Genomic DNA, 57,671 nt, shown 5'->3' with positions numbered 1-57,671 from the left:
TTTGATTCCATCACGGTTTCCCCTGTGCCCGCGGGGCTGACCGTTGAGCAGGCGATCGACCAAGCCGGGGCCTCGGCGCAGCGGGTGGCAAGCGTTCATGCGACGGATTGGTTTGCGTGGATGGGACAGGTGTCCCGCTCAGCGCTGCCGCCCGAAGCGGTAGACGTATGCTGGCTGCAGCTGATCGCCGAGCGGCTCATCACGCCCCAGGGCCACATTCGCGTGAGCGCGCGTGACGGGCTACGTGGCGGGGTGCTGGAGCGCCTTTCCGAGCCCGTGCGCCAAGCATTGGCTCGCGCTGCACGCAATCCGGTCCATGCCGTGACGCTGACCGCTGACCGATATCCGAATGACACAGCGCAGCAAGTCCGGGTAGATATCGCGTATACCGACGGCTTTGGCCGCACGCTGCAAGGCTGCGCCAAGACGCCCGGCGGGTTGGCGTGGCAGCGGACTGCCGAAGGTGAGATCGTCGTTGATGCTGATGGCAAGCCAAAGGAAGTGGATACCGGTTCAGCACCACGCTGGGCCGTGTCGGGGCGGATCGAATACGACAACAAGGGTCAGCCGGTGCGTCACTACCAACCCTACTTCATGAATGATTGGACGTATGTTGCGGATCGCGCCATGCGCAGTTTCGGTTACGCAGACACCACCTACTACGACCCCATCGGACGGGCGGTGCGCGTCGTGACCGCAAAAGGGTATGAGCGCAGGACGCGTGTTTATCCGTGGTTTGTCGTCAATGAAGACGAAAATGACACGGCCGGCTAATCCTGCCAATGCACGGTGGACAAACACGAAAGGTACGCGATGAACGAAACCGAGTGGGAAAACGTCTGTCAGGGTACGCCGGTGATACAGGTGATGGATAACCGCGGGTTGGGCATTCGCACGCTTCACTACAATCGCGATAGCAGTATGTCAGCGTTGGACGAGCGCGTGAGTGTGACGCAGCACACGGAATTGGGACATCTGCTCTCGACGACCGATGCACGCCTTTTTGGTGCACTGCAGCAAGAACCCACGGTGGCACCGAATGTGCGTTGTGTCAGCTCATTGAGCGGGCGCGCGCTGCGTCGTGACAGTGTGGATGCGGGGCTGAGCGTTGCGCTATTCGACGTGGAGGGCCGTCTGGCCTGGAGCCAGGATGGTCGCGGCACCCAATGGCGGCAGGTCTGCGACGTGCTGGGGCGTGCGGTTGCCACCTACGTTCAGGCTTCAGATGAGGCTGAGCGGTGCCATGAGCGCATCATCTATGGCGAACAAGCGCCCCAGGCGTCGGCGCATAATCTGCGAGGACAGGTGGCGCGCTATTACGATTCGGCGGGGCAAGTTCGCACGGCGGGATATACCCTAAGCGGGAAGTCATTACAGGATACCCGGCAGTTGCTGGCCAATCGGGATGTTCTGGCCAATTGGGCAGGCGAAGACGAGGCGGCGTGGGCGGCTCAACTGTCGGCCGACGCGTGGACCACCGAGCGGCAATATGGGGCGTTGGGCGACACGGTCTCGCAAACGGATGCGAAAGGTAACCGACAGCGCTTTCGTGTCGACGTGGCGGGTCGGCTACAAACGAGTTGGCTCAAACTGGCCGACGTGAGTGACGAGCAGATCATCGTGGGCGACATCCGGTACACCGCCGCCGGTCAGCGGCTCAGCCAGACAGCCGGCAACGGCATGGTCACGACCTACGACTATGAAGCCCAGACGCAACGCCTGCTGTGCACGAACACGCGCCGTGACGATGGCACGATGCTGCAAGCGCAGGAATATACGTATGATCCGGTTGGCAACATCCTGACCATCGGCGACACCACCCAGCCAACCCGCCACTTCCGCAACCAGCGAGTCGTGCCGCTGCACACGTACCGCTACGATGCACTGTACCAATTGCTGGAGGCCAGCGGACGAGAGAACGCCCCGGCCGGCCGCCAGGGGCCGGCTTTGCCGACACCGCAGCGCGACCCCATCAACTTGACCCACTACACCCGCAGCTATACGTACGATCGAGGGGGCAACCTCACCGCGATCCGGCATCAAGGCCAAGGGGCCAACGCTTATCGCAACGATATCGTGATTGCGACCCGAAGCAACCACGGTGTCGCGCAGACCGAACAGGGCAATCTGCGACCGGAAGACATCGACAGTGGTGATTTTTTTGATTGTAATGGCAACGGCTTGCAATTGCAGCCCGGCCGGACTTTGGTGTGGAACGAGCGCAATCAGTTGGCGCAGGTGACGCTCGTCGAGCGTGGCAGTGACGATGACAGCGACCGGGAAACATACGGCTACGATGGCAGCGGAATGCGCGTGTGGAAGCAGCGTCGCACGAAGACCGGCAACACGTGGCGCACCGAAGAGGTGATTTACCTGCCGGGCCTAGAGCTTCGCACGACGCGCGTGGATGACCATGTCGAAGAGGCGTTGGAAGTGATCACCGTCGCAGAGGGCATGGCGCGCGTGTTGCATTGGCGCGTGGGGCAGCCCGCGCAGATACCCAATGACCAGTACCGCTGGAGCGTGAGTAATCTGATCGGCTCGGTGAACTTGGAATTGGACAGTGACGCCCGCATTTTAACGCGCGAGGAATACTACCCGTATGGCGGCACCGCGGTGTGGGGCGGCAACGATTGTGAAGTGAAATATAAGTTCGTCCGGTACTCGGTTAAGGAGCGTGATGCGACGGGGTTATATTACTACGGCCACCGCTATTACCAGCCGTGGTTGGGGCGCTGGGCGAGTGCCGATCCAGCAGGACCGGTTGATGGTCTAAATCTTTACGCGATGGTTAGAAATAATCCGATCAACCACGCGGATCCGAATGGGTTAAAGGCGTCGAATTGGCAGCTATTTAAAACCATGGCAAAAAAGCATGGCCCGAAGCTGATACCGTGGGTGACGCCGATCCTAGCGGCGGGTGCCATAGCGTTGGGCGTGCCGGGTGTGGTCATCGGCGCGGTAGCGGCGACTGCAGGGCTCATTTACTCAGGCTACCGAGGTTATAAAGCTATTCAGCGATTCAGACGCGGTGACGGTTCAGGTGACGCGACCCGGCGTAGCCAGGAAGCTGTCATTGCGACGGCGTCCCCCAAGCAACTGAGTTTCTTGGGCAAAGTCGGCAGGGCATTGCGCTGGGGAGGGGCGGCTGCCGCGGTGACGGGGGGCATTGCCGCGTTGGCCGGCGCCGCGCCGCTGGTTGTCGCGGGCGTGGGTATTGCCGCGGCCATTGGCGGTGCGGTATTTGCTGTGTCGGCCGCCTCACGGCTTGCACGCAGACATGCGGCGCATCAGGCGCAACAGATCCAACGAGAGGGTGGGGGGATCCTAAGTTACGGCGCTCGTTCTGCGGCTACCACGTTTGTGTCAGCCGAGATGCATGGCGCCTCGCATACTGGGGCCGCGGTGGCCATGGCCGGTACTGCGCCGATTTCAGTTTTAGGGTGGGCGGAACAAAATGCTGAAGCGAGCGTAGCCGGTGCCCATGCGGGCGGCGTGGCTGTGGGTGAATATGAAAGTATTTCACGTGCCGTGGGCATCGAGACGGCCCCCGATATACCGGCGCTCGTTGGGACGGCACTGGGCGGTGGTGCAATGGGCTATCTACACGGCCAGATCGAGGGGGCCACGGAAGTGGGTCAGGCGGCGGGAGCGATGGCACGCCAAACGCAGGCTCGGCTTTGGCTGGGATTCGACGCCGTCAATGCGTATACCCGGAGTTTGGGCGAATCCATATTCGACACCGGTGCTTCGTTGGTCCGGGATGTCGCCCATTCTATGGGGCTGACTGGTGGGCGCTCATGGGGGGGACGGGCTGCTCAATTCGGGTGGCGCGTGGCAGGCTGGTTGCTGGGGAATCGGATCAGGGCGACGGCAGGGTATGCCATTGGAGGCGCCGTTTTAGGTGCAGTGGGAATCGGTGCACTTCCAGCGAGCACCGGTGCGATAACATTTGCCACTGCAGCGGGCGGGGCCGCTTACGGAGGGTATCACGCCCTACCTGAGGGCGGGCTGGTCTCAGGTATGCGACGCATGGCCACTGGAATGATCAATAGGGTGACGACCCAGTGGCTGACGTTTCCTAACCTTGGAACCAGTTCAACAGCTTAAAGTTGGTTTGTTGTGGGACGCATGCCTACCCGTTATTGTAAGTGGGTGACTGTGTCCGGTGATTCACGGGGTTGCTCCACCAAATCGATGGCAGCGATCATCCGTGGTTTGATGAGTGCGTGCCGCTGGTGTATGGATGATGCGACGAAGCATTTTGCGGGCGGTCACCGCTCAATCTTGCACGAATCAAACAATTATCTTGTCATGGATTGCGTCCGCAAGTTCGTGGTTGCGGACGCAATCGTGAGCCTCCTTACCCGCTCACGCCAGGTGCGCTGGAATTCGCGCTGACATATAGACTACCTAACCGCTGGGCTAAAATCTGCCCAATTTCAGCGGCCGGTCCCGCTCCCCCCATGTCTCTATGTTTGCAATGTATATTGCATATTTCAATATTTTTAAGAATATAAGGTTTCCACAGATCAGGAGAGGCTAGCGGAATGGATTCATCATCCGCTATCGTTGCATAAAAAAACAGTGCATCGCCACCATAGACAGGAATTGAAGCTTCTTTTAAAAGACGGTGGTTATTTTTGATAACATCATGAGTTTTTCCCCATAAATACTCTCCCACATTTGGAATGCTATCATTCCCATACCTGGACAGTAGATCGATATAAAATTCCTTTTGAATTTTCTCTGGATCATCAACCCGCTGAGCATAATCTGGATAGCTATCCAGTAAAGCCAGTAACGCCACGCTTTCCCCTTGTTGTTCTAGCTGCGCTGCCATACTCTGCACTACATTGCCGCCGAAAGACCATCCTAGCAGATGGTAGGGTCCGTTAGGCTGAATGCGGCGAATTTGCTCGATGTAATCCGACGCCATTTCATCAATTGTTTCCGCAAGTGGTGACGCGCCATTGAGCCCTCGGGCTTGCAAGCCATAAATGGGTTGATCAGTATCTAAGTAATTTATCAAATTCCTATAGAGCCAACTCAACCCACTGACAGGGTGAACGCAAAAAAGAGGTGGCCGGGTGCCATTGGGTTGAATAGGAAGCACAACAGCGAAGGCGTCATCGCGAATACCTGTTCGTTGAAGTAAGCGCTGTACCAGTCCTGCGATGGTGGGAGTTTCAAACAGCGAAAGAATAGTAATCTCGATACCCAATGCAATGCGGATGCGTTCAATCATCCGAATAGCAAGCAGTGAATGCCCCCCAAGCGCGAAGAAGCTGTCCTGACGCCCTATTCGCTCTACGCCCAGCAACTCGCCCCAGATCTCAGCAAGCGTAGTTTCGAGTTGACCCTGCGGCGCTTCATATTTCTGAAGCGCAAGTGCACCCGTGTCAGGTACCGGTAACGCGCGGCGATCCAGCTTGCCGCTCGGCGTGAGCGGAAACGCATTAAGCTGTACGAATGCACTGGGCACCATGTATTCAGGTAGGCTAGCTGCTAGATGCATGCGGAGCGTGTTGGCCAGTTGTTCGTCTGCATCCGCTATCACATAGGCTACTAAGCGTTTATCCTGATCTTCGCCTGTTGCCAGTACCACCGCATCACGCACCTGCGCATGCCGAGCCAGGCATGCCTCGATCTCACCCAATTCAATTCGAAAGCCACGAATTTTGACTTGATGGTCGTTACGGCCCAGGAATGCCAAGTTGCCGTCGGGCAAGTAGCGTGCCAAGTCCCCCGTCTTGTACATGCGCGCATCGGGTTGATCCGAGAAGGGATCGTGTACAAAGCGTTCGGCAGTGAGCTGTGGACGGTTCAGATAACCGCGTGCCACTCCTGCTCCGCCGATATACAATTCGCCCACTGCGCCTAGTGGCACTGGCTGGCCACGAGCGTCGAGCAGGTAAATTCGCGTATTCGCGATCGGTCGGCCAATCGGAACATTTTTTTCTGTCCATGCTACTGGGCAGGTCCAGACCGTTGTGCCAATAGAGGTTTCGGTGGGGCCGTACAAATTATGCAGTTGCACGTGAGGAAGCAGGGCTTGGCAAATTTGAATATCTGCACTGGATAACGCTTCTCCACTGCAAATTAGCTGCTTTAAAGACGTACAGTGTTGAATACTTCCACTGTTGAGAAAAATACGAAGCATGGACGGCACAAAGTGAACGGTAGTGACACGCTGCCGTATAATTAAGTCCATGAGGGCATAGGGATCTTTGTGCGCGTCTGGTGCCGCTACCACAAGGGTAGCGCCGTTCATTAAAGTCCAAAAAATTTCCCAGAGAGAAACGTCAAAACTAAAAGGTGTTTTTTGCAAGACGCGATCAGTAGGCGTTAAGCTATACGCCAGTTGAGGGCTCTTCAGTGCTTGATGTTTTGTAGATGGTTCGGTTTCAAACAGGCGCACAATTTGTGCATGCTCGATCATTACACCTTTTGGTGCACCGGTCGAGCCGGATGTATAAATCACGTAAGCGAGATGATTAGAGGTAAGTTTGGGGACATTGGGGTTGATGCTGGAGGATTCTGGCAATACAGCCGGGTCGAGCACGGTCAGCGAATGGAGCATTGTTTCGCCCAATGCGGCACGGCCAGCCGCATCGGCTAGCAGAATGGCTGGTGCTGCATCTTTGAGGCAATAGACGAGGCGCTCAGATGGATGCCCTGGGTCAAGCGGTACATAAGCACCACCCGCCTTTAAGATCGCGAGCAACCCCACCACCATTGCAAGACTGCGTTCTACACAAATTGCAACACGTACGTCCGGTTGAACGCCCAGTTCGATCAAACGATGTGCAAGGCGGTTGGCCTGAGCATTCAATTGTGCATAGCTGAGTGTTTGGTCTTCGCATACCAGTGCGGTGGCCTGCGGCGTGCATTCAGCCTGGGCTTCGAACAACTGGTGGATACACAGGTGCTTTGGATACGGCTTTGTAGTTGCATTCCACGTTTTGAGCAAATGCTCTCGTTCCTCGCTGGATAATATTTCCAATTGCCAAACTGGCATATCGGGCGTGTACTCGAGCCCTTCGACTAAGCTCTCCAGGGCTTGTTGCATATAACCGCATACACGGGCAGGGTCGAACGGCTGTGCAATTTGAGCTGTCAATCCCAGTGCAGTGCCAAAATCGTCCACTGACAGTATAAGAGGGTAATTGGTACGCTCCTCAAAACTTAGGAATTCAATGCCGGGAGACGTTTCGCTCCCAACCGTCTGTATTGCATTGTGTCGGTAGTTCAACAGCGCACTAAAAAGTGGTGTACCCGCTAGTACGCTACTGCAGCGTTGTGCAAGCGTCAGCGACGCATGCTCATGCTCGAGCAGCGCAGCCAGCCGCGCTTGCGTGTTTCGCACACTATCTGCAACGTTGTCACTGTCCAAATCCACACGCAACGGCAATGTATTGACAAATAGCCCCATTGCACTGTCTGCGCCGTCGCCTGCGTGCATCCGTCCAAACAACACCGTACCAAATACCACACGTTGCTGGCCGCTTGCACGAGCGAGCACCTGCGCCCAGGCCAGATGACACAAACTGGCCAAACTTACGTCTAACCGTTTGGCTTGGGCACGTAGCCGATCATTTAAAGCTTGCGGTAGCCTTTGGTGTGCCTCGGTAATTTGTGTGCCGTCGTGATGCACGTCGGCCAGTCCGAACGGTAGCGTCGGTTCTTCCACGTCGGCAAGCATCTCGGTAAAGAAACGCTCGTGCTCGACTTGCGATACGCCTAAGTACGCTTGCGCAACCAAGTTACGAAACGGCTGTGCGGGTGGCAGCGTATCACCTCGACCTTCGATAAAAGCCTTGACTTCCGCATGCATGACTTCTAGCGTCGAGTGATCGTGAACTAGATGATGCAATAGTTGAACTAGTAGCCAACGACCGTCATTGTTCTGCGTAATCACAAACCGCAACAACGGAGCTTGAGTCAAATCGAGGCAGTGCTGTCGGGGATCGAACCGTTGGGCCAATTGTTCGGTGACCTGCCCCTCGTCCGGATCGAGAGCGAGTTCGGTGATTGACAGCGGGGCGTGACGCCAAACGACCTGCACAGGAGTAGATAGACCCTCCCAGAAAAACGCAGTACGAAGAATATCGTGTCGATTGACAACTTGTTGGACCGCATTCAAGTAACGGTCGAGCATCGCCCTGTCATCAAACGCCATTTGGGCGATCAGCAAATACGGATCACCATCGGTCGACAGCAGATGGTGAAATAAAATACCATCCTGCATCGGCGACAACGCATAAATGTCTTGAATATTTGCGACGCCACCGGGGACCTGTTCGACAATCCGGTCAATGTCGGCCTGGTTAAGGTTGACCAATGGCAGCAACTGGGGGGTCAGCGTTGCAGTCTCGAGTGTAATGAGATTGGGCGGCACGGCCACTTCACAGTGCTGGCCCAACGATTGGGCCAGCTTGCTGAGTGTGGGCGTGTTGAATAGTGTGCGTACCGATACGGTAAGATCGAGGCGTCTGAGACGTTCAATCATCTGCACGGCAAGCAGTGAATGCCCACCGAGCGCGAAGAAGCTGTCGTGACGGCCCACGCGTTCGACACCGAGCAACTCGGACCAGATTTGAGCCAGCGTGGTCTCGAGCTTGCCCTGTGGCGCCTCATACGCTTGATGCGCGAATGCCTCCGCATCCGGCGCCGGCAGTGCGCGCCGGTCCAACTTGCCGTTCGGTGTCAGCGGCAACGTATTGAGTCGCACGAATGCGCTGGGCACCATGTATTCAGGTAAACTCGCAGAAACATGGGCGCGCAAGGTGCCGGACAGCGCTTCGTCAGCCTCCGCCACCACATACGCCACCAGACGCTTTTTGTTGTCATCACCCAGCGCTAGCACTACCACGTCGCGTACCTGCGCGTGTTGGGCCAAGCAAGCCTCGATCTCGCCCAATTCAATCCGAAAGCCACGAATTTTGACCTGATGGTCGTTGCGACCTAGAAACTCCAAATTTCCATCGGGCAAATAACGCGCTAAATCGCCCGTCTTGTACATGCGGGCATTCGGGGTAGCCGAGAACCGATCAGGCACAAAGCGCTCAGCAGTGAGATCCGGCCGGTTCAGGTAGCCGCGAGAGACACCCGCGCCACCGATATACAATTCGCCGACCGCACCCAGCGGCACCGGCTGACCGTAGGCATCGAGCAAGTAAATGCTCGTGTTCGCAATCGGTCGGCCAATCGGGATGCTCCGACTTGGAGTGACGCTGCGCACTTCATACCAACTCGCATAGGTCACCGTTTCCGTTGGCCCATACACATGTAGCAAGTGCCGCGGCTTTGCCTCCTGCAAAACGCGAGACACACATTGGGGATCTGCCGCTTCTCCTCCGAATAACAGATAATGTAGATCACTAAAAGCATCAGCCTGTTCTTTAGCGATTTGGTTAAAAAGTGCCGTTGTTAAAAAGAGCACGGTCACCCCGCGCTGTTTGAGCTTACGAGCTAAGGCAGACGGAGAAAGTAGGCTTTCTCGATCGATAACCTCGATGCGAGCGCCGTTTAATAAGGGTGCCCAGATTTCGAAAGTCGCTGCATCGAATGCCATGTTCGACGCGAATGCAAAGACCGCTTCCGGCTCAACCTGTATGTAATCGGTTTCTTGGACCAACCGGACCACGCCTTGATGATGCGCCATCACCCCTTTAGGCGTACCAGTCGAACCGGACGTATAGACTACATACGCTAGATGACTTGAACTCAGGCCTGGTACCTGCGGATTCGTGTCAGGCTGACTCAATAATGTGTTCGGATCCAGCACTGTACGGTTGGCCAGTGCCGCATCACCCAGCGCGGCGCGCCCCGATGTATCGGCCAGCACGATCTGCGGTACCGCATCTTGCAGGATGTGCGCGAGCCGCTCCCTAGGATACGCCGGATCCAGCGGCACATAGGCGCCCCCAGCCTTCAAGATCGCCAGCAATCCCACTACCATCGCAGGACTCCGCTCCACGCAAATCGCCACCCGCGCATCGGGCTTCACGCCCAACTCGATTAGCTGATGTGCCAAGCGATTTGCCCGAGCATTAAGTTCAATATAGCTGAGCTTTTGGCCTTCATGCACGAGTGCCGTAGCCTCGGGTAGGCGAGCTACCTGCGCCTCGAACAATTGATGGACACACGAATGCGCTGGGTAATCCCGTTGTGTTGCGTTCCATGTATTGAGTAGTAGTTCTCGCTCGGCTGATGGCAGCAGGTTTAATGTTTTAGCTGGCTTGTCAGCATGATCGGCATTCAGTGACGCATGGCCCAACTCGCGTATATGCTCGCTAATGCGCTGGACCTGAACAGCATCCAAACGGTTGGCATCATATACCCAGCGAAATGCTCCAAGTGAATTAATTTGAAGCGTTATCAGCGTACCAACTGCGTCTGTGCTAGAAACCAGATAAGACTGCGTTTCATTAGGTAATACCGACACGGCCACTGGCCAAGGATGTTTTGCACGCAAGGCGGGCAAATCACGAAGTACTGGTGAACGGGAGGCTAAGTCGCGCACAAATGTGCGATGTTTCTCAAGGCGAGCGTACTCTGCCTGAATGTTGGCCAAATTCCTTGCAAAAGGTTCATCCAACTCTGCCCCGATGTCCATGGGCACCACTGACGCCAAGCAGGCGAGGGCATTTAACGAGTTGTGGGCTTCATTGACGTGCCAGCCAATCTGAAATTGCGTTTGCGCCGTCAGACGGGCCAGATAGATCGCAAATACAGTAAGTAGCGCTGTCGCTGTCTGATTTGATGCATCTTTCTCTTGCAAGGGCGGGCACCATGCGCTCGCTACCCATTCAGGTTCGGTGCTATGCTCACGTTGTCCAAAAGGCAACTGTAAAGGCTGTAGGCATGTCAAGCGTTGTTGCCAGAAAGCTTCGTGGGGGGCTAGCCTTTCATGAATCTCAGTGATCGAATCGGCTTGTTCTTGGGTCAGCTCGGGTAGTCTATCGCCTTGACTAATGCCTGACTGTATTGCTAAAGCCTGGGCGGGCAAAGGCTCGCCCTCAAGGGTGGAAAAGCCGCTAACCAACACATCTTCGCTACCCGTCGAAATTTGCCAGGCGTGAGGCTTGATGCTGATCACCGTACCAGCTACAGCGCTGGAACGCTGGTCTAGTCTCGTAATACGCGCCACCTGTACCGTACCTTGTTGAAGCAACAACTTCGGACAGCCCAACGGATTGAGATAAAGCTCACCAAACGTCAACGCACGCACCAATGCAGATAAATCCCGAGCTGAACTTGTCCAGCGTAAATAGGCACCAGCCGGAGGACGACGGTGTTTGGCATAAAAGCTGCGTTGGGTTGGGTCTTGCGAGCGTACGGCTAATGAGCATTGACTCAAACCAGACAGCAGCTCATTAAAACCTTCTTGTGCTGCCTGATAACATTTTAAATTTAATGTCAGTGTGGTCTCGTCTGCATCGATTGCAACAGGACGTTGGACTGCAATATGCCCGGCATCCACCGCAGCGGTAAGATAGTGCCAGGTAATCGCGTAATGAGACTCATGAGCCAGCAACGCCCAGGAAGTGGCGTGAGTGCCTGCGTAACGGGGCAATGGTGCGTCGTGGTAATTGAACGCACCCTTGCGGATGTTCTCAATCAGTGACGCTGGCAGGATGAGCGGATTGACGACTGAGAATAACCAATCTACCGGATGCTGTTTGATGTTGTTATTTAACGCATCGACCGTATCGACACAAAGAATTCCTTCATGAGCTGCCCATGTCCTTAGCACTGCGTCAGTTGCCAATACCACTTGGACGACATACCCTGAGGCAACAAGTTGCTGCGCACAGTGTACAGCCAATGTGGTGCCGCCCACAATTACGCACCGGTGCGATGGAGCCGAATGCTCTTTATTCTGTAGTGCAGGGCTTTGTGCTCCGAGTGAAGAAGAATGCACTACTTTAGTTGGGCCAGAAGTTTCAAGCTTAGCAATTTGATTATTCATATTAATTTGCACTCGTTCAATATAAGGAAATGGCTTTACCACTTAGTATCCAGTTTGCGCGCCGCTATTGTGGCGCACGCGCACGCGCATCCGAGGCGAATGCCTAGCGCCTAGCACATTGAAAATCCAACCAGCTCGGTATGAGTGCCATTCGAGACTGGCAGGCATATCATATGCTAAGCGCGGCACTGTCTGCGCAGATATAAAAATCGCTTCACATCGTCGTTTAATTTACTGAGGCTAACATTGATTGCGTTAATTGAATCCGGCGTTATTGCGATTTATTGAATGATTGTTTAATTTTATGCTTTGCTGTTGGTCGGTCCTTTTAAAATATGAAAATATTGCTTGCTTATCGAATCATTTGCATTCGATAAGACATCGAGCTTTTGGTAGGGTGCTGCAATGTTTCAGATTACGATTGAAATGAGGGAGATTTTAACGATGTTCCCGCTCATGAAAGCCATTATCCGGATGTATATCGAACTAAAGCACCATTGCGTCCCAGTTTGCAGAATGGTTCGAGACAAGAGAGATAGGAAAAACGGATGTACCGCGTAAGGACAACGTGGCTTGGACTAAATCAGAGTACTTCGTCATTGCGTTCACTCCAGACATCGCCTGTATGAAACGGCAGTCGCGGCTGCCGACGAATCACCCCATTCTTCTGATAATCCACGCCGCGTACGAGAATGAAGTCCCGTTCCCAAGTGCATAGCTTCCCAATGAGGTGAAGTCACTATAGAACTAAATTGGGAACCATCCAAGCAATTTTTCTTTTCAAAAAACGCCAGAATCAGTATAGGAAAGCACGTAAGCAGCGTGTGCCGATAACTGGAGATGGCAGTGGAGAACAAATGATGTAATAATTATGTTGTTTGCATCTGTAAAATTTATCCATCTGAAAAAATGAATTTTTAAGTGCATCTGCGACGCTTGGCTTGCGGGTTCCATCGGAAACACCAGATGGGTTGGTGTCAACGTCGGACGTAATGGGGTTTTCCCACTTCCTGGCTAGTGAAGATGACGGTCAAGCACGATATCTCATCACTCGGGCACCGGTGTGGATTTTCCCTTCAATGCCTGTTGCCCACTCCCCGCATGGATGTTTTTGGAAGGGGACGGTCGGGCTCAAACGATGCTTCGTTTGCTCAAGAGCCACGGTGATGAGCCATGCACAGCGACACCGCAGCCGCACATCATGGGCATCGTGACGGGCCATTCAAACGCGGCCCTTGCTACGCTACCTTATTGGCCGATCTCCAGAAACGCCGGCTACTGGATCGGCTGCCGCAGCGCGGTGCAACGATGGCGGCGAACTGGCTAAGTCGTCATTGTGCAGTTCGGTTTGTGTCGCGCGGTCGCGCTGGCGCCTATGCTGAAGGCATTTCGCACGGTGATTCACATGGCCATGCTAAATTGTGTGTCGAACCGATGCTAGCCCACGGCACAAACTTCACACAAAGTGTAAAACAGCCACGCTCAGCGTGCTGCTGACAGCATGTCTTCCGGCGTTCGCAAGCATTCGTTTCATAAGCGCTCATGTCTGTGATGCCGTGCTCTTCACGCGTATGCAAGGATTTGGAGCGCGCCGGCGGTGTCTTGCCCTATCGTCGCGGGCCGAACGGGCATGAATGGGCGGCAGAGCGAGCCGCTGAGGCCGACGCGCCTGACAGCGTCATTGCATGTCGCCCAGTAGATGGCTGCCTGAGCCCGATAATCAAAGCTTTCCCGAGGCGTCGGGCGCTGGCGGCCGCCGGATTGTCGTGCGCGTCAGCGCAATCGTCACCGAACCTTAACAATCATCAGCCTTCTCTGTAAGCCGTAAGCTGTGCGTTCAATGCACCGCGCTCCATACTATTCGATGCGGCATCGGTGAAAGTCGGGGAATCGTCCCGCACACCGGCGCCGGTGATCTCGTGGCAGGCGCCCATTCGGCTAGCCGGCGACGGTGCCGCGCGGAACCCGCTATCATCCGCGCGTCGGTCTTATCAACAGGAAGGACAGCGTGGACAAACTCACCAGCATTCGGGTGTTTCGTGAAGTCGCCGAAGCGGGCAGCTTCGTGAAGGCGGCCGAGCGCTTGAGTATCTCGACTGCGATGACGAGCAAGCATATCGCCAGCCTCGAGCGTGAACTCCATGTCCGGTTGCTGAACCGCACCACGCGTCAGATGAGCCTGACTGAGGCAGGCAGCGTGTATTACGAACAATGCTGCGAGGCACTGGACATGCTGCAGGCCGCCGAGGCGGCGCTCGGCGCACAGAGCAGTCAGCCGCAGGGTGTGCTGAAAGTCTCGGCGCCAGGCTGGTTCGCGACGCGGCGATTCGCAGACTTGGTCGCGGCTTACCAGCACAGGTTTCCCCACGTGTTGATTGACCTGCGGCTAGAAAATCGCTTTGTCGACCTGGCGCAGGAAGGCTATGACATGGCGCTGCGCGCCACCTCTGAGCCGTCGCCGTCGCTGATCGTGCGGCCATTGTGCGCAGTGCCGTTTATGCTAGTGGGCGCACCCGATTACCTGGCCCGGCATCGCATGCCGCGCGAGCCGCTCGACATCGAGGCGCATCGGATTGTGCTGCCAACCTATACAAACCTGGACAGGGTTGAGCTGTTAGGGCCGCGTGGACGGTTCACAGTCAGGAATCGCGCGGTGCTCAAGACCAACGACACGTTGATGGCGCTGCAATGTGTTAAGGCGGGGCTGGGTTTGGCGTACTTGCCGGAGTGGATTGTCGCGACTGAGGTGCGGGACGGCGCACTGCTCAAGCTGCTGCCAGACTATGTGTTGTTCTCGCCGCGCGTGTACGTCGTCTACACGAGCCGCAAGTACATGACGCCAAAGGTGCGTACTTTCATCGATTTTTTGTCCGAGGCACTGGGCTCGGACGGGGCCATGCCCGCGGCGGACGTCGCTCGATAGCCCACTGCGGCAGGTAGCTGGACCGACCATGCGCGTAAGGTGCCGTGCAGCTTGCGACATTTCGCTCAATATTGCACTGCGCAAAAAGAAGTAATATTGATGAATCTTTAAGGGGGCGATGACGACTGCTACCCTGACACGATGACTCATTGCCGCATTCCGCATATTGAGCCAATATAATCATGTAAATAAAGGTGGTGACGTAAGCATCAGTCCGGAGTTCCGACGTCGCGCCAACGTCCTCCCCAAAGCGGAAGATAAGCGGGATGGATGATCGGATCCTTGAACAGGGGAATGGAATGGGTGAAGAATCGAGTCACGGTGGGCGACCGTCGTCGCCGGGCGCGCGTGGCGAGCGGCCGGATGTCGACCAGCTGGATGCCGCGCTCAACCACGTGGACACACAGCTTTCGTCAGGCCATATCGCAGCCGGCGCAGCCAAGGGTATCCTGTACAGCTTAATCGAGACGCTGGGGGCGCTGGTCGGTGATCCGGACCTGCCGGATCACGCGCGCTCAGGCTACGAGGGGTTGCTGGAAACGGCGCGGGCGTTGCGCGCGCGGCTTGGCAAGTAGCGCTGTGGCCGCGTGGCTCGCGGCCAGCACCGCCTATCACTCATAACAGGAGCCAGCCGGTGCCAGCCGTCACGCGTCTGCACGCGCACACGGCCAGGGACGGAGGTGAGCGACTGCGCTACGACCAATAGCCTGCATGCTTTCAAGTCCTCTTAAAAACGCACCATCCGTTCGTATACTGCGCATCCCCCCACCTCGGGGCCGCGCTAACTTCGCTATTCCGTGGGTCCGACGATGAGCAGCCTGTATGACATGGAATCTCCGTATTAGACAGGGCGATGTCACCCGGGCGCCTTCGGACAGGATACGCGGCATTGCGCAGCGACCCTGACGATCTCGATTTTAAGACAGGTTTAAGCGGCCGCTCCTATGCTGGCAGGCATCGTAGCAGTCATTCCGACGAGGAGCGCAATCGATGAAAACCAAAATCCTGTCGCGTAGCGCCGTTGCCGTCGCGGTGGCGGCCGCATTATCGGCCGGGTACTTCGCTGGGCACAAGGACATTGAGCCTGTGCAGTCGGCCCATGCCGCTCCGATGATGCCGGCCGAGGCCGCCGCGAAGACCGGCGTACCCGATTTCTCCGGGTTGGTTGAAACGTACGGCCCGGCAGTCGTCAACATCAGCGCAAAGCATATCGTGCGGCAAGCCGCACAGCGCGGGCTGCCGTTGCCACTCGACCCGAGCGATCCGTTCTTCCAATTCTTCCGCCGCTTCTACGGGTTCGGCGGCAACCTTGGCCCACAGCAGGAGGTGCCGAGCAGCAGCTTGGGTTCGGGCTTCATCATCAGCAAGGACGGATATATCCTGACGAATGCGCACGTGGTCGACGGCGCGAACGTGGTGACCGTGCGCCTGACCGACAAGCGCGAGTTCCGCGCGAAGGTGGTGGGCAGCGATAAGCAGTCCGATGTGGCGGTGCTCAAGATTGACGCGGGCAATCTGCCGGTGGTGAAGATCGGCGATCCCAAGCAAAGCAAGGTCGGTCAGTGGGTTGTCGCGATCGGCTCGCCGTATGGTTTTGACAACACCGTGACGTCGGGCATCATCAGCGCGAAGTCGCGTGCGCTGCCAGACGAAAACTATACGCAGTTTATCCAAACCGATGTACCGGTGAATCCTGGCAATTCAGGTGGGCCGTTGTTCAATCTGCAGGGTGATGTAATCGGGATCAACTCGATGATTTACTCTCAGACCGGCGGTTTCCAGGGCCTGTCATTCGCGATCCCGATTGATGAGGCGATTCGTGTGAAGGATCAGCTAGTGAAGACCGGCCACGTCAGTCGTGGACGGTTGGGTGTGTCGGTGCAGAGCGTGAACCAGGCGCTGGCAAACTCGTTTGGCTTAAAGCAGCCGCAGGGGGCGCTGATCAGTTCGGTCGAGCCCGGTGGACCGGCCGCGAAGGCCGGGTTGAAGGCAGGCGACGTGATCTTGCAGGTCAATGGCGCGCCGGTGCTAAGCTCGTCGGAGCTGCCCGCGCAGATCGCAGCGATGCAACCGGGCACGACTGCAAAACTGCAGGTGTGGCGTGACAGGAGCACGAAGGACGTGAATGTGACACTGGGCGCGTTCGCAAACGGCAAGATCGAGTCCAACGATGCGCAAGGCGCGACGCAGGGCCGGCTTGGTGTCGCGGTGCGCGTATTGACGCCGCAGGAGCAACGCGCGGTGCAAGCCCACGGCCTGCTGGTGCAGGATGTCGCGGGCCCGGCAGCGGCTGCCGGCGTGCAGCCTGGTGATGTCATTCTGGCGGTGAACGGTCGGCCGGTTACGACGCCCGCCCAGCTCGCATCAAGTCTTTCGCGGGCCGGTAGTAGCGTTGCGTTGCTGGTGCAGCGTGACAACGCACAAATCTTTATACCGGTTGACCTCGGCTGAACCATCATGCACGCTGGCTGCAGGGTCGGCGTGGTGCGAATGGGAAATGCAACCGCCTGGGCCGTGCTCGTCGCCGTCGATGCGCCGCGCACGGCGGAGCCTGGGACCGCAACGTGAGCACGCGCAATCATTGGCACGCCGTAAAACGACGGCGCGCCAATGATTGTCCGGTGATCCGAGGCACGGCGGCGAGCTTCGATTGCCTCGCGCAGAACGCGCTTGCCGTGTCCAGTCAGCCTGCTAATGTGGGCGTGATTCTTGGGCATCCGCGCGGGTTGGTGCTGATCGACCGCCCAAATGGATTGCGGTTGCCGACTGGCGATTGCCTGCCGCCGGCATCGAACGTTGCCAGCCTGCGTGGCGTGCTCGATAACGCGCAGCCACGCGCGCCGGTGCGAATCGTGCCGCTTACGGCAATATCCTGGAATGAACTGCGCGACGACGTGGTGGTCTCGATGCTGGAGCGCTATGTGATTGAGCGCAGCGAGGACTGATTTAGCGCCAATTCTAGTACGCCGCAGCCGCCGCACGCGGCTTCGTGGCCGACGACAGTCTCTTGCGCCCAAAGACGAACTGCTACAATGGGCAGACTCCTTTTAAATAATAAGCAACATGGGTTTTGAGCAACTTGCCGCGCTGAAGCAGCAACTCGCTGCACAGGCTAAACAGCAACGTGCTGAGCAGGCGAAGCAGCGTACGGAACGAGGCGGGCCGCAGCATGCCGAACAAGGCAAGCAGCAGGGCAAGCAACAATCCGCGGCCTCTCATGCAAAACTGGCACGAACCGGGCAGGGCGGCCAACAGCGGCCCGTTGCGCAACGCAACAAACCGGTCGATCCGGTGGTGGAAGCGATCTGGCGCTTGCAGAAGCATTTTCCAAAGGCTTTTCCTAAAAAACCCGAACCGAAGCTGCCGCTCAAACTCGGTATTCATATCGATGCAATGCAGCACGCGAAGAAGTTTGGACTGACCGAAGCGCAGATCAAGGATGCGATCGCGACGTGGTGTCAGGGTAATCGCTACTGGGATTGCCTTGTCGAACATGCTGCGCGTGTCGATTTGCAAGGCAATCCTGTCGGTGAGGTTTCGGCGCCGCAGGCAGCACGCGCGCGCTGGCTGGCGTCGCGGCGCTCGCATTCGCATGGCGGTGCCAAACGACAACGCGCCGACGCGAAGAGACAACGCGCCGAGGCGAAGACCGACGCGGCATGCTTGTCAAACGAAGCGCGGATAGCAAAGACGTCGTCGCAGCCGGCGCAGCAGCCATCGGCACATGCAGCGGTGGACGTGCAGCAGATGGAATGCCGTGGCGCTCATTCGGCCGAAGCGCATGGAACGATCCAGGACCAGAAGAAAAATTTGGAGTGAGGCCGGGGATAGGATCCAACTGCTGCGCCAGCGCAACAGCGATGCGCATAATACGTGCACGAGCGTTTGGCGCGGACCACATCACGGAGCCCTGTTGTTTCGTTGCCATGTCCGAACACACCTGCATCGTGATACGCAACGGCGTAGTCAGCATGTTTAGCTTGTAAAGGTAAACATGCAAGGCATGCGTAAGCTTATTGTCAGTATATAGGTATCCATATTATTATATGAATGCCTATATGATTTGCATGGCTAAATTATTTTGTTGAGAATGGCAACAGTAGGTAGTGCGTTAGCCATGAACTTGTTTCGTAGTGGTACGTACTCTTAAAGGCGTTGCTTGGCAAAATATGCTCTGGTTTGTCCACTGGAGAACGCAGCCTCAACGCTGTTCGATTTTTGATGAATCCCTTCAACGTTTTTTCTCACGCTCATTCCTCCCACGCCGCGAATTTTCACCAACCGGACGGTGTAACGCAAACAGGCGCCGACGCCACATCGCATCAAGTACAGCCGCCCGTCCATTCGGCGCCTCGGGCTCTTCAGGGGGCGATCATGACCTGGTCGTCGGACCCGGCAACGAGAACTCTGGCAAATTCCTCCAGCACCAGAAATTTTCACCAACCGGACGGTGTAACGCAAACAGGCGCCGACGCCGCATCGCGTCCAGTACAGCCACGTGTCCATTCGTCACGTCGGGCGCCTCGGGAAGCGATCATGACTTGGTCGTCAGACCCGGCAAGGATGACCCTGGCAAATAGTAGCCAGCTTCGGCGAGGTAGGCGTCAGCAACCCCCTGTAACTGGGCCGGTCGACTTTGCCGAATTGGATGATTCGTTGGATGATGACATTCGGCGTTCATTCGATTCTGAAAACTATACTCGTTCGGATAATACGAATGTATGGACACGGGGGCGAACTCGCAGTGGTTCACCCATGCGAGGTCAATCGAGGCCAACACGACGTGACGAATCGGCTACGGTTGAAGATCGGTCTTTACAGCGTTCATCCATCAATATTTCGTCGCTAAACAACATGTTCCGGCGCCTTCGATCGCCTTCAGCGTCCAACCAGCAACAACCGCTAATAGAGCAGCATGCTGGGACCAGCGTAGTTTCTAGGGCTGCGACAATTCAGCAATATCTTGCTGGTCTTAACGCGGTCGCAGGTTTTGTTGGTGTGGCGAAGGCTCGTTCTGTGTCCGATATGAATTTTAATTTGTCACGAGAGGACGAGTTGATCCTGTCCGATTTAGAAGACCGCTTCGCCTCTTTAGGGGAAGCTTGCCCGGAATTTAAGTATAAACCATCTGAGGACGGACGGTTATCGGGCATTTTGCGTTATTTTTCTCATTGGCTAAATGTAAAGCATAAAGGCAGTTTTGCTGAGTATTTGAGGAGTCAGCCGGTTATAGATCACTCAAATATTTACAACCCTACCACTTCGTTTAATTTATTTAAGAATGATTCTGATTTAAAAATAAATTATAAATATAGAGCTGCGCTTGATAGGGCTATCAAAAAATTTAAATATTTGCTTGAGTGGGAGAGGGAGAGGCAGTTGTCGCAAATGACGGGCTTTGATGATTTAAGTTTGTTAAACACTGCGGTGCCTAACCTGGCTAGTGATGCACATCATATCATTAATCTCCGATTGCAACTGTCGTCGCCTAAAGAAAAAGATGCTGATATCCTTAATGAATTTCGGGAATCGCCGGTATATCAATGTACATTAAAAAAAATAAAGGATTTTGTTGAAAAAGAATTTGGTTTCGATGAATCGTTGAGTGTTATAAGGTTAGAGGCTGATAGAGAGTTTAACAATGCGCTGGAGAAAATTTTTAAGGCTGATAAAAATATATCAAAAAATTTCAAAGACGATTTTAAGCGATCGATTAATGCTTTGCGTGGAAAGGAAAGGGCTCTTTTGATGGGGAATTACGATAATTTATTATATCCGCGAGACAAAAAAGCTTCCGATAATATTTATAATTATTGTAAGAATAATGGAATTGGCCTTGGGGATAGTAATGTCAATATCAAGTCATTAAAAGTTTTTTCTTATTGGCTGGATGCTAAGGGTTATGGTATCGACTTAGCAGATATTGTAACCGGAATCTATTGCAGAGAATTAGTCGATAAGTCGATAAATGAATATGTTTTGGATGAAGGGGTTGAGCTAAGATTTAGAAGTGTTATAAAAAATTTTGTTGGGAAGCTTAGAGATATAGAAAATATAAGCAATATATTAAACGGTGATGCTGGTGTGCATAGCAGCGTTAACGCTTAATGTTGGCTGATTGCGCGGTGCATGACATGCAGAGGTTCGCTTAACTCCAGCTAATTGCAGTTGACTCATATTAAGAGCTGATGAAGTCGATGACCGCATTTATGTGCATGCTTGGCACCGGTGACGGTTGTCGACTAATAGTGTAAGCTAATGCTTGTTGGCAGTGTAATCAAGCAAAAAGGCGCGGGTCTGCTGAGTAAGGTCGTTACGCTCGACAAAAGCCATGATTTCAATTTCGATATTCTTTTTTTTCACGGGGGATGATTCCCATGTGAAAGAATATTTTTTCATTGCTTCAAGCACGTCCACGACGTCCATTTCATCGCCGCCGTCGAGTAAGCGTAGTGCACGTTGCCATACTTGTTTGAATAATAAGGTGTTTTCTAGCCTCAATGTGCCCCATAGCAACCCAAACGCCACCGCTGCACGCTGCGAAGGCTCCACGCGTTGAATGGCGGTTTCGAGCAACGAAAATTCATACGCATGTAAATCGGACGGGAGCAGCATTAGTGCGTATGGCAGATAGCGCAACGCGCTGCCCAACTGGTGATTCGGTAATGACAATGTCATGAGACGTATATTGGTAAAGTACTCCGGCCTTTGAGCTTCCGGAATAGCCCACATTGCCTCGGCCAATGCGCCAATCGGTGCACCTTGGTGCGACTGCGGTAGGCGCTGCACCCATTGTTGAAGTATTTCATAATATTCGATAAATTTTGCCTTATCGACATAGTAAGACAGCCTGGCCAGGAGCGCCGCGAGTTTTGTAATCAAATCGGCTTGCCCAGCTACGCTTAAATTGGGAAGTCGGTTTAGGAAAACCCGATATTCGCTTTCAAACCGTGAACGGTCGATTGACAGGTATTCTAGCAGCGATGCCAGCTCGGCCCAGGTATTGTCCTGCTCTCTGCCTCGTCGTTCGGCAATTGCATACGCAAAATTATACATTTTGCGTCGCTGTGGGGCTGGACAATCGCTTATCAGCTCGATCATCTCTTTTTGTATCTGCAAGCGTTGCTTTTTGGGCATGCGGTCTGCAGCCTCAAAAATAAGTGAGAATGCCGTCGGCTGTTGCGCATCGGGCAAGTCTAATATTAGCTCCCCTAGCATGCTGAGTGGCTCAGCGCGCAACGCAGGGTTTGCGCGAATGCGTTCAATCTCGGCTAACACTTGAAGCACTGATGCTAAATCAAAATTACTATCTCTTAGGTGCAAGGCGCGTGCATAGCAAAGATAGCGTAGCCGCTGTTCTCGCAGCACGTGGTAGGTGCGCCTGTCCACGGTCGCTAGATCGCTGATAGAACCAAAGGGTACGTAGCCGGCCACCCGCTGGATGATTTCGGGCGGCAGATCTCGGTAGGTTGTCGGACGGTTTTTACGAACTACTGTCAAGTCATTTGCTGGTGCTTTGGCTTGATTTTCTGTTGCACAGATCATCGGCTCTTTCACCGTACATGCGCTCGCGGGCACCACCTGACGTAATGAGCCAGGCGGCACGGCTGCAGCAGCATGATGGTTTTGCTGGCTCTGCATTGCGCACATAGCCACCTGTGCGCTGGTAGATGCAAGGTTCGGATCAAAATCCATGGGTGCTTTTGTTAAGTCGATGGTTGAATAGGCATGCGGATAGCGTCATGGGTACAGACACTTGTCGTTGCACTGCGAATGCGTCGCGGCGCCTGGGCGTTCATTGCACTAGCCGTGCGATTTGCCACAATGGGCAAAATTAAAAGCGCCGAGGTGCACAGTGAAGGCTAGTGGAAAAACGTTGCCAAGTACATAGGTTAAGCAGTATCCAGTAATTGTTAGTCTGATTAATTACGACTAATGTGTTTCTAAACAGCATCATGGCGGGTTAATCTAAGGCTGACGCGCTGGCGTGAGACATTCACCGCGCACGCCGCGATACATGAGAGCGTGCGGTAAGTACCGGTATGGCGCGCGGGCTGCGCATGGCGTGTAGACTATTGGCAAGAGACGGGGCGTTTGGCCCGAACGCCGTCCGCGTTGCGTTTGGTAATACAATTGATGCCCTGTGGGCGCGACGCCCTTCTGCAAGCGTTTTATCCGACATTTCCGCACATCAGCTATGGCAACTATCCTGCAACAACTTCCGCGCGGCCAAAAGGTCGGCATCGCGTTCTCCGGCGGCCTGGACACCAGCGCAGCGCTGCACTGGATGCGCATCAAGGGCGCGATCCCGTATGCGTACACGGCCAACCTGGGCCAGCCCGACGAGACCGACTACGATGACATCCCGCGTCGTGCGAAGCAGTATGGAGCAGAAAACGCAAGGCTGATTGATTGCCGCGCACAGCTCGTTGCAGAGGGCTTTGCCGCGCTTCAGTGCGGCGCGTTCCACATCAGTACCGCCGGTGCCACCTACTTCAACACGACGCCGTTGGGCCGCGCAGTGACCGGCACGATGCTGGTGGCGGCAATGAAGGAGGATGGTGTCAACATTTGGGGCGACGGCAGTACGTTCAAAGGTAACGACATCGAGCGCTTCTACCGTTATGGGCTGCTCGTCAATCCGGGCCTGCGCATCTACAAGCCATGGCTGGACCAGGCGTTCATCGACGAGCTTGGCGGCCGGGCCGAGATGTCTGAGTTCATGCGCCAGGCAGGCTTTGATTACCGGATGTCAGCTGACAAAGCGTATTCGACCGATTCGAACATTCTCGGCGCCACACATGAGGCCAAGGATCTGGAGCAGTTGGACAGCAGCGTGCGGATCGTCGCGCCGATCATGGGCGTCGCGTCGTGGCGCGACGACGTGCAGATTGCCCGCGAGGACGTGACCGTGCGGTTCGAGCAGGGGCTTCCGGTGGCAATCAACGGCGTCGAATTTGATAGCGGCGTCGAGCTGCTGCTCGAGGCGAACCGCATTGGCGGACGGCATGGACTGGGCGTGAGCGACCAGATCGAGAACCGGATCATCGAGGCGAAGAGCCGCGGCATCTATGAAGCGCCGGGACTGGCGTTGCTGTATATCGCCTACGAGCGCCTGGTCACGGGTATTCACAACGAGGACACGATCGACCAGTATCGTGACAACGGTCGCCGTCTTGGACGACTGTTGTACCAGGGCCGCTGGTTCGATCCGCAGGCGATTATGCTGCGCGAGGCGTCGCAACGCTGGGTTGCGCGTGCGATCACCGGCGAGGTGACGATCGAGTTGCGTCGCGGCAACGATTATTCAATCGTCAACACCCAATCGCCGCATCTGACCTACCAGCCCGAGCGGCTGACAATGGAAAAAGGTGAGTCGACGTTCTCGCCGTTGGACCGCATCGGCCAGTTGACGATGCGCAATCTCGATATCGCCGATACCCGCGACAAGCTGCAGATCTACGCGGAGACCGGCGTGCTCGGTGCCAAAGGCGAGATCTCGCTGCCGCAACTGGAGCAAGGCGAAGGCCGGCACGGCGACGACGCGGGCCAGTAACGTCCCGCTGCGCCGTATCGCCAAGCAAGCAGCATGACCGTACTCTAACTTTCAGGGATGAGGCAGCATGGCTACGTCGAGCTATACGGACACCCAACTTCTCATTGATGGCCAATGGTGCGATGCGGCGAGTGGCACGACGCTCGACGTGGTCAATCCGGCGACCGGTCAAGTCATTGGCCGCGTCGCGCACGCCGGCATCGTGGATCTGGACCGTGCGCTGGCGGCTGCGCAGCGCGGCTTCGATACTTGGCGCAAGGTACCGGCTCATGAGCGCGCGGCGACGATGCGCAAGGCTGCGGCGCTGGTGCGCGAGCGCGCCGAGGGGATCGCGCGGCTGATGACACAGGAGCAGGGCAAGCCGTTTGCAGAAGCGCGCATCGAGGTGTTGTCAGCAGCCGATATCATCGAATGGTTCGCGGATGAAGGGCGGCGTGTATATGGCCGCATCGTGCCGTCGCGCAATCTTGCAGTGCAGCAGTCGGTGCTGAAGGAGCCGATCGGGCCGGTCGCCGCCTTTACGCCTTGGAATTTTCCGGTCAACCAAGTCGTGCGCAAGCTCAGCGCAGCGCTCGCATGCGGGTGCTCGTTCCTCGTGAAGGCACCGGAGGAAACGCCGGCGTCGCCGGCGGGGCTGCTGCAGGCGTTCGTCGATGCCGGCGTGCCGGCCGGCACTGTGGGACTCGTGTTCGGCGATCCCGCGGCAATCTCGAGCTACCTAATTCCGCACCCGGTGATCCGCAAAGTGACGTTTACTGGATCGACGCCGGTTGGCAAGCAGCTCGCGGCGTTGGCCGGCGCGCACATGAAGCGTGCGACGATGGAGCTGGGGGGCCACGCGCCGGTGATCGTCGCCGAGGATGCCGACATCGCGCTGGCGATCAAGGCGGCTGGTGCAGCGAAGTTCCGGAACGCGGGGCAGGTGTGTATTTCCCCGACGCGTTTTCTGGTACACAACAGCATCCGTGAGGCATTCGAGGCGGCACTGGTCAAGCACGCCCAGGGCTTGAAACTCGGTGACGGGCTTGCGGAAGGCACCACGCTCGGTCCGCTGGCAAACGCGCGTCGTCTTGCGGCGATGACGCGGATCGTCGAGAATGCGCGCGCCACCGGTGCGACGGTGGCCACCGGCGGCGAGCGGGTCGGCTCCGCAGGCAATTTCTTTGCGCCGACGGTATTGACGAACGTGCCCCGGGAGGCAGACGTGTTCAACCATGAGCCATTCGGGCCCGTTGCCGCGGTCCGCGGCTTCGACCGGCTCGAGGACGCGATCGCCGAGGCGAATCGGTTGCCGTATGGCCTGGCCGGCTATGCGTTCACGCGTTCCGTGCGCAATGTGCATCTGCTGTCTCATCAACTCGAGGTCGGCATGCTTTGGATTAACCAGCCTGCGACGCCGTGGCCCGAAATGCCGTTTGGCGGCATCAAGGATTCGGGGTATGGGTCCGAGGGCGGGCTGGAGGCGATGGAGGCCTATCTGGTTACCAAGGCGGTGTCCGTGACGGCGGTTTGATCTCGCCGTGGCGCGGCCGCGGTATTGAGGCGCTCGGCAGTGCTGGTCGTGTTCGACGCACACGCCCGCGCCTTGACACATTCCATCAGTGAGAGCGTCGTGGCTCGTTCGCTGGGAAGCGGCGCGAGCTGTGCATCGGCGCCGTTAGGCTGCGCATCGCCACGGTTGCGGGAGCGAGGATGCGAGTCGAAGGCGGTAGAATTCACGTTTTCTTTATAGTCTGCGATAACCGATCTGACCGCCATGTCGATGAAAAACAGCGCCCCGTCGAAAGCGTGGCATACGATTAGGCCCGCAGACGTGCGGCGCAAGGAACCCATGGCTGTCGGCGCCAAGCTGTTTGTGCACAACGGTATCAACAAGACGACGATCGACGACATTGTCATTGAGGCAGCCAATTCGAAGGGTGCGTTCTATTATTATTTAAGCTGCACAACGTGGCCCGGCGCCCGGCGCGCTTGAAGTGCCGCGCGGTTTGCTTAGATGATCATTCGCTACGTTTCACCGATCTGCGTGGCGGTTGCGGGCCGTCGTGGCGGCAGGGGGGCGGGTGCAGGAATGCCGCGCGATATTTGCAGAGGGAGCCATGTCCGTGCTCGACGAATCTCGGCGCCATGTGGGCGGCGATGGTGAAATGGCGCAGCGGATCCGGGCGTTTGACTGGTCCGTGACCGAATTGGGCCCGATCGAGCGCTGGCCGCAGAGCTTGGTGTCGGTGATGCAAGTGGTGCTGGCCTCTCCAGTGCCGATGGTGGTGCTGTGGGGCACCGAGGGCTACATGCTGTACAACGATGCGTATGCGGTATTCGCCGGCGGCCGGCATCCGTACTTGCTCGGCTGTCCGGTCGAGCAAGGCTGGCCGGAAGTGGCTGCGTTCAATCGCCGTGTGCTGGAAACTTGCCTTGCCGGCGGCACGCTGACGTATCGAGACAAGGAGCTTGTGCTGCTGCGCGACGGCAAGCCGGAGGACGTCTGGATGGACTTGTACTACAGTCCAGTCGTCGGCGATGATGACGTGCCTGCAGGCGTCATCGCGGTAGTCGTGGAGACAACCGAGCGCGTGCTGACTGAACAATCGCGGCAACATGCGGAAGCCGCGCTGCGGTTGGCCAACGAGCGGATGCAACTCGCGCTCAATACCGGCGCGGTACTGGGCACGTGGGTCTGGGACGTGGGCTTTGGTACGGTCAGCGGCGACGAGCGCTTTACTCGCACCTTCGGCGACGTTTCGCAACGACAAGTCCGCGACATTGGCGATCTATTGTCCATTCAGCAGCTCGATCCTGATGACGTTGCCCAAGTGCAGGCGCAGATGCTTGCGTCGCTGCGCTCGCAAACGCCGTTTCGCGCCGAATACCGGATCACACGTGCGGACGGCGAATTCCTTTGGGTGCAATCGAGCGGACAGTGGGAGCTGGATGCGCACGGAGGGCCACGCCGGCTGCCCGGCGTGCTGATCGACATTCATGAGCGCAAGGTCGCGGAAGCGGCATTAGTGCAGTTGACGGCCACCCTGGAGCAGCGGGTCAAGGATGCGGTTTCCGCGCGGGCGGCGGTGGAGGCGCAACTACGCCAGGCGCAAAAAATGGAGGCGCTAGGCAGCCTCACCGGCGGGGTCGCCCACGACTTCAATAATGTCTTGCAAGTGATCAACGGCAACCTGCAAATGTTGTCGGCGGAGCTGGCCGACCACCCGGTCGCGCAACGCCGGATCGCAACCGCGGCGGAGGCGGTGCGGCGCGGTGCCCGGCTGGCGTCGCACCTGCTCGCGTTTGCGCGACGCCAGCCGTTGTCGCCGTCGGTGGTCTGTCCGCGGCAGTTGCTCGAAGGCATGGATGAGATGATCCATCGTTCGCTTGGCGAGACGGTCAATATCGATACGATCGTGCCGGATGACTTATGGAACGTGCTGGTCGACCGCAATCAGCTGGAGAATGCGCTACTGAATCTGGCCATCAACGGCCGTGATGCGATGCGCGGCGAGGGCACGTTGACGATCGCCGCACGCAACGTGGTCTTGGACGGCAAGCTGGACAACGGTCACGGCGGTGAGGGTGACACTGAGGTCGGGCCGGGGGAATACGTCTGCTTTTCGGTCTCGGATACCGGTGTCGGCATGTCCGCCGAGGTGCTCGAGCATGCCTTCGAGCCGTTCTACACGACCAAGCCGGAAGGCCATGGAACCGGGCTGGGCTTGAGCATGGTATTTGGCTTTGTCAAGCAAAGCGGCGGCCACATGGCGATTGATAGCGTGGTCGGGCGGGGCACCACGGTCGAGTTGTTTTTTCCGCGCTCGCTCGAGACGCCGTGCTCAGACTCGCCCGCGACACCGGGCGGCGTGCCGCGTGGTAGCGAGACAGTGCTCATCGTCGAGGACGATGCGGACGTGCGCCTGACCGCCGTCGACATGATTGCGCAGCTTGGCTACCAGGTGCTGACTGCGTCGACCGGCGACGAGGCCAAGGTGATACTGCTCGGCGACGCGCGCATCGACCTGCTGTTCACTGATGTCGTGATGCCGGGGGACGTAAAGAGCCCCGAACTGGCTCGCCTCGCTGCGCAACGGGTGCCGTCGGTGCCCGTGGTGTTCACATCAGGCTATACGCGCGACGAGATCTTCCATCATGGCCGGCTCGATCCGGGCGTGACGCTGCTGGCCAAGCCGTATCGGCGTGATGAGTTAGCGCACAAGCTGCGCAGCGCGCTCGAGGGGCAGTCTAGGGGGCGGGCGCTGCCTCGGTCGGCGTTGTCGCCCTGCGATGACGAGTCGCCCTCACTCTCTCCCGCCGAGTCACCCTCGCCTTCGTCATTGTCATCACTTGCGATCACACAGTCCGCCGCCCACGGGCCGTGCGACGAAGCCGGGCAATTGCCATGTCGTGTACTCCTGGTAGAGGACGACGCACCATCGCGCGAGGCGATGCGCGACTTGATCGAGGTGATGGGCTTGCGCTGTTGTGTGGTCGGCAGCGCGGAGGAAGCGCTGGAGCGGGCCGCGGCGCAGCGCTATGACATCCTGCTGAGCGATCTCACGTTGCCCGGCATGGCCGGCGACCAGCTTGCATTGGCGCTGCGGCGTACCCAGCCGCATGTCCATGTGTTTCTGATGTCGGGGTATGGGCAATGCGCGGATGTCGACCCATTGCTCAACGATGTTCCCGTGCTGCAAAAGCCGCTGGACGCGCTGGCGCTCGGTCGTCAACTTACGGCGTGCCGCAAACTGGCTTAGCGGTGTCGTTTGCTGGCTATCGCAGCGCAGTCGCCGCGTGATATGACGGTGCTCGCAGGTAAGCGACTTGCTCAATCCGGTGTGTTCTATTCCTTAACCTATCGATAGATGGAGAGAGCAATGGCAACTGGAAAGAGCGCTGCCACGCGCGAACGACGGCGGCTCGGCGGCTGGCTGCCCAACCAGGAGGATGCGCTGGCACAATATCGGCTGGAATTGGCGGCATGCGCAAAAGCACGCCACGGCTTGCGTACCAGCGTAGTCCAGGAGTTGGCCGCGTTGGTGAGCAATGATGCGGTTTTACGCATGAATCTCGAACGGGCCATCGATGATGCGCGTGGTGCGGGCTACCAATTGGGCTACGCGACGATCGATGAGTTGATGGCCTTAATCGATTATCTGATGACATATGCGCCGCCCTTTAGCGAGTCGAGCCTGGTCGTCTGTCCCTTCAATGCGTTGGTCGATTGGCCGATGTGCATGCCGTCCGGCTATGCATTTTTTCGTGACCCGGCGCTCAATGCCCAACTCAAGCGGGTATTGGATTATTGGTGTGGTTTTCTGAGCGGCCCGTACTCCCGAACGCATCTCAACACACAGTCACCGCACGGCTGGTTCTGCGACGAAGCGCTAAAAAAACTTGGCATGATGGAATTTATTTGCGATCCTCAGCAACCGTATTGGGGCTTCGCATCCTGGAATAGTTTCTTTACACGCCAGTTTAAGCCCGGCGCGCGGCCTGTCGACGCGCCGCACGACTCTAAGGTTATTGTTAGTGCCTGCGAGGCGTCACCATACAACATTCGCTCGGACGTCCAGCTTCATGATCGCTTTTGGATCAAAGAGCAACCCTATTCGTTGCAGGAAATGCTAACGACGGGTGAGCGTGAGTTGGCCAAGCGATTCGTCGGCGGATCCGTATACCAAGCATACTTAAGCGCGTACAACTATCATCGTTGGCATGCGCCGGTCAGCGGGACGGTATCAAAAGCGTACTGGGTCGATGGCAGCTATTATTCTGATTTGGAGGCCGAAGGCGTTAGCTTGAGCGGGCTGAATGCCTCGCAGGGCTACACCACCGCGATTGCCGCGCGGGCGGTGATCGTGATCGATTGCGATGACCGCACGCTTGGGCAGGTCGCGTGCGTGTTCGTCGGAATGGCCGAGGTCTCATCATGCAATATCGTGGCGTTGCCCGGGCAGCATGTGGACAAGGGTGAAGAGGTCGGTTATTTCCAGTACGGCGGCTCCACATACTGCCTGATATTCGAGCCCGGCGTGATCGAGCAGTTCGAGCCGCAGCCGCCGTTCGATGACAATGCCGAGCCCATCAAGGTCAATGCGCGGCTGGCGACGGCGCGATAGGCCCCGCCCCGCATCAAGCTCGCGGCTAGTGCGCGTCGAAATCATTGCGGGCGCATTGCCGCTAAGCAACCAGGCGAGATCGATCGGGTACGGGTACTGCTATCCTACGCTGCCTATCCTCAACCGCGCGCGCCGGGGATAGGCAGAGCATCGATAGCGCAACGCAGGCTGTGCAAGCTGCGGTCCTCGCGAGGAATGTCACCGATCTATTCTCACCTTATTGATACGAGTTCATAATATTCTCTAGTTCGTCGAGTACGGACTGCGCGCGCTGCGCTGGCAGTAGGCGCAGCAAGGCCGGCTCCAGTATTTGGAGTCCGTATGCGAGATGCTCGCGCGGTAACTCTGCCCACCCCTTTGAAAAATAGCATAGCGCAATGGTCAACTCCTCGTCAGGCAGCGACAGCATCACATCACGCAGCTGCGTGTACTCTGTGAGCCGGTCCATTTCCGGCAAAACCCATATGGCACTTGCTAGCATGCCAAGCGATGCGCCTTGAATAGAGCGTGGCAGCTGCAACGTGTGTCTGCGTAACACTGCATACAGTCCACGAAGGCGGTCGCCTCTTCTATCAAAGCCAAGCATGTGTCTACACAATACCGGGATCAGCTTCGCTTGCTCGGACACCCTCAAGGAGGCAAGCCGAGCCACGAGCGCCTGATAACGCTCGGCAAACCCAGGTGAGCCAAACAGCAAAAATACCAAGCTATTAGCCAGCTCCGTCCAGACATTGTCCTGCTCGGGCGCACGTCGTTCCGCCATCGCATAAGCAAAGTCGAATAATTCCTCGCGATGGTTCCAATGAAAACTGCGCAATGAATGCAACAACAGCGCTTTTTGTATCTGCACGCCATCCTTCGGAATGCGCTGCGCCGCCGCGTACACGCGCTTGAAGGCTTCGCCGCGCTCGTGATACGGTAACGCTTCCAAACGCTGGCACAACGCTCCAAGCGGCGCGACGCGCTGCCCCGGATCGACAAGCGTGCCATCCATCTCATTGAGCAACTGGTTGACTGACGCGAGGCTCACGGCTTGGCTGGCTTGTTGCCAGTAGCGGTAGACTAAGCGCCGACTGTGCATCGCATGATACGTACGACGATCGACTGCTGAAAAATTGCTCACGTCCTGAATGGGGACGTAGTCACCGATCTGCTGAATCAATTCGAGCGGCAGGTCACGATATGTCGTGGGCCGGTTGGCCGGCGGGCTCGCCGGCCCGCCGCTTGCCGGTTTCAGTGTCGGCGGGGGCGCCGACGCAGCAGCTTGGGGACACGACTCCAACGCACACAGGTAGGCTGGGCAGTCGTTTAAAGCGACATTTAGATCAAAATCCATCGGTAAGCTCGACAATCGATAAAAAACGGCGCAATACGAAGCGAGGCCGCACAGCAGGCTAGCTGAAAACGGGAAGCTGAGTACAGCGATGGACCGTGAATACCATGTTCTTGGCGAATAATGCAATGCCGACATGCGGAAGCTGTTGCATCCTTTGTTGGCAACTCACAATGTTAAAGAAGCTTGTGCGAAGCTGGCAATGGTAGGCGGCATGCAGCTGAAACAACGTGTGGATCAAATAAGTGATGGTGCAGGTTGAGTGACATTCCACCATCCCGGGCCTCACCGTACCCCCGTAGCGTGAAGCGCACGAAATTTGTCCATTTTGCTCTTGCGCAACGCCATGGATCATTAATAGGCGAGTCTTCCGGTAAGGCTGGGTCAACCTTACCCATTCGTCTCGCTGAGATTGACGCTATTTTATTGCCGGTGCAGCCGCGCCTTGAGCCCATCGCCGATTGGCTGGCGATGGTGCTTACTATCCGGGGCCGCTTTAGGAATCGGTGGCGATGATATCGGCGGCCTCAAGGCGATCCTGGTGCTTGGAAACGGTTTCAACATGGAAAATGGCCATTCCCGGCCGAACAACCGGATGATTAGGCTGCTAAGCGTACGCGGGACTGTCGCCGCTATCCGTGTTGTCAATATGTGGCACGTCGCTATGATGGCTGCGGACGCAGTCGCTCGACCAGGCCCGTGGCGAAGACGGCACCCACCAGCACGATGGCGCAGCCTTCCATCATCGATATTGATATGGATAACGAAAGGAATAGCGAATCCCAAAGCATGCCGAACACTGGGATCACAAAGGTGGCGGTCATTGCATGAGTTGGCCCGCCGGCGATGAGCAGGCGAAAATACAGCACATAGGCAACGCCGGTGCACGCCACGCCGAGCGCCAGCGCCGCGAGCCACGCCTGTGTCGAAACGGGTGTCGCTGGCCACGCCCATGCGGCAAGCGGCAGCAGTACGATCGATGCGCCGACCAGGCTGCCGGCCGCGATCATCAATGGGTCGATGTCGGACAAATAGCGCTTCGTATAGTTGGCCGCGATGCCCAGCAGCGCCGTGGCGGTGAGTCCCGCGCCGGCGGCCAGTGCAGTGTCCCGCGCATACGGCGCTGCGCCTGCGATGCTAGCCGTTGCACTGACCTGATTTCCGACTAGCAGCGTTACACCCGCGAAACAGAGCGCGATGCCTGTGATCCGCATAATGCTGAGCCGGTCCCCAAGCCACAGGAAGGCCACCAGCGCCCCCCACAGCGGTGCAGTCGCGTTGATCACGGAGGCCAGGCTCACCGATAGGGCAGGCACGGCATACGCAAACAGGCAGAACGGTATCGCAGCGTTCAGCACGCCGAGTACGAACAACGGCCACAGCTTGCGTTGCGAATCACGCCATTTGCCCTCCACGCCCTTTCTCGCGATCAACAGCGCAATCAAGAAAGTGGCGCCGATCGACACACGCAACGCCACCATCGGCACGACACCAAGCTCCGCAACGCCGATGCGCACGAAAAGAAACGACGTACTCCAAAGTGCCGCGAGCGCCAGCAAGTTGGCCAAGTTAAATACCGCTTGCGAGATCATGCATAGCCTTTGCAGGGTGACCGGCATTGCACGTTACACGCGTCGGCAAGTCCGGATGGGACAAGGGCAACTAGATAAGCGCCACTATCTCAAACTATTCGAAAGGGCGAGCCGTATCGGTGGGGTTGGCGGAGCGGGTTAGGCTTTCGGCGGATAAAGCATGGTGAGCGCAGCGGCCGTTGGCTTGTTGTGATGGGCGGTCTATGGATCGGTTCGCTAATTATCGTGGTATTGTTTTATACCATGATCGCGTCACAACTCCATCACAGTCCGGCCCACATCGATAGTTAATGCGGCCGGCTCTATTGTCGTCAACAGGTCCAATGTGCGCCCCAGCGCGACGAAGATTCCCTGCGCCAAGCGGTTTTCCTTGAAGATTTGCACGATCGCTTGCAGGTATCAACTCGGGCAAATCTAGTGGATTCTTATACCAGTTGTAGAACGCTTTTTTCTTTTTCCGGTAGGCGGAATCATCGATGTGCTCGTACAGCTCGATGTGCTCGAGTATGTAGCGCTGTTCCGGATGCGTGTTTTTCTAGCCGCGCGGCATGAACCGGCCGCGCATCAGTACGCCGTCCATCGACGGGTGCCCCGTAGAAGAAGGTTGGATAGGTTTAGGTTATCCATTCTCGTCCGTGTACACATATGGCGGCCTAGCACGCCTAATATAGACTAGACAAAATATAGGCGGTGACTTGCGCAAAGCATGCAATCGCCAGAATTGAAAGTGCGGCCTGCATCGATCCTTGTGAGCCGGTTGGTGGAGAATTGGCCGTCGATGCATAGCTGAAACGGTCCGTTACAGCGCATCGTAAGGGGGTAAAACATTTTGATCCGACAAAACGCTGCGGAGTTATGCCGACACGCTATGCCGCAGCGTGCGTTGTGTTTATTACATCGTGTTAGTTCAAACGACTGCTGCGTCAGGGGTCACGCTGCATCCCATTTGCGCGCGTGATTGTCGGCTCGATGCGAATGGGTGCGTGCGTGGCTGCCGCCGCCTGTCGGCATCGAGGCAATCGGTGCATCGACATGCGGCGTGGGCCGCAGCGGCGACGCAAAGCGACAGCCCAGACGACAGACAGGCCGGGCTGGGATGGTGGGCTACATTGGCTGCGCTAGGATTCGGCAACATACAGGTATGCCTAGCGTCACAGCGCGCCGATCGGAAGTTTCACGGAATGGATGCCGTTACTCGTGGCCGGCGACAATTGGCCGGCGTGCGTGTTGAACTGCGCCGACGGCAGGGTCAGCGTGGACATCGCAAGCTTGACGGCGGTGCTTCGTGATAGAAATACAAGGATCTCGACTCACTGTGTCGGAGGATGCCATTGTCGAATGGACTTATGTCGATACGTAGCCTGTTTCACCGATGTGGGGCGACTTTTGTAGAAGTGTTTTACAGTCACGCAACGCGCAACTGTAAAGGCGTTTTCCAGCGACGCGGCGGTCGTTCATGGACACGTCGCTGGCCTCTATTAGCGTTAGTCGACGGCGGCGTTCACGCTTGGAGCGGCTTGCTGAGAAACGTACCGGTTAAATTCGTCAGTCAAGCTGTTGTAGGCTGCCTTTTGCTCGTCAGTCATCGAATCAAATTTATTTTTATCAAAAGCGCCAGAAATTTCTTTCAAATCCACAGTGCCAGAAGCACGTGGGAGCTCGACACTCATTGCTAACCTCCAACAAAGTAGGGGGCCAAAAGGCCCTAGTGGTGTGTTGGTGCGCACCCCGCGTCCGGCAAGCTTTGGCTAAGTACGGCGCAAAAAAATGGCGCCGCAGGGCGCCATTGTCTCGAAGCGTCGGGCCATCGTCGGCCCGCTCGCGCCAGAACGGTCAGTCGTCGTAGCGTGACGTACGGCGATTGTCATCTCGACGACGCGCCGGCCCGCGCGAATCCGCAAAGCCGCCCCGGCCACGGTCATTGCTGGTGCGGGCGTCACTGAACCCGCCGCGGTAGCCAGCATCGCGGCCGCCGCCTTCGCGGCTACCGCCACCGGCGCTGTGCCGCGCGTTGCCGTAACCGTTGCCCGTTCCTCGTCCTTGATAGCCGCCGGCACTCCGCCCTTGGCCGCGCGGCGGCGCGCCGCGACGTGCCGGTGCACGCGTGGACGGCGCCCGCTTGGGCTCGAATCCAGCGATCACGTTGACAGGCAGCGGCGTGCGCACGAATCGCTCGATTCGCTTTAGGGTGCCGACTTCAGCATGGTGCACGAGACTGACGGCGATGCCGCTGCGCCCCGCACGTCCGGTCCGGCCGATCCGGTGCACGTAGTCTTCCGCGAATTTGGGCAAATCGTAGTTGAACACATGTGTGATGCCGGGTATGTCGATGCCACGCGCGGCGACATCGGTCGCGACCAACACGCGCACGCGTCGTTCACGCAAGGCGCGGATTGTCCGGTTGCGCGCGCCTTGCGGCAGATCGCCATGCAATGCGGCGGAGGCGAAGCCGTCCTCGGCCAGTCTGGCGGCGATCACGTCCGCGTCGTTCTTTGTCGCGGTGAACACAATCGCCTGATCAAGCGCGCCGTCAGCCAGGAGATGCGTCAGCAGCCGATCCTTATGGGCACGGTCGTCGACGTAGTGGATGGACTGTGCAATGTTCGCGCGCGACTCTGGCTCACGACGGATTTCGATCCGTTCGGCGTCGCTGAGAAAGCGCTGGGCCAGCGATCCCACTTTGCCGTCGAGCGTTGCCGAGAACAGCAGCGTTTGCCGTGTGGCCGGGGTGCGGTCGATGATGGCCTCGATGTCTTCGATGAACCCCATGTCGAGCATCCGATCGGCTTCGTCGAGCACCAGCATTTGTAACTGGGACAGATCGATGCGGCCGCGCTCGAGATGATCGATCAGCCGGCCGGGGGTGGCCACCAGGATTTCGGGGTTTTTCGCCAGCAGCATCAATTGCTGGCCATAGGCGACGCCACCCAGAATGCTGACCGTGCGCAGCCGCCGCAGGTGCTTGCCATAGGTGGTTGCCGCGGTGGTCACCTGCATTGCGAGTTCGCGTGTCGGCGTCAGTACCAGCAGCGCCGGTTTGGCGACAGGCTGTTCGCGGCGATGACGGCGCTCGCCTCGGTCACCGCGCTGGGCCTGATGCGCGGGCTGGTTCGCGCGCTGGCCAAGCGTGCCAGCTTTTTGCATCTGCGCGAAGCGCTCGATCGCGGGCAGCATGAATGCCGCGGTCTTGCCTGAGCCGGTCGGGCTCGAGACCAGCAAATCGCGACCGGCAAGTGCTGCCGGTATCGCGCGCTGCTGGACTGGCGTCGGCGCCTGATAGCCGGCGGCGTTCAGCGCGGAGACAATCTCCGGCGACAGGCCGAGCGCGATAAAGCCGCTGCCGTGGGGCGTGTCGCTGTTCGCCGTGTCGACAGTCTGTGCAGCGTCAACGGCCGCGCTTGCTGCGGGGCCGGACTGCACGGCTATCGACGTGGCCATCGTATCGGGCGCAGACGGGGTGGCTACTGCGTGCGCCGCCATGGCGGGGGCGGCTTCAGCAGCCGGTGTGGGCACCGCCGGCGCGTCGCCGTGCGACGCGGGGGCATCGCTGCCGAAAAGTTCACGCGCCAGCGCGCCGAGTGACGAGGGGGAGTTCGAGGTCATGACGATCCTATGAGTTTCGCGCCTGCGGCGCGAACCGGTCCGGAAAAATGCGAGAGGCGCCAATCGGCAGCCACGATCGTCGGATGCGATGAACGATATTCGTTCACCAGATCGAAAAACGGGCATGGCTCGTGAAATGCGAGCCGATGTTAGAACCTGTAACGGTGCGAACCGCCCAACGCGGAAACGCGAACCTTGCTTGGTCTACAACCGCACCCAAAAGTGGGCAAAGGTGGGAGGGGACAGTTTCTAAACGGGGATTGGAGCACAACGCTGCAAAAACGCGCGACCCGGCCAAATATATCGTTCACCGGCGCGCGAAGCGTTAATTCTATCTGAATTTGCTGCGCCGTGCCACTTGCTGCGAGCAAGATCGCGCTGCGCCCACCGATGCGGGCGCGCAGCATCACGACGCGGTGCCGTTCTTCAACGATTCGACCAACTCGGCGTATTGGTGCTTGGCGGTGTCCTGGGACATACCTTTCAATGCGGCCCAGGCGTCGTACTTGTACTGGCCGACGATATCGGCTAAGCCGGGCTTATTGCCGTGCACGTCGCCTTCGGTGGCTTGCTTGAACAGCGCGTACAAGCGCAGCAACGTCAGGTTGCCGAGGCGTTCCGGCAATTGTTTGACTTCGTCCTGCGCCCGCGCGAAACGCGCGTCAATCTCGCTCATCGTGACCCTCCTCGGCTCTGGCCATCCATCCTAAACTGCTGAGTGTAGTCGGAACGTGCCGCCATGCGCTGGAGCAAGTCCTCCAAACAGCAGCGTTGAGGCGGGCGGGCATTACAATAGCGGTTATGACGCCCCATGCCTTGCTTGCCCTCGATACGTCGACCGAATTTTGCTCGGTCGCGGTGTTCCACCTGCCGCATGCTGCCGGCTCGCCGCGCGTGATTAGCCGCCATGAGCACACTGGCCCAGCTTCCAGCGTACGCGTGCTGCCCGCGGTACGCGAAGTGCTAGAGGAAGCGGCACTCACGCTGGCCGATTGCGCCGCGGTGGCATTTGGCGCGGGACCCGGCTCGTTCACCGGCTTGCGCACGGCGGCTGGCGTGGCGCAGGGTCTGGCATTCGGGCTCGGGGTGCCGGTGGTGCCGGTCAGCACGTTGCTTGCCTGCGCGGAACGCGCGCGCGCATCGGATCCGGATGCACGACGGGTGCTCGTGGCGCTCGACGCCCGAATGGGCGAGGTTTATTGGGCGGACTTTGCGTGGGACGACATGCTCGCCGACTGGCGGGTGTGCCATCCCGCCGCGCTCGCCGCGCCCGCCCACGTGTCGGTGCCGGATGAGCCGTTTACGTTAGCCGGCAATGCATCCGCTGTGTTCGGCGACGCGCTGTGTGTTGCGACGAGGGCGCGCGTGCTCGACCCGTGCGCGATGCCCCATGCCCACGCGCTGGCGCTGGTCGGCTGGCGTGCGTTCATGGCGGGCCGCTCGCTGCCTGCGCACCTGGCCATGCCCGAGTACGTGCGTGACAAGGTCGCGCAGACTACCGACGAGCGCGCGGCGGCCCGTGCGTTGAAAGATCCGGCGAAGGAGGCCCGATGAGCGGCGTATTGATGACTGAGCGCTATCTGACGCCGATGACCGAAAGCGATCTCGACGAGGTCGCGGCGGTCGAGCGCGACGCGTACGAGTTTCCCTGGACGCGAGGCAATTTCGAGGACTCGTTGCGCAATGGCTACTTCGGCGTCTGCCTGCGGCATGTCACCGGCGTGTTGGTTGGTTATTGCGTGCTGATGCCAGTCGTGGACGAGATGCACTTATTGAACCTGTGCGTGGCGCCTACCGCGCAAGGCCACGGCGCTGGCTTGACGTTGCTGCGCGAAGCGGTGCGCATCACGCGTGCGCGCCAGCTTCGCAGCGTGCTGCTCGAGGTGCGTCCGTCCAATCAGCGTGCCATGCGGCTGTACGAGCGCTTTGGCTTCATCGTGATCGGCCGGCGCAAGCATTACTATCCCGCGCGACACCGCACGCGCGAGGACGCAGTCGTGATGCGTTACGGCTTGCACGCCGAGGTGCCGGTCGCGCCATCACACGAACAGCCGATGCCTGGCGCGCGGCGCGCGGGCGCCCCGCTGGAAGCGGAATGGGAGCAGGCCGATGGCGCAGCTTGACGTGATTCTGGAAGAACTCGGCATTGCGCCGTTGTGGGTTCGCCTCGGCGCGGATCATGCTTATCGTCCTGGTGACGCCGAGGGCGATGCGCTGTCTCCGGCTCGGGACGTCATGCGCGAGGCTGGCATCGTGCTGCCGTCACAGGTGCTCCGAGCGACGGGGGGGACTGCGCAGGCTTGCGACGCGCAAGAGAGTGCAGCGCATGCACCCGCTCAAGCAAGCCACACGCCGGTTGAGGCCGCGCGGTCACGAGTTGACGCGACCAGGGCGGAGGGCGGTGCAACCGGGGCAGCGGGTGAAGGAGCCAAGGCGGCTGAGAGAGTCAAGGCGACCGAAGAAGTCGATGCGCCCGAAGAAGCCAAGGCGGCTGAGGGAGTCGATGCGTCCGGAGAAGCCAAGGCGGCCGAGGGAGTCGATGCGTCCGGAGGAGCCAAGGCGGCCAAAGGAGTCGATGCGTCCGGAGAAGCCAAGGCGGCCGAAGGAGTCGATGCGTCCGGAGGAGCCAAGGTGGCCGAAGGAGTCGATGTGCCCGAAGGAGCCAAGGCGACGGAAGGAGTTAAGGCGGTTGAGGAAATCAATGCGTCTAAGGGGAATGGGATGGCGGTAGAAGTGCCGAATGCGCGGCAGGCGTCGGCCGTGCCGGTCAGTCCGGCCGAGACCGCACCGACTGGACCGGGCGATGCTCGCCCATTGCAGGCCGAGCCAATGGGTGGACAGGGTGAAGCTGCCGCATCGGCGCTCGAGGCCGCGGCAGACGGGCAACCGGTGCCGATGTTGGACTGGGAAGCATTGAAGGCGCGCGTCGCGGGCTGTACGCTGTGCCGGCTGTGCGAGCGACGCACGAATACGGTGTTCGGCGTCGGCGACGAGACGGCCGACTGGATGCTGGTCGGCGAAGCACCAGGCGAGAACGAGGACAAGCAAGGCGAGCCATTCGTCGGCCAGGCCGGCAAGCTATTGGACAACATGTTGCGTGCATTGCAGATGCGTCGCGGCGATAACGTCTATATCGCGAACGTGCTGAAATGCCGGCCGCCAGGCAATCGCAATCCGCAGCCGGACGAAGTGATGCGCTGCGAGCCCTATCTGAAGCGGCAAGTGGCGCTGGTCAAGCCGAACGTGATCGTCGCGCTCGGACGGTTCGCCGCGCAGAGCTTGCTGAAGACCGAGGCGAGCATTGCTTCGTTGCGGGGGCGTGTGCACGAGTATGAAGGCGTACCAGTAATCGTCACGTATCACCCGGCGTATCTGTTGCGCAGCCTGCACGACAAGCACAAGGCCTGGAGCGACCTATGCCTGGCTCGCGCGATTCATCGCAAGCGCACCGTGGCACATTGAGCCATCATGATCGCGACGCCGGTGCGGTTGCCAACGAAGGTGGCGGCACGCGGCAGTCGGATGGCCCAGCTGCATGCGCGGCTGCCGCGCGAGCAGGCGCGGATCACCGGATGCCTGCCCATGCCAGCCGGTCCTGCGCTGATCTGCTAGATGCGTATCGTGACGTTGCAGTGCGTGATCTGGCGTGGCTGCTGTTGTCGCCCTCGTTGCTTGACGCGCGATATTTCGGCCCGCGGTTGGCACACGTGCTGGCGCAGCCGCGGCAGCGCCAGCAAGCGCTCGCATGGTTGGCGCGGCTCGACGCCGATCCGCGTGCGTTGCATGTGGCTCTGGAGGCCCGGCCGCAGTCGCGTCTTGGCTTATATGCGGAGCAGTTGCTCAGCTTCTTCCTGCAACACGGCCCTGCCACGCGGTTGATCGCCGCGAACCGGCCCGTGCGGGCCGATGGCCACACACTGGGGGAGTGCGACTTTCTGTTCGAGGATGACGGCGCAAGGGCATGGCATTGGGAGCTGACGGTCAAGTGCTATCTCGACGTGGGGGGGCCGCCCGGTTCGCTGGCACGCTATGTGGGGCCAAATTTGGCCGATCGCTTCGATCGTAAGCTGACCCGGTTGCTGACCCACCAGTTGACGCTGAGCCAGCATCCACAAATCGCGGCGTTGGCCACCGATGGCCATTGGCAGGCGGCCATGATCGTGCGCGGCTGGCTGTTCCGTCGCTGGGATCCGAGCGACGTCGGCGATTCGAACCATGTCAGCGTGAATTACACGCCGCGCGGCGATGTCGCGCCGGGACCCATCGCGCTGGATCACTTACGGGGCTGGTGGACATGCGCCGCGCAATGGCCCGTATTCGATGCGCCTGCCTGGACGATCGTGCCACGCTTGAGCTGGATGGCGCCGCTGCGGCTGTCCGCCGACGACCCGCGTGTGTATCGTGACTCGACCGCTGTGCTGGTGCGCTGCATTGACTATTGGCGCGATCGGCCGGATCAGCCATTAATGGTGGCAGCGCTGGACGACGTGCGCGTCAGCCAGGGCGTCGGCAACCCGGCTGACGCATTGTGTGAGTTGACGCGTGGATTCATCGTGCCCGATGACTGGCCCAAACGCGCGGCTGCGTACGCGACGATTCCGTGACCTCGCGATTGCCTCGGCGTGGCAGTCCTGCGCGACGTCCCTGTACATGTCCTTCTATGACGTCTTTGTATGGCGTCCCAGTATGGCATCCCGATATGGCATCCCGATATGGCATCCCGGGCGTGGCGGCATCGCTCGCGGCACAAGGGATGCCGCGAGCGATGCCGCCACGCCCGCTGTCACCTGTGAGAACGGCTACCACCATGCATGACAGTGATGCAGTGGTCCGGTGCCTTGCCCGACCGAAAGCCGTGTACTTTGGATCAATGCCTGGGTCAGATAGGTCTTTGCATCGCTGACGGCGTTGGCCAAGTCCAGTCGCTGCGGGCGCAGCGCGGCAATCGCGGCGGACAAGGTGCAGCCGGTGCCGTGCGTGCTGGTCACGTTTACGCGAGCGCCAGCCAGGCGGGTATGGCGGCTTGCCTCGATCAGCCAGTCTGGACTGAATTCGCCTGGCAAGTGACCGCCCTTGATCAGCACCGCGCGGGCACCCAGTGCGTGTAGTGCATCGCCTTGACGTGCCATTTGCGCTTCGTCGGCGGCGACGGGTTGGTCGAGCAGCGCCGCCGCTTCATGCAGATTCGGCGTGATGATGCTGGCCAATGGCAGCAATCGCTCGCGCAGCGCGCCAAGTGCATCGGGCTCGAGCAACGGGCAGCCGCTGGACGACAGGATCACGGTATCGAGCACCACGTGCGCGGGCCGGTACCGCTCTAGTGCGGCGGCCACCGTGTGAACGATCGCCGCGTTCGCCAGCATGCCGATCTTGACCGCGTCGATGCGCAAATCGTTGAATACCGCGTCCAGTTGCGCAGCGACGACGTCGGCCGACACTGGATGAACCGCGGTGACGCCCCGCGTGTTTTGCACGGTCAACGCAGTAATCGCCGTGGCGCCGTATGCGCCTAGCGCCGAAAAGGTCTTGAGGTCAGCCTGGATGCCGGCGCCGCCGCTTGGATCGGACCCGGCAATCGTCAGCACGTTCGGAATCATATGCTCCATGGCAAAAAGCGCACGAAAAACCACTCAAACAGTCATCCATGTCGCGCCGCGGCCATCGCCGCACGCGTCAATGCCGTTGCTCGCCAATCAACGCGATTGAATCGAACGCGCGCTGATTCGCCGCGTGCCGGCGCATCACGCACCACATCGTTAGGCACACAAAGGTGCCGAACAGCACGATCACCAACTGGATCGGCACGTTGAACCAGATAAGCACAGCGTATAGGCACAACATCACAAGCACCGACAGATTCTCGTTGAAGTTCTGTACCGCGATTGAATGGCCGGCGGACAGGAGCACATGCCCGCGGTGCTGCAGCAGCGCATTCATCGGAACGACGAAAAAGCCCGACAAGCCGCCGACCACTATGAGGAAAGCATACGCGCATATTAGGTAGGCGGGCACCCGGATGGGGCCAATGTGCCATGCCCAGTCGGATGGAAACAGCTCCCGAGTATAGAGTGACATCGTCATGACCAACAGGCCCATCACGATACCGACGGGCAGCACCGTCAGCGAGCGCTTGAGCGGCACGCGCGTGGCCGCGAGCATCGCGCCGCCGGCCACGCCGACCGCGACCACAGCCTGCAGCACGGCACTTTCGGATAGCGTCATGCCGAGCGATACCTCGGCCCATTTGAGCACGATGAACTGCAACGTAGCGCCGGCGCCCCAGAACAATGTGGTGACCGCCAGCGAGATCTGGCCGAGCTTGTCGTGCCACAGCGCGCCGAAGCACTCGGCAAAGTCACGGATTAGCCGGATTGGCCGGTGCTGCTGTTTGGGATAGCGTGCGCCGGTGTCCGGTATCCACAGATTGAACACCGCAGCCAGTGCGTACACGGACATGATCACCACAATCGCCGATTCTGCCGCGGTGTGGGCGAACGACAAGTGCCGCAGCAACGGTTGCGCGATGTGCGGACTGATCAGCGCGCCCCCCATCACGGTGCCCAGGATGATCGATGCGACGGTCGTCCCCTCGATCCAGCCGTTGGCGACTACCAGGCGCTCTGGCGGCAGTAGCTCGGTCAAGATACCGTACTTAGCTGGCGAGTACGCGGCCGCGCCGAATCCGACGATGCCGTAGGCTAGCAGCGGATGCGCGTCGGTCAACATTGTCACGCAGCCTACCATCTTGATGGTATTGGTGATGAACATGACGCGGCCTTTCGGCTGCGAGTCTGCAAATGCGCCAACAAAGGCGGCAAGTACAACGTAAGACAGCACGAAAAACAGCTTCAGCAGCGGCGTCATCCAATTCGGCGCGTGAAGGTCTTTTAGGAGGGCTATCGCAGCGATCAGAAGCGCACTGTCGGCGAGCGAAGAAAAAAACTGCGCCGCCATGATGGTGTAAAAACCTTTCTTCATCTGATGCTGAGCTTGATTCCTCTGTCGGCAGCCGCTGTCGGGCTAACCCGTAGCATGAGCCGCTCGAAATGGGTTGTGTGCACGGCTTTATAACACGAAAATACGCAGGTTCAGACTAGCGCTCGCCTCAACGATGCGGATCGCGTCGGCGATCGTGCACTTAAATCGTTGATTCGCCGCGATTATTAAATCACTCAATCTATGCCTCGCCCGCTCCTTGCCACGATTCATACCGCAGCACTTGCCAACAATCTTGCCGTTGCCCGCCGCCATGCCCCGAAGTCCAAGCTTTGGGCCGTTGTCAAGGCCAATGCCTACGGGCATGGCTTGGCGCGCGTATTCCCCGGTCTGCGTTCGACCGACGGCTTCGGGTTGCTTGACCTCGAAGAAGCAGTCAAGTTGCGTGAATTGGGCTGGGCGGGGCCCATTTTGCTGTTGGAGGGTTTTTTTCGTCCGACCGACATCGATGTGATCGACCGCTACAGCCTGACGACCACCGTGCATTGCGACGAACAGTTGCGGATGCTGGAAATGGCGCGTCTGTCCAAGCCGGTCAATATCCAGTTGAAGATGAACAGCGGCATGAACCGGCTTGGCTATGTGGCTAGCAAATATCGCGCCGCCTGGGAGCGCGCGCGTGCGTGCCCCAGCGTCGGCCAGATTACGCTGATGACCCATTTTTCAGATGCGGATGGCGAAACAGGTGTCCGACACCAATTAGAAATGTTTGAGCATGGCGCCGAGGGCATTGCTGGCTCGCGCAGCCTGTCGAACTCGGCGGCGACGCTATGGCATCCGCGTGCACATTTCGACTGGGTGCGTCCCGGCATCATACTGTATGGCGCGTCGCCTTCTGGTGTCTCGGCCGCGATTGCGGGCCTCGGCCTGCAGCCGGCGATGACGCTAAGCTCGGAGTTGATCGCGGTGCAGACGGTCGAGCCAGGGGACAGCGTCGGCTACGGCTTCACTTTCAAGGCGCGCGAGCGCATGCGTATCGGCGTTGTGGCGTGCGGCTACGCGGACGGCTATCCTCGTTGCGCGCCTGAGGGCACGCCGATCCAGGTAGAGGGTGTTCGCACGCGGGTTATCGGTCGAGTGTCAATGGATATGTTGACCGTGGATCTATCCTCGTGCCCGAGCGCGGCTATCGGCAGCCCGGTGCAACTGTGGGGGGCCGACGTGCTGATTGACGATGTCGCGGCAGCGTGCGGCACGGTTGGCTACGAATTGATGTGCGCAGTCGCGCAGCGCGTGTCGGTGCGCGCAGAATAACGGGGAGCAGGTTGCGTGACAAAAACAAAGACCGTTTACGTCTGCAATGACTGCGGCGCGCAGTCGCCAAAGTGGCAGGGCCAGTGTCCATCGTGCCATAACTGGAACACCCTGGTCGAGTCGGTCGAGTCAACCGCTGCGCCGAACCGTCGCTACCAGGCACTTGCCAAGAGCCAGCCAGTGCGCAAGCTCGCCGAGATCGAGGCGTCGGACGTGCCGCGCTACTCGACGGGCATCGGTGAGTTCGATCGTGTGCTCGGCGGCGGCCTGGTCGCCGGTGGCGTCGTGCTGATCGGCGGTGACCCTGGCATCGGCAAATCGACGTTGCTGCTGCAAGCGCTCGCCGAGATCACGCGCGAGCGGCGTGCGCTGTATATCAGCGGCGAGGAGTCCGGCGCGCAGATCGCGTTGCGCGCACAGCGGCTCGGCTTGCTCGACGCGCACGCCAGCCGGGCCGGCGAGTTGCAGCTGTTGGCAGAGATCCAACTCGAGAAGCTGCAAGCCACGATTGACGCCGTCAAGCCGAGCATTGCCGTCATCGATTCGATTCAGACCATCTACTCGGATGCGCTGAGTTCAGCGCCTGGCTCCGTCGCGCAAGTGCGTGAGTGCGCGGCGCAACTGACGCGGATTGCCAAGCAATCCGGCGTGACGATCATCATGGTCGGCCACGTGACGAAGGAGGGCGCGCTTGCCGGGCCCCGGGTGCTCGAGCACATCGTCGATACGGTGCTGTATTTCGAAGGCGATACTCATTCATCGTTCCGGCTAGTGCGGGCGTTCAAGAACCGCTTCGGCGCAGTCAACGAACTCGGCGTGTTCGCGATGACCGAGCGTGGGCTGCGCGGCGTGGCCAATCCGTCGGCGTTGTTCTTGTCGCAGCACGAGCATACGGTTGCTGGCTCGTGCGTGCTGGTGACGCAAGAAGGGTCGCGGCCGTTGCTGGTGGAGGTGCAAGCGCTGGTCGATACGGCGCAGGTGCCGAACCCGCGCCGACTCGCGGTCGGCCTCGAGCAAAACCGCTTAGCAATGTTGCTCGCGGTGCTGCACCGGCACGCCGGCATCGCGTGCTTCGATCAGGACGTCTTCCTGAACGCGGTGGGCGGTGTGAAGATCGCCGAGCCGGCCGCGGATCTGGCCGTGCTGCTCGCAATTCATTCATCGATGCGCAATAAGCCGTTGCCTAAGGGACTGATCGTGTTCGGCGAAGTCGGGTTGGCCGGTGAAATCCGGCCATGCCCGCGTGGCCAGGAGCGCTTGAAGGAGGCCGCCAAGCTTGGCTTTTCGATTGCATTGATTCCGAAGGCCAATGCGCCGAAGCAGCCAATCGACGGATTGCAGGTGATCGCCGTCGAGCGCATCGAACAGGCGATTGACCGTGTCCGGACGCTGCAGCAGTAGGCGGGCGCAATAGCTTTCCTCGAGCGCACCGCCTATCCGCGCGCCAAATGCGAGAACTGATGCGGGCGTTCAACAAGGCGCTCATCGAATGCGCGATGGGTGCGGCAATAAATTTGCATCTGGGGTCTGCGTTTAAGTGCGTGCGCGTTGACTCACTCTTCGTCCACCCGACCGACCACGTATGACGACCTGCCGTCCGAACTGATTGCCCGGATCGGTGACTATGTACCCATTCAAGACGTGACGCCGTTCGCCACGGTCGATCGCCGCACGTATCATGTGATGCAAACTAGGCGTGTGGTTCACCGCTATTGGCAGCGGGCAAACCAGGCCGTCAGCTTGGCGTCAGTCAACCAGCTGCTAGATGAAATGGGGGGGGGGGGGGCGCGTTGAGCAATCCAGCGCAGTATGCCGGACTGAACAAGTTCATCTTCGACCAAGGTTGATTCGAGTTTCGTTGCCAGCTGGCCAACAAGCTGGCGTGGGCCGGCGGCTATCTGATCGCCGTGCCGCCCAGAACACGAGCCGCACGTGCCCGGCCTGCAGGCATGTGTCGGCGGACAACCGCCAGAGGCAAGCTCAGTTTCGGTGCGTGGCGTGCGGTTTCGAGGAAAACGCCGATCTAGTCGGCGCGATCAACCTACTCAGGGTGGGACACGCCCGTTGCGCCTGTGAAGTGAACGGTGAGGTCATGCCGCCAGCAGCAGGAACCCCTCGAAGCGACTCATTCCCACGCCACTTAGTTGTTCATCGGCGGCACGTAACCGGAGGCGACGTCGGCCCCTTCGCCGAAAAAGAATTTTTCCGTCTGCTTTAATAGGTACTGACGCGCGCGCGGATCCGCCATGTTCAGGCGGTTTTCGTTGATCAGCATCGTCTGCTGCTTGAGCCATGCCTGCCATGCTTCCTTCGAGATGCTTTCGAAGATGCGCTTGCCAAGCTCGCCCGGCAACGGCGGAAAATCCAATCCTTCCGCCTCCTTGCCGAGTTTTGCGCAGTGAACCATTCGAGCCATCAGACTTCTCCTTTAATATCGGGGTGGGGCGGGGCGCCGACGTGCGGAGTCCCCGCGCGTGCTTAGAGCTGCTTGATCAGTACCAGCGACTTGCGCTGCCAGTTATACAGGCGGCGTCGGTCCTCGGGCAGGTCGTTGACCGATGCCTTCACGAAGCCGCGTTTTAGGAACCAATGTTCGGTACGGGTTGTCAGCACGAAAATCCGCGTCAGGCCGCGGGCCCGGGCGCGTTGCTCAACGCGCTTGAGCAGGCGCTCGCCGTCGCCGGTGCCTTGCGCCTCCGGTGCCACGGTCAGGCACGCCATCTCGCCGATCCGCTCTTGCGGGTACGGGTACAGCGCCGCGCAACCGAATAACACGCCATCGTGTTCGATCACTGAAAAGTGGTCGATGTCGCGCTCGATCTGGTGGCGGCCGCGCCGCACCAGCGTGCCGTCCGTCTCGAGCGGCTCGATGAGTTGCAGAATGCTGCCGACATCGTCCGGCACGGCCTCGCGCAGGCTTTCCAGATTCTCGTACGAGATCATGGTGCCGACCCCATCGTGCAGGAACAGCTCCAGCAGGATACTGCCGTCCAGCGCGTACGGGATGATGTGCGAGCGCGGCACGCCGCCGCGGCACGCGCGGATCGCATGCTTCAGGTAGAAGTCCGCATCCGCGCGGTCCAACTCACCCGTATGGGCCTCGTAGATTCTTTGTGCGTCGTCCAGCGACAGCTCACGGGTCAGCTCGCCGTCGCCGTCGATCACGCCGGGTGTCTCGGTGATGAAGATCAGCTTATCGGCCCGTAGCGCGATGGCCGCGGACGACGCGACATCCTCCATCGACAGATTGAACGCCTCGCCGGTCGGCGAAAATCCGAGCGGCGACAGCAGCACGATCTTGTTGCTTTCCAGCGAATGTCGAATCGATTCGGCATCGATCTTGCGCACCACGCCAGTATGTTGGAAATCGACGCCTTCGAGTATCCCGACCGGCCTCGCGGTGACAAAATTGCCGGACACGACGCTGATATGCGCGTGCGCCATCGGCGTATTCGGCAAACCCTGGCTGATCGCTGCCTCGATGTCTAGCCGCACTTCGCCGGACGCTTCTTTGGCCGCCTCCAGCGCGCGCGCATCGGTGATCCGCATGCCGCCCGCAAACAACGACTCAACCTGATGCAGGTTCAACTGTTCTTCGACCTGTGGGCGGGAACCGTGCACCAGTACGATCTGAATGCCCATCGCATGCAACAACGCGACATCCTGCACCAGTGCATTGAGCGCGCCCGCCTGCACCAACTCGCCGCCGAACGCGACGACGAACATCCGGTTGCGAAACGCATGGATGTACGGTGCGACCGATCGCAGCCATTCGACGAATTGAGCGTGATTCGTGGTGTATTCGATGGCGGCGCTCGTCTGGCCGCCGGCCACGGCGAGGTCGCTGGCCCCCGTGTCGCGGCGGGCAAGATCGTTTTGTGCAGTCATGGCCGGATTATAATGCGCCCCCATGTCCAATGTAGCCAAAAACCGCGCGGCTGATGCTTCGCCGGCCGATCGCGCCGACCCCGCGCACCACCGCACGCCGCTTGCTGCGCGTCGCGCCGAGGCGCGGCGTGCGCCCCCGACGCCCAACCCGGTGCCCCCTGTCACGTTCCCGCCGGCGCTGCCCGTCAGCGGCCGGCGCGACGAGATCGCTGCTGCGATTGCACACCATCAAGTGGTGATCGTCAGCGGCGAAACCGGATCAGGCAAGACCACGCAGCTGCCCAAGATCTGCCTGGCGCTTGGACGTGGGCTGGGCGCGGGCGGCACCGGCCTGATCGGCCATACGCAACCGCGCCGTATTGCGGCATCGGCGACAGCGCGACGCATTGCCGAGGAACTGGGTACGCCGTTCGGCGACGTGGTGGGCTACAAGGTTCGTTTCACCGACAACCTGTCGCCGGGTGCCTCGGTCAAGTTGATGACCGACGGCATCCTGCTCGCGGAGACGCAGACCGATCCGCTGCTGCGCGCCTACGATACGATCATCATCGACGAGGCGCACGAGCGCAGCCTGAACATCGATTTTTTGCTCGGCTATTTGAAGCAGATCCTGCCGCGGCGTGCTGACCTGAGGCTGATCGTCACGTCGGCCACGATCGATGCGCAGCGCTTTGCGCGCCACTTCGGCAGCGACGAACAGCCCGCGCCCGTCATCGAAGTCAGCGGACGGTTGTATCCGGTCGAGATCCGCTATCGGCCGGTCGTTGGCGACGACGGCCGCGCTACGCTCGCACGGCGCGGCGCGGCGCCCGGGGCCGGTTCGATTAGCTCGTCGGGTTCTCCACCAGGTGCCGTGGGTAGTGTTACCGCCGCGCGTCAGGCAGAGCGCGACTTGCATGACGCGATTGTCGACGCGGTGGACGAACTGTGTCGCGAAGGCCCGGGCGACGTCCTGGTTTTCCTGCCGGGCGAGCGGGAGATCCGCGACGCCGCCGAGGCGCTGCGCAAGCACCATCCGCCTCATACTGAAATCCTGCCGCTGTTTGCCCGGCTGTCAGCCGCCGAGCAGGAGCGGGTGTTCCGGCCCGGCAATGCGCGCCGCATCGTGCTCGCCACCAACGTCGCGGAGACATCGCTGACGGTGCCCGGCATCCGCTATGTCGTCGACACCGGCTTGGCGCGGGTCAAGCGCTATTCCTACCGGAACAAGGTCGAACAATTGCAGATTGAGCCGGTGTCGCAAGCCGCCGCCAATCAACGGGCTGGCCGGTGTGGCCGGGTGGCCGACGGCGTCTGCATTCGGCTCTATGACGAGTGTGACTTCCAGGCTCGCCCGCGCTTTACTGATCCGGAGATCCTACGCGCGTCGCTGGCGTCGGTGATCCTGCGGATGAAGTCGTTGCACTTGGCCGAAATCGACGCGTTTCCGTTCGTCGAGCCACCGCCGGGCCGGGCCATTGCCGATGGCTATCAATTGCTCGCCGAGCTTGGCGCGGTTGACGACGACAATGCGTTGACGCCGATCGGTCGCGAGCTGGCGCGCCTACCGCTGGATCCGCGCGTGGCCCGGATGATTGTCGCGGCGCGCGAGCAGCACGCGTTGCGCGAAATGCTGATCATTGCCAGCGCGCTGTCCGTGCAGGATCCGCGCGAGCGTCCGCTGGACGCGCAGGAGCAGGCCGACCAGGCGCATCGCCGCTTTGCCGACGAGCGCTCGGAGTTCATCACGTGGCTGAAGATTTGGGCGTGGTTCGACGAAGCCGTTGCGCACAAGAAATCGAACCGGCAACTGGCCGAAGCGTGCCGCGCGCAGTTCCTCTCGCCTCTGCGGCTGCGCGAGTGGCGTGACGTGCATTCGCAGTTGTTGACCGTGGTGCGCGAGCACGGCTGGCGGCTGAACGAGTCCGAGGCGACGTTCGAGCAGATCCATCAGGCGCTGTTGGCGGGGTTGCTCGGAAACATCGGTCTGAAGGCCGACGACGATCCGCATTACTTGGGCGCACGGGGCATTCGTTTCTTCGTATGGCCGGGATCGACGCTCGCGAAAAAGGCCGGCCGCTGGGTGATGGCTGCGGAGTTGATCGAGACCACCCGGCTTTACGCGCGCACCGTCGCCCGCATCGAGCCGGAATGGATCGAGCGTGTCGGCGGCCATCTGATCAAGCGCTCGGTTGCTGAGCCGCATTGGGAGAAGAAGGCCGCGCAGGTGGTGGCGTTCGAGCGCGGCACGTTGTATGGGTTGCCCATCTATCAGCGCCGGCGCATCGCGTTTGGCGCGCAGGATCCAGCGCGTGCGCGGGAATTGTTCATTCGTAGCGCGCTGGTCGAGGGCGAATTCGACACCCGTCTGCCGTTCTTTGCGCACAATCGGCGGCTGGTCGCGCAAATTGAGCAGCTCGAGCACAAGTCGCGGCGCCAGGACGTGCTGGTCGATGATGAGTTGATCTACGCGTACTACGATGCGGCGGTGCCCGCACAGATCCATACCGGCGCGGCTCTCGAGCGCTGGTATCGCGACGAGGCGCGGCGGCGGGGTAGCGACGGCGACAAGCTGCTATTTCTGTCGCGCGAAGACTTGATGCGGCACGAAGCGGCCGGCGTGACGACGGATCTGTTTCCAAAGCGGCTGGCGATGGCCGGCATCGACATGGCGCTGAGCTACCATTTCGAGCCGGGTGCGGCGCGTGATGGCGTCACGCTGACCGTGCCGCTGTACGCGCTGAACCAAGTCGATGCGCGTCGCACCGAATGGCTGGTGCTTGGCATGTTGAAGGACAAGGTGCAATCGCTGCTCAAATCACTACCGCAAAAGCTGCGCCGACATTGCGTGCCGCTGCCCGAGTATGCGGCCGGTTTTGTCGAGCGCGTGCATTTCGCCGGGCAATCGTTGATTGATGCGCTGATCGCCGACCTGCGCGAGCACAAGCAAGTGATGGTTAAGTCGACTGACTTCAAGCTCGAGACGCTGCCGGCCCACCTATTTATGAACTTCAAGGTGGTCGATGAGCACGGGCGGCAACTCGCGATGGCGCGCAATCTCGCGCAGTTGCGCGGCGAGTTCGGTGCACAGGCGCAGCAACAGTTCCAGCGCATCGTCTCGGTCGCGGCCGGCGCGGTAGGGGCCGATGGGCGGCAACCGTCTGGGCATGCGCGGGCGGTTGCGGCAAGCGCCGGTTCGCCGAGCCGGACGGCGGGCAACACGGCGGGCAAGGGGCCGGCATCGGGTGCGCCGCGCGTGGCCAATCAGCTGTCGGCCGGCCCGGCGCGAAACGGGCTCGCGAATGCCGGTGGGCCGGCGCGCGCCGAAGCACCGGATACGGCGCGGCTGGCCGGTACCGCGCTGTATGAGAGTCTGACGACGTGGAATTTTGGCTCGCTGCCCGAGTTGCTTGAGATCCAGCGTGGCGGCCAGACGCTGTTCGGCTATCCGGCCCTGGTCGATCGCGGTGGGCACTGCGACGTCGAAGTTTTCGATTCGCCCGTGCAGGCCGAGCACCTCCATCGCGCCGGTCTGCGCCGTCTGTTCGCACTGCAGTTGCGCGAGCCGATCCGCTATCTGGCGAAAAACCTGCCAGGACTGCGCGAAATGTCAATGCAGTACATGGCGCTCGGCACGCAGGAGGAACTGCGCGACCAATTGATCGAGGCCGCGCTGGATCGTGCCTGCCTGCAGTCGCCGTTGCCGCACGACGATGCCAGCTTCGCCGCCCGGCGCGACGAAGGCCGGGCGAGGCTCTCGCTGCTCGCCCAGGAACTCGCCCGGCTGACCGGTCAGATCCTCGCTGAGTACGCGGCGCTCGTGAAGAAGCTAGCGCAGGCCAAAGGCTTTGGCGCGGCCCACGCGGATATGCAGCAGCAGTTGGCCGCGCTGATAACCCGCCGCTTCGTAATGGATACGCCTTACGCCCAGCTTGCGCATTTCCCGCGTTACTTGAAGGGCATGTCGTTGCGCATCGATAAGCTCAAGGTGGACCCGGCGCGCGACCAGCGGCTTGCGGCCGAGTTCGCGCCGCTCATGCAGTCATACCAGCGCGCACTGTCGCAGCGTGGCGGCGCAGCCGATGCACGGCTCGTGGAGTTCCGCTGGCTCCTCGAGGAGTTGCGCATCTCACTGTTTGCGCAGGAATTGCGTACGCCGATGCCGGTGTCTGCCAAGCGACTGCACAAGGTATGGGAATCGATGCAGCGATGACGTGCGACATGCCGGCGCGTTGGCCCCCCTGCGTGATTCGTTCCGAGCCCTCGGCAAAGACCGTACAATAGACGCAGTTTTCCCGTCTGGTTGCCCATGCCCGATTCCAATCGTTTTGCGCAAGCCCGCCGTTCTGTGCGAGCCCGCCGCGTGGCCGGCTCGCTTGCCGCCGCGCTCGTGTGTGGCGCGCCGCGCCGAGTCCTCCGAGGCGCTGGATCCCGCCTCATGAGCCCGACGCCGCATACCGCGCGCATCGCGCCGCCGTGGCCGGCGCCCCGTCATCGCCCATGAACGCGTTGTTCGGTTCGTTTGGTCGCGCGCTGCTGGGCATGCTTCATCCGCGGATGCTGTGGTTGACCGCGGTGCCGTTTCTGCTGGCCGCGCTGGGCTGGGGGGTGGTGCTGTGGTTCGGTTGGGAAGGATGGGTCAGCGCGGCGCACGGTTGGCTGTCACACTGGGGCTGGACCGCGTCGCTCAATTCACTGTTCGCGAGGATCGGCTTCGGCCACGTGCAAATGGTGCTCGCGCCGCTCGTCGTTGTCGCGATCGCTATGCCATTGATCGTGTTGACCGTTTTGCTGATGATTGCCGCGATATCGATGCCGGCGGTGATCCGCCATCTCGGTGCGCGCCAATTCACTGATTTGGAGCCTCGGCACGGCGGCACACTGCTTGGCAGCCTGCTCCACTCGATCGTGGCTACGTGCATCTGCGTGGTGCTGCTCATCGTCACCGTCCCGTTGTGGCTCGTGCCACCGCTGTTCGCCGTGATCCCGCCACTGCTGTGGGGCTGGCTCACCTATCGCGTCATGACCTACGATGCGCTGGCATGGCATGCGAGCTTGGATGAGCGGCGCATGATCTTTCGCCTGCACCGCATGCCGCTGCTCGCGATCGGCGTGATGTGCGGGATGCTCGGCGCGGTCCCGACGCTGCTGTGGGCATCCTCCGTATTAATGATCGTGTTGTTCCCATTCGTCGCGATCGTATCGATCTGGCTGTACGTGTGCATCTTCGTGTTCTCCGCGCTATGGTTCGCCCATTATTGCCTGCGCGCGCTGCGGCAATTACGCGCGCGACACCCCCATGGGGCCGACCGGCAAGCAACGCAAGCGCGCCCGCCGGGATCGGCGTAAGCTGCCTGCCGTCTGAAACGATCAAGGGGATCCCATGGGGTTCGGCATCATCATCATTGGCGACGAAATCCTGTCCGGACGGCGTGCTGACAAGCATCTGCCGAAGACCATCGAGTTGCTTCGCACACGGGGGCTGGCGCTCGCGTGGGCCGAGTACGTCGGCGACGAGCGCAGACGAATCACTGCTACCCTTAAGCGCACCTTTGCCTCAGATGACATCGTCTTTGTGACCGGCGGCATTGGCGCGACGCCGGACGATCATACACGGCAGTGTGCGGCGGCCGCGCTCGGCGTGCCGCTGGAGCTGCACCCACAGGCCCGGCAGCTGATCGCCGAGCGGATCAGCGAAACCGCGCCGACCGGCCAGGCGGACCTGGATGCGCCGGATAACGTGCATCGCTTCAATATGGGCGTGTTCCCGCAGGGTGCCAGCATTATTCCGAACAGCTATAACAAGATTCCCGGCTTTTCGGTGCGCCATCATTATTTCATGCCAGGGTTTCCTGTCATGGCATGGCCCATGATGGAATGGGTACTCGACACCCATTATGCCCATTTGCATCACGGCACGCCGCATGACGAGCGCTCATTGCTGGTGTTCGAGTTGCCTGAGTCGGCACTGACGCCGCTGATGGAGCGTATCGAACGCGATTTTGCCGGCGTACGTGTCTTCAGCTTGCCCAGCGTTGGCGATGCTGAGCGTGGCGGGATCTATGCGCGGCGGCATATCGATTTGGGCATTAAGGGCGACCCGGAGGCAGTCGCTGCCGCGTATGGGGTGCTACGTGAAGGCGTGCATGCACTTGGAGGAGAAATATTCGAGTCGAAAATCTGATTGTTGAGCACAATATTGAAATAATCATGCTTAACGATGTGTCCCTTATATCTGAATTGATGAAGGTCATTTGCCATAGCATAGGCTTTTGTCATTTAGGCTGAACGACGCGATAATGGCTCCGCGGCCGATCCGGCGACACGCCGCGCCGCCGCGTGCCTGTCATGCAGCGTTTCGCACGTGTGTCGGATCGGGCATTGCTGTGCGCATTGTTTCGCCAACGCCAGAACGCTGTATGAGATTGATCACCAAAGGGCTGCTACTAATTGCGATTCCGAGCCTCGTCGAGCTTGGTTTATTGGTCGGCGTGATGCGTACCCAGGCTGAGGCCCTGGAAGCGGAGCAATGGGCAGTGCGGAGCAAGGAAGTGCTGAGTCAGGCCACTGCCGTGCTCGACCCAGTGCTAGTCGATGCCGTGCGCATGCGCGGCGCCGTGATCGACGGATACGGACAGGTATGGACGCCGCCTAGCCAATGGGGTGAGATCGACCGTCGCATCAACCGGTTGATCGAGCTGGTTGCCGACAATCCATTGCAGGTTGAGCGCGCAGTGCAGATCCGGCAAAGCGCACAGGCGTACCGGCAGTGGAGTGAGCGTTCGCAGGAGTTGCTGCGGCACGGTCAGCAAGCGGGGGTCGTGGCCCGTTTTCGCGAGTTCAATGGCCACGATATCGTCGATTACTTCCGTGCGCAGGTCGCCGCGTTGCAACAAGAAGAGATGCGGCTAGACAGCGTCCGCACCGAACGTATCGCCGAGGCGCGCCGCATGCAGCAGGTGCTGCTCGTGTCGGCCGTGATCGCGTCGATCATCACCGGCGCCATCGCGGTCTATGTGTTCACGTCGAGCGTGCGACGGCGGCTGCGCAGGCTTGCGGACAACACCAAGCAACTTGCAAACAATGCGCCGCTTGCACCGATGCTCGAGGGCGACGATGAAATCGCCGAGTTGGACCTCGCGCTGCACCAAACGAGCCGACGCCTGCTTGAAGCGGATCGCATCGAGTCGCGCTATCGGTCCGACCTCGCGCATCAGGCCGAGGAACTTGGCACGATGAACGAGCATTTGCGCGAGCGTACGCAAGAAAACGAAATGTTCATCTACAGCGTGTCGCATGACTTGCGCGCGCCGCTGGTCAACCTGCAGGGATTTTCTCAGGAACTGAGCTTGGCGTGCGATTCGGTGCGCGAGATACTGGCGCGCAGCACGCTGACCGACACACAACGTCGCCGGCTGTCGCGGATCGTCGACGACGATATTGCCGAGGCGTTGCGCTTTCTGCAAACAGCGGTGATGCGTTCGGCCAGTATCATTGACGCGTTGCTGCGGCTCTCGCGCGCGGGGCGGGTTGAATACCGACCGCAACAAGTTGATGTGCAGGCGGTGGTGTCCCGCGTGGTGGATGCCATGCGCGACTCGATCAAGAGCCGGGGCGTGACCGTGAAGACGCATTCGTTGCCGTCGGCATGGGGCGATCCGACCGCAGTCGAGCAAGTCTTCGCGAACTTGGTTTCCAATGCGGTCAATTATCTTGATCCGCGCCGTCCTGGCGAGATCGAGATCGGTACGCGTCCGAACCCAGTCGGCGTGCACTCGTTACGCATTTACTACGTGCGCGACAACGGATATGGCATTCCCGCGTCGGCACTGCCCAAATTGTTTACCGCGTTCCAGCGCCTGCACGGTGGCGCAGTCAAGGGCGAGGGTATTGGACTGGCGCTCGTGCGTCGCGTTGTTGAGCGACACGGTGGCAACGTATGGGCCGAGTCCAGTGAAGGCATCGGCTCGACGTTCTACTTGTCGTTGCCCGAATCCAGGAGTGCCCACGAAGCGTTGCGTGCGGCAACACTGAGCGCGCTAGCCCGCGTCAACGCGGGGCCCAGGGCTGCACGGCCCGGCCGTCAGCGCCCAGGCAGCGGGCTGGAGCCCGGCGCCGGCACTTCAGTTCAGGATCGTCCGTCGCCTACTCACTCGACGTTCTCTGTATGACGCCTGCTTCTCATCGAATCGATTCGTCACCCGGAGCATTGGGCGCGGATGGCCCGCCGGCTGCCTGTGCACTGATTATCGATGACGACGAGGGTCTGCTCAGCCTGGCTCGCCGGCGCGCTTGCCCGCGCCGGATTTGATGTGGTGACGTTGACGGGCACGCAGGCCGCGCGCGCGTGGCTGGACGGCCGGGCCAGGAGCGGTGGCCCGACGTGCTGGTCGTGGACTATGTGCTGGGTACCGCCGAGACGGGGCTCGACTTCCTGCGCTCGTTACGCATGCAGGGCACGAT

36 protein-coding genes and 1 pseudogene (1 of these 37 running past the window's edge) are annotated in these 57,671 nt (G+C 59.6%); 25 read left to right on the top strand and 12 right to left on the bottom strand.

Translation table 11 applies throughout. The annotated features are described in order from the left end of the window. Together IHE30_RS12330 and IHE30_RS12325 are read left to right on the top strand one after the other, a co-directional pair. Positions 1 to 774, top strand: the end of a protein-coding gene (locus IHE30_RS12330) for a SpvB/TcaC N-terminal domain-containing protein (protein ID WP_337690977.1). Its footprint begins 3,672 nt before the window's first position; 774 of the gene's 4,446 nt are visible here — the last part of the coding sequence; its start codon lies beyond the left edge, outside the window; its stop codon occupies positions 772 to 774. A gap of 39 nt (positions 775 to 813) precedes the next feature. Next, the gene (locus IHE30_RS12325) at positions 814 to 4,110 is read left to right on the top strand and encodes an RHS repeat-associated core domain-containing protein (RefSeq protein ID WP_337690976.1); all 3,297 of its coding nucleotides are present in this window, start codon (positions 814 to 816) and stop codon (positions 4,108 to 4,110) included. Positions 4,111 to 4,363: 253 nt separating this feature from the next. On the opposite strand, the gene IHE30_RS12320 is transcribed toward IHE30_RS12325, so the two are convergent. After that, on the bottom strand, positions 4,364 to 11,977 hold the full coding sequence (locus tag IHE30_RS12320; protein WP_337690974.1) for an amino acid adenylation domain-containing protein: 7,614 nt from the start codon (positions 11,975 to 11,977) through the stop codon (positions 4,364 to 4,366). 2,008 nt (positions 11,978 to 13,985) lie between these two features. On the opposite strand from IHE30_RS12320, the gene IHE30_RS12315 reads away from it, so the two are divergent. From IHE30_RS12315 to IHE30_RS12290, 6 genes are all read left to right on the top strand, one after another. After that, positions 13,986 to 14,900, top strand: coding sequence for a LysR family transcriptional regulator (locus IHE30_RS12315; protein WP_337690972.1), 915 nt, complete (start codon positions 13,986 to 13,988; stop codon positions 14,898 to 14,900). A 299-nt stretch (positions 14,901 to 15,199) separates the two neighbouring features. Then, complete coding sequence (locus IHE30_RS12310; RefSeq protein WP_337690970.1) at positions 15,200 to 15,475, top strand: hypothetical protein; 276 nt, start codon at positions 15,200 to 15,202, stop codon at positions 15,473 to 15,475. 415 nt (positions 15,476 to 15,890) lie between these two features. Continuing rightward, complete coding sequence (locus IHE30_RS12305) at positions 15,891 to 17,351, top strand: DegQ family serine endoprotease (RefSeq protein WP_337690969.1); 1,461 nt, start codon at positions 15,891 to 15,893, stop codon at positions 17,349 to 17,351. Between the two features lie 170 nt (positions 17,352 to 17,521). Next, a complete protein-coding gene (locus IHE30_RS12300) occupies positions 17,522 to 17,845 on the top strand; it encodes a hypothetical protein (RefSeq protein WP_337690968.1) in 324 nt (107 codons plus the stop codon). 118 nt (positions 17,846 to 17,963) lie between these two features. Continuing rightward, a complete protein-coding gene (locus IHE30_RS12295; protein WP_337690967.1) occupies positions 17,964 to 18,719 on the top strand; it encodes a ProQ/FinO family protein in 756 nt (251 codons plus the stop codon). A 717-nt stretch (positions 18,720 to 19,436) separates the two neighbouring features. Further along, on the top strand, positions 19,437 to 21,008 hold the full coding sequence (locus IHE30_RS12290; RefSeq protein ID WP_337690965.1) for a hypothetical protein: 1,572 nt from the start codon (positions 19,437 to 19,439) through the stop codon (positions 21,006 to 21,008). A 147-nt stretch (positions 21,009 to 21,155) separates the two neighbouring features. On the opposite strand, the gene IHE30_RS12285 is transcribed toward IHE30_RS12290, so the two are convergent. Further along, a complete protein-coding gene (locus tag IHE30_RS12285) occupies positions 21,156 to 22,595 on the bottom strand; it encodes an F-box domain-containing protein (RefSeq protein ID WP_337690963.1) in 1,440 nt (479 codons plus the stop codon). A gap of 502 nt (positions 22,596 to 23,097) precedes the next feature. On the opposite strand from IHE30_RS12285, the gene argG reads away from it, so the two are divergent. The 5 genes from argG (at position 23,098) to IHE30_RS12260 (ending at position 30,563) form a co-directional block, all read left to right on the top strand. Beyond that, positions 23,098 to 24,456, top strand: a complete 1,359-nt coding sequence (argG, locus tag IHE30_RS12280) for an argininosuccinate synthase (RefSeq protein ID WP_337690961.1) — start codon at positions 23,098 to 23,100, stop codon at positions 24,454 to 24,456. Between the two features lie 67 nt (positions 24,457 to 24,523). Further along, complete coding sequence (locus IHE30_RS12275) at positions 24,524 to 25,969, top strand: NAD-dependent succinate-semialdehyde dehydrogenase (RefSeq protein ID WP_337690959.1); 1,446 nt, start codon at positions 24,524 to 24,526, stop codon at positions 25,967 to 25,969. A 318-nt stretch (positions 25,970 to 26,287) separates the two neighbouring features. Further along, complete coding sequence (locus tag IHE30_RS12270) at positions 26,288 to 26,431, top strand: TetR family transcriptional regulator (protein WP_337690958.1); 144 nt, start codon at positions 26,288 to 26,290, stop codon at positions 26,429 to 26,431. Positions 26,432 to 26,555: 124 nt separating this feature from the next. Continuing rightward, positions 26,556 to 29,198: a response regulator gene (locus IHE30_RS12265; RefSeq protein WP_337690956.1), complete on the top strand. Its 2,643-nt coding sequence runs from the start codon at positions 26,556 to 26,558 to the stop codon at positions 29,196 to 29,198. A 120-nt stretch (positions 29,199 to 29,318) separates the two neighbouring features. After that, positions 29,319 to 30,563 carry a phosphatidylserine decarboxylase family protein gene (locus IHE30_RS12260; protein WP_337690954.1) on the top strand — a complete coding sequence of 415 codons (1,245 nt, stop codon included), beginning with the start codon at positions 29,319 to 29,321 and terminating at the stop codon, positions 30,561 to 30,563. A gap of 217 nt (positions 30,564 to 30,780) precedes the next feature. On the opposite strand, the gene IHE30_RS12255 is transcribed toward IHE30_RS12260, so the two are convergent. The 6 genes from IHE30_RS12255 to IHE30_RS12230 all read right to left on the bottom strand — a co-directional run bounded on the left by IHE30_RS12255 (position 30,781) and on the right by IHE30_RS12230 (position 37,767). Continuing rightward, positions 30,781 to 31,899, bottom strand: a complete 1,119-nt coding sequence (locus tag IHE30_RS12255) for a hypothetical protein (RefSeq protein WP_337690952.1) — start codon at positions 31,897 to 31,899, stop codon at positions 30,781 to 30,783. 659 nt (positions 31,900 to 32,558) lie between these two features. Continuing rightward, positions 32,559 to 33,488 carry a DMT family transporter gene (locus tag IHE30_RS12250; RefSeq protein WP_337690950.1) on the bottom strand — a complete coding sequence of 310 codons (930 nt, stop codon included), beginning with the start codon at positions 33,486 to 33,488 and terminating at the stop codon, positions 32,559 to 32,561. Positions 33,489 to 33,740: 252 nt separating this feature from the next. Next, positions 33,741 to 33,872: a hypothetical protein gene (locus IHE30_RS15225; protein ID WP_443193662.1), complete on the bottom strand. Its 132-nt coding sequence runs from the start codon at positions 33,870 to 33,872 to the stop codon at positions 33,741 to 33,743. A 1,100-nt stretch (positions 33,873 to 34,972) separates the two neighbouring features. Continuing rightward, positions 34,973 to 35,158: a hypothetical protein gene (locus IHE30_RS12240; protein WP_337690949.1), complete on the bottom strand. Its 186-nt coding sequence runs from the start codon at positions 35,156 to 35,158 to the stop codon at positions 34,973 to 34,975. Positions 35,159 to 35,321: 163 nt separating this feature from the next. Next, positions 35,322 to 36,968 (bottom strand): DEAD/DEAH box helicase, encoded by a 1,647-nt coding sequence (locus tag IHE30_RS12235; RefSeq protein ID WP_443193666.1) that lies wholly within the window; start codon positions 36,966 to 36,968, stop codon positions 35,322 to 35,324. A gap of 529 nt (positions 36,969 to 37,497) precedes the next feature. After that, a complete protein-coding gene (locus IHE30_RS12230) occupies positions 37,498 to 37,767 on the bottom strand; it encodes an acyl-CoA-binding protein (protein WP_337690946.1) in 270 nt (89 codons plus the stop codon). A 125-nt stretch (positions 37,768 to 37,892) separates the two neighbouring features. Between IHE30_RS12230 and tsaB the strand changes: the two genes are divergently transcribed. The 4 genes from tsaB to IHE30_RS12210 are packed head-to-tail and all read left to right on the top strand — an operon-like array spanning position 37,893 to position 41,695. Further along, a complete protein-coding gene (tsaB, locus tag IHE30_RS12225) occupies positions 37,893 to 38,645 on the top strand; it encodes a tRNA (adenosine(37)-N6)-threonylcarbamoyltransferase complex dimerization subunit type 1 TsaB (protein ID WP_337690945.1) in 753 nt (250 codons plus the stop codon). Next, on the top strand, positions 38,642 to 39,214 hold the full coding sequence (gene rimI / locus IHE30_RS12220) for a ribosomal protein S18-alanine N-acetyltransferase (protein WP_337690943.1): 573 nt from the start codon (positions 38,642 to 38,644) through the stop codon (positions 39,212 to 39,214). The genes tsaB and rimI overlap by 4 nt, the downstream gene beginning before the upstream one ends. Further along, positions 39,201 to 40,553, top strand: coding sequence for a uracil-DNA glycosylase family protein (locus IHE30_RS12215; protein WP_337690941.1), 1,353 nt, complete (start codon positions 39,201 to 39,203; stop codon positions 40,551 to 40,553). The genes rimI and IHE30_RS12215 overlap by 14 nt, the downstream gene beginning before the upstream one ends. Then, complete coding sequence (locus IHE30_RS12210) at positions 40,508 to 41,695, top strand: DUF1853 family protein (RefSeq protein WP_337690938.1); 1,188 nt, start codon at positions 40,508 to 40,510, stop codon at positions 41,693 to 41,695. Before IHE30_RS12215 ends, IHE30_RS12210 begins: the two co-directional genes overlap by 46 nt. A gap of 195 nt (positions 41,696 to 41,890) precedes the next feature. Here IHE30_RS12210 and thiD read toward each other — a convergent pair whose 3' ends face one another. After that, positions 41,891 to 42,697: a bifunctional hydroxymethylpyrimidine kinase/phosphomethylpyrimidine kinase gene (gene thiD, locus IHE30_RS12205; RefSeq protein WP_337690937.1), complete on the bottom strand. Its 807-nt coding sequence runs from the start codon at positions 42,695 to 42,697 to the stop codon at positions 41,891 to 41,893. Positions 42,698 to 42,764: 67 nt separating this feature from the next. Then, entirely contained in the window at positions 42,765 to 44,069 is a 1,305-nt protein-coding gene (lplT, locus tag IHE30_RS12200; RefSeq protein ID WP_337690935.1) for a lysophospholipid transporter LplT, read from the bottom strand. A 201-nt stretch (positions 44,070 to 44,270) separates the two neighbouring features. Between lplT and alr the strand changes: the two genes are divergently transcribed. The 4 genes and pseudogenes from alr to IHE30_RS12180 all read left to right on the top strand — a co-directional run bounded on the left by alr (position 44,271) and on the right by IHE30_RS12180 (position 47,559). After that, complete coding sequence (alr, locus tag IHE30_RS12195; protein ID WP_337690934.1) at positions 44,271 to 45,341, top strand: alanine racemase; 1,071 nt, start codon at positions 44,271 to 44,273, stop codon at positions 45,339 to 45,341. A gap of 15 nt (positions 45,342 to 45,356) precedes the next feature. After that, positions 45,357 to 46,742, top strand: coding sequence for a DNA repair protein RadA (gene radA, locus IHE30_RS12190; RefSeq protein ID WP_337690932.1), 1,386 nt, complete (start codon positions 45,357 to 45,359; stop codon positions 46,740 to 46,742). Positions 46,743 to 46,901: 159 nt separating this feature from the next. Continuing rightward, positions 46,902 to 47,120, top strand: a pseudogene (locus IHE30_RS12185) (hypothetical protein); the annotation flags it as partial. Further along, positions 47,107 to 47,559 carry a zinc ribbon domain-containing protein gene (locus IHE30_RS12180; RefSeq protein ID WP_443193661.1) on the top strand — a complete coding sequence of 151 codons (453 nt, stop codon included), beginning with the start codon at positions 47,107 to 47,109 and terminating at the stop codon, positions 47,557 to 47,559. The pseudogene IHE30_RS12185 and the gene IHE30_RS12180, both read left to right, overlap by 14 nt. Here the strand turns inward: IHE30_RS12180 and IHE30_RS12175 are convergent. Further along, positions 47,482 to 47,757, bottom strand: coding sequence for an oxidative damage protection protein (locus IHE30_RS12175; protein WP_237574730.1), 276 nt, complete (start codon positions 47,755 to 47,757; stop codon positions 47,482 to 47,484). The genes IHE30_RS12180 and IHE30_RS12175 overlap by 78 nt on opposite strands. Positions 47,758 to 47,819: 62 nt before the next feature. Continuing rightward, positions 47,820 to 49,175 carry an amino-acid N-acetyltransferase gene (gene argA / locus IHE30_RS12170; protein WP_443193665.1) on the bottom strand — a complete coding sequence of 452 codons (1,356 nt, stop codon included), beginning with the start codon at positions 49,173 to 49,175 and terminating at the stop codon, positions 47,820 to 47,822. A 76-nt stretch (positions 49,176 to 49,251) separates the two neighbouring features. Here argA and hrpA point away from each other — a divergent pair, with 76 nt between their 5' ends. From hrpA to IHE30_RS12150, 4 genes are all read left to right on the top strand, one after another. Next, positions 49,252 to 53,421, top strand: a complete 4,170-nt coding sequence (gene hrpA, locus IHE30_RS12165; protein WP_337690925.1) for an ATP-dependent RNA helicase HrpA — start codon at positions 49,252 to 49,254, stop codon at positions 53,419 to 53,421. 287 nt (positions 53,422 to 53,708) lie between these two features. Next, positions 53,709 to 54,557, top strand: coding sequence for an EI24 domain-containing protein (locus IHE30_RS12160; protein ID WP_337690924.1), 849 nt, complete (start codon positions 53,709 to 53,711; stop codon positions 54,555 to 54,557). A gap of 34 nt (positions 54,558 to 54,591) precedes the next feature. After that, entirely contained in the window at positions 54,592 to 55,392 is an 801-nt protein-coding gene (locus tag IHE30_RS12155; RefSeq protein ID WP_337690922.1) for a competence/damage-inducible protein A, read from the top strand. Positions 55,393 to 55,627: 235 nt separating this feature from the next. After that, a complete protein-coding gene (locus tag IHE30_RS12150; RefSeq protein WP_337690921.1) occupies positions 55,628 to 57,379 on the top strand; it encodes a sensor histidine kinase in 1,752 nt (583 codons plus the stop codon). Positions 57,380 to 57,671 lie beyond the last annotated feature (292 nt).

Source organism: Mycetohabitans sp. B46, from assembly GCF_037389205.1.
In the GTDB taxonomy this organism is placed as follows: Bacteria; Pseudomonadota; Gammaproteobacteria; order Burkholderiales; family Burkholderiaceae; genus Mycetohabitans.
The sequence above is the reverse complement of the archived record's forward strand: the minus strand, read 5'-3'. Positions and strand labels throughout refer to the sequence as shown.

Excerpts from the sequence above, each read along its gene's own strand:
- IHE30_RS12325 (WP_337690976.1), top strand. The coding sequence starts at position 814 with ATGAACGAAACCGAGTGGGAAAACGTCTGTCAGGGTACGCCGGTGATA.
- IHE30_RS12320 (WP_337690974.1), bottom strand. The coding sequence starts at position 11,977 with ATGAATAATCAAATTGCTAAGCTTGAAACTTCTGGCCCAACTAAAGTA.
- IHE30_RS12310 (WP_337690970.1), top strand. The coding sequence starts at position 15,200 with ATGGGTGAAGAATCGAGTCACGGTGGGCGACCGTCGTCGCCGGGCGCG.
- IHE30_RS12305 (WP_337690969.1), top strand. The coding sequence starts at position 15,891 with ATGAAAACCAAAATCCTGTCGCGTAGCGCCGTTGCCGTCGCGGTGGCG.
- IHE30_RS12295 (WP_337690967.1), top strand. The coding sequence starts at position 17,964 with ATGGGTTTTGAGCAACTTGCCGCGCTGAAGCAGCAACTCGCTGCACAG.
- IHE30_RS12290 (WP_337690965.1), top strand. The coding sequence starts at position 19,437 with ATGACTTGGTCGTCAGACCCGGCAAGGATGACCCTGGCAAATAGTAGC.
- IHE30_RS12285 (WP_337690963.1), bottom strand. The coding sequence starts at position 22,595 with ATGGATTTTGATCCGAACCTTGCATCTACCAGCGCACAGGTGGCTATG.
- argG (WP_337690961.1), top strand. The coding sequence starts at position 23,098 with ATGGCAACTATCCTGCAACAACTTCCGCGCGGCCAAAAGGTCGGCATC.
- IHE30_RS12275 (WP_337690959.1), top strand. The coding sequence starts at position 24,524 with ATGGCTACGTCGAGCTATACGGACACCCAACTTCTCATTGATGGCCAA.
- IHE30_RS12270 (WP_337690958.1), top strand. The coding sequence starts at position 26,288 with ATGGCTGTCGGCGCCAAGCTGTTTGTGCACAACGGTATCAACAAGACG.
- IHE30_RS12265 (WP_337690956.1), top strand. The coding sequence starts at position 26,556 with ATGTCCGTGCTCGACGAATCTCGGCGCCATGTGGGCGGCGATGGTGAA.
- IHE30_RS12260 (WP_337690954.1), top strand. The coding sequence starts at position 29,319 with ATGGCAACTGGAAAGAGCGCTGCCACGCGCGAACGACGGCGGCTCGGC.
- IHE30_RS12255 (WP_337690952.1), bottom strand. The coding sequence starts at position 31,899 with ATGGATTTTGATCTAAATGTCGCTTTAAACGACTGCCCAGCCTACCTG.
- IHE30_RS12250 (WP_337690950.1), bottom strand. The coding sequence starts at position 33,488 with ATGATCTCGCAAGCGGTATTTAACTTGGCCAACTTGCTGGCGCTCGCG.
- IHE30_RS12240 (WP_337690949.1), bottom strand. The coding sequence starts at position 35,158 with ATGAGTGTCGAGCTCCCACGTGCTTCTGGCACTGTGGATTTGAAAGAA.
- IHE30_RS12235 (WP_443193666.1), bottom strand. The coding sequence starts at position 36,968 with ATGGCGGCGCACGCAGTAGCCACCCCGTCTGCGCCCGATACGATGGCC.
- IHE30_RS12230 (WP_337690946.1), bottom strand. The coding sequence starts at position 37,767 with ATGAGCGAGATTGACGCGCGTTTCGCGCGGGCGCAGGACGAAGTCAAA.
- tsaB (WP_337690945.1), top strand. The coding sequence starts at position 37,893 with ATGACGCCCCATGCCTTGCTTGCCCTCGATACGTCGACCGAATTTTGC.
- rimI (WP_337690943.1), top strand. The coding sequence starts at position 38,642 with ATGAGCGGCGTATTGATGACTGAGCGCTATCTGACGCCGATGACCGAA.
- IHE30_RS12215 (WP_337690941.1), top strand. The coding sequence starts at position 39,201 with ATGGCGCAGCTTGACGTGATTCTGGAAGAACTCGGCATTGCGCCGTTG.
- IHE30_RS12210 (WP_337690938.1), top strand. The coding sequence starts at position 40,508 with ATGCCTGGCTCGCGCGATTCATCGCAAGCGCACCGTGGCACATTGAGC.
- thiD (WP_337690937.1), bottom strand. The coding sequence starts at position 42,697 with ATGGAGCATATGATTCCGAACGTGCTGACGATTGCCGGGTCCGATCCA.
- lplT (WP_337690935.1), bottom strand. The coding sequence starts at position 44,069 with ATGAAGAAAGGTTTTTACACCATCATGGCGGCGCAGTTTTTTTCTTCG.
- alr (WP_337690934.1), top strand. The coding sequence starts at position 44,271 with ATGCCTCGCCCGCTCCTTGCCACGATTCATACCGCAGCACTTGCCAAC.
- IHE30_RS12180 (WP_443193661.1), top strand. The coding sequence starts at position 47,107 with ATGAAATGGGGGGGGGGGGGGCGCGTTGAGCAATCCAGCGCAGTATGC.
- IHE30_RS12175 (WP_237574730.1), bottom strand. The coding sequence starts at position 47,757 with ATGGCTCGAATGGTTCACTGCGCAAAACTCGGCAAGGAGGCGGAAGGA.
- hrpA (WP_337690925.1), top strand. The coding sequence starts at position 49,252 with ATGTCCAATGTAGCCAAAAACCGCGCGGCTGATGCTTCGCCGGCCGAT.
- IHE30_RS12160 (WP_337690924.1), top strand. The coding sequence starts at position 53,709 with ATGAACGCGTTGTTCGGTTCGTTTGGTCGCGCGCTGCTGGGCATGCTT.
- IHE30_RS12155 (WP_337690922.1), top strand. The coding sequence starts at position 54,592 with ATGGGGTTCGGCATCATCATCATTGGCGACGAAATCCTGTCCGGACGG.
- IHE30_RS12150 (WP_337690921.1), top strand. The coding sequence starts at position 55,628 with ATGAGATTGATCACCAAAGGGCTGCTACTAATTGCGATTCCGAGCCTC.